Annotated in this window: 58 protein-coding genes (1 of these 58 only partly in view); 22 read left to right on the forward strand and 36 right to left on the reverse strand. The window is 36.3% G+C overall.

The features are described 5' to 3' along the window. Positions 1-62 precede the first annotated feature (62 nt). Positions 63-467: an MAPEG family protein gene (locus LEPBI_RS01680; RefSeq protein WP_012387375.1), complete on the forward strand. Its 405-nt coding sequence runs from the start codon at positions 63-65 to the stop codon at positions 465-467. Here LEPBI_RS01680 and LEPBI_RS01685 read toward each other — a convergent pair. Continuing rightward, complete coding sequence (locus LEPBI_RS01685) at positions 464-1,465, reverse strand: NAD(P)H-dependent glycerol-3-phosphate dehydrogenase (RefSeq protein WP_012387376.1); 1,002 nt, start codon at positions 1,463-1,465, stop codon at positions 464-466. The genes LEPBI_RS01680 and LEPBI_RS01685 overlap by 4 nt on opposite strands. A 56-nt stretch (positions 1,466-1,521) precedes the next feature. Between LEPBI_RS01685 and LEPBI_RS01690 the strand changes: the two genes are divergently transcribed. The 5 genes from LEPBI_RS01690 to LEPBI_RS01710 are packed head-to-tail and all read left to right on the forward strand — an operon-like array spanning position 1,522 to position 6,490. Next, a complete protein-coding gene (locus tag LEPBI_RS01690; RefSeq protein WP_012387377.1) occupies positions 1,522-2,202 on the forward strand; it encodes a hypothetical protein in 681 nt (226 codons plus the stop codon). Further along, positions 2,203-3,207 (forward strand): metallophosphoesterase family protein, encoded by a 1,005-nt coding sequence (locus tag LEPBI_RS01695; RefSeq protein WP_012387378.1) that lies wholly within the window; start codon positions 2,203-2,205, stop codon positions 3,205-3,207. Then, the gene (locus tag LEPBI_RS01700) at positions 3,208-3,609 is read left to right on the forward strand and encodes a hypothetical protein (RefSeq protein WP_012387379.1); all 402 of its coding nucleotides are present in this window, start codon (positions 3,208-3,210) and stop codon (positions 3,607-3,609) included. It abuts the gene before it with no gap. Positions 3,610-3,614: 5 nt separating this feature from the next. Further along, positions 3,615-5,675, forward strand: coding sequence for an ATP-dependent DNA helicase RecG (gene recG, locus LEPBI_RS01705; protein WP_012387380.1), 2,061 nt, complete (start codon positions 3,615-3,617; stop codon positions 5,673-5,675). Positions 5,676-5,689: 14 nt separating this feature from the next. Beyond that, positions 5,690-6,490, forward strand: coding sequence for a M15 family metallopeptidase (locus LEPBI_RS01710; protein WP_012387381.1), 801 nt, complete (start codon positions 5,690-5,692; stop codon positions 6,488-6,490). On the opposite strand, the gene galE is transcribed toward LEPBI_RS01710, so the two are convergent. Both galE and lpxA read right to left on the reverse strand, forming a co-directional pair. Then, positions 6,485-7,453 (reverse strand): UDP-glucose 4-epimerase GalE, encoded by a 969-nt coding sequence (galE, locus tag LEPBI_RS01715; RefSeq protein WP_012387382.1) that lies wholly within the window; start codon positions 7,451-7,453, stop codon positions 6,485-6,487. The genes LEPBI_RS01710 and galE overlap by 6 nt on opposite strands. Further along, positions 7,450-8,256, reverse strand: a complete 807-nt coding sequence (lpxA, locus tag LEPBI_RS01720; RefSeq protein WP_012387383.1) for an acyl-ACP--UDP-N-acetylglucosamine O-acyltransferase — start codon at positions 8,254-8,256, stop codon at positions 7,450-7,452. The genes galE and lpxA overlap by 4 nt, the downstream gene beginning before the upstream one ends. A gap of 99 nt (positions 8,257-8,355) precedes the next feature. On the opposite strand from lpxA, the gene LEPBI_RS01725 reads away from it, so the two are divergent. Then, positions 8,356-8,712 carry an Hpt domain-containing protein gene (locus tag LEPBI_RS01725; protein WP_012387384.1) on the forward strand — a complete coding sequence of 119 codons (357 nt, stop codon included), beginning with the start codon at positions 8,356-8,358 and terminating at the stop codon, positions 8,710-8,712. Here the strand turns inward: LEPBI_RS01725 and LEPBI_RS01730 are convergent, their stop codons facing one another. Then, complete coding sequence (locus tag LEPBI_RS01730) at positions 8,713-10,095, reverse strand: DUF6938 domain-containing protein (protein WP_226992852.1); 1,383 nt, start codon at positions 10,093-10,095, stop codon at positions 8,713-8,715. Between the two features lie 104 nt (positions 10,096-10,199). On the opposite strand from LEPBI_RS01730, the gene LEPBI_RS01735 reads away from it, so the two are divergent. Genes LEPBI_RS01735 through LEPBI_RS01760 form a run of 6 tightly spaced genes read left to right on the forward strand, consistent with a single transcriptional unit; the run spans position 10,200 to position 21,652 of the window. Next, positions 10,200-11,381, forward strand: a complete 1,182-nt coding sequence (locus LEPBI_RS01735) for an acetyl-CoA C-acetyltransferase (RefSeq protein WP_012387386.1) — start codon at positions 10,200-10,202, stop codon at positions 11,379-11,381. A gap of 6 nt (positions 11,382-11,387) precedes the next feature. Continuing rightward, the gene (locus LEPBI_RS01740) at positions 11,388-13,055 is read left to right on the forward strand and encodes a nucleotidyl transferase family protein (RefSeq protein WP_012476100.1); all 1,668 of its coding nucleotides are present in this window, start codon (positions 11,388-11,390) and stop codon (positions 13,053-13,055) included. Further along, positions 13,056-16,121 carry a peptidase domain-containing ABC transporter gene (locus LEPBI_RS01745; protein WP_012387388.1) on the forward strand — a complete coding sequence of 1,022 codons (3,066 nt, stop codon included), beginning with the start codon at positions 13,056-13,058 and terminating at the stop codon, positions 16,119-16,121. Further along, on the forward strand, positions 16,114-17,217 hold the full coding sequence (locus LEPBI_RS01750) for a beta-barrel domain-containing protein (RefSeq protein ID WP_012387389.1): 1,104 nt from the start codon (positions 16,114-16,116) through the stop codon (positions 17,215-17,217). The genes LEPBI_RS01745 and LEPBI_RS01750 overlap by 8 nt, the downstream gene beginning before the upstream one ends. Before the next feature lie 2 nt (positions 17,218-17,219). After that, a complete protein-coding gene (locus LEPBI_RS01755; protein ID WP_012387390.1) occupies positions 17,220-20,285 on the forward strand; it encodes an ATP-binding cassette domain-containing protein in 3,066 nt (1,021 codons plus the stop codon). A gap of 53 nt (positions 20,286-20,338) precedes the next feature. Beyond that, on the forward strand, positions 20,339-21,652 hold the full coding sequence (locus LEPBI_RS01760) for a TolC family protein (RefSeq protein ID WP_012387391.1): 1,314 nt from the start codon (positions 20,339-20,341) through the stop codon (positions 21,650-21,652). On the opposite strand, the gene LEPBI_RS01765 is transcribed toward LEPBI_RS01760, so the two are convergent. The 24 genes from LEPBI_RS01765 to LEPBI_RS01880 form a co-directional block, all read right to left on the reverse strand. Then, a complete protein-coding gene (locus tag LEPBI_RS01765) occupies positions 21,649-22,011 on the reverse strand; it encodes a hypothetical protein (RefSeq protein ID WP_012476102.1) in 363 nt (120 codons plus the stop codon). The two genes, LEPBI_RS01760 and LEPBI_RS01765, sit on opposite strands and share 4 nt — an antisense overlap. After that, positions 21,981-22,556 (reverse strand): LBF_2127 family putative lipoprotein, encoded by a 576-nt coding sequence (locus tag LEPBI_RS01770; RefSeq protein WP_012387393.1) that lies wholly within the window; start codon positions 22,554-22,556, stop codon positions 21,981-21,983. Before LEPBI_RS01770 ends, LEPBI_RS01765 begins: the two co-directional genes overlap by 31 nt. A gap of 36 nt (positions 22,557-22,592) precedes the next feature. Continuing rightward, a complete protein-coding gene (locus tag LEPBI_RS01775) occupies positions 22,593-23,891 on the reverse strand; it encodes a DUF2079 domain-containing protein (protein ID WP_012476103.1) in 1,299 nt (432 codons plus the stop codon). A 1-nt stretch (position 23,892) separates the two neighbouring features. Continuing rightward, complete coding sequence (locus LEPBI_RS01780; RefSeq protein WP_012387395.1) at positions 23,893-25,455, reverse strand: NAD(P)/FAD-dependent oxidoreductase; 1,563 nt, start codon at positions 25,453-25,455, stop codon at positions 23,893-23,895. 72 nt (positions 25,456-25,527) lie between these two features. Then, a complete protein-coding gene (locus LEPBI_RS01785) occupies positions 25,528-26,139 on the reverse strand; it encodes an FMN-binding negative transcriptional regulator (RefSeq protein ID WP_012387396.1) in 612 nt (203 codons plus the stop codon). Positions 26,140-26,166: 27 nt separating this feature from the next. Next, complete coding sequence (locus tag LEPBI_RS01790; protein WP_012387397.1) at positions 26,167-26,616, reverse strand: GNAT family N-acetyltransferase; 450 nt, start codon at positions 26,614-26,616, stop codon at positions 26,167-26,169. Next, complete coding sequence (locus LEPBI_RS01795; RefSeq protein WP_012476104.1) at positions 26,597-27,013, reverse strand: hypothetical protein; 417 nt, start codon at positions 27,011-27,013, stop codon at positions 26,597-26,599. Before LEPBI_RS01795 ends, LEPBI_RS01790 begins: the two co-directional genes overlap by 20 nt. Then, positions 26,997-27,512 (reverse strand): DinB family protein, encoded by a 516-nt coding sequence (locus tag LEPBI_RS01800; protein WP_012476105.1) that lies wholly within the window; start codon positions 27,510-27,512, stop codon positions 26,997-26,999. The genes LEPBI_RS01795 and LEPBI_RS01800 overlap by 17 nt, the downstream gene beginning before the upstream one ends. A 79-nt stretch (positions 27,513-27,591) precedes the next feature. After that, positions 27,592-28,764 carry a chromate efflux transporter gene (gene chrA / locus LEPBI_RS01805; RefSeq protein ID WP_012387400.1) on the reverse strand — a complete coding sequence of 391 codons (1,173 nt, stop codon included), beginning with the start codon at positions 28,762-28,764 and terminating at the stop codon, positions 27,592-27,594. A 71-nt stretch (positions 28,765-28,835) separates the two neighbouring features. Continuing rightward, a complete protein-coding gene (locus LEPBI_RS01810; RefSeq protein WP_012387401.1) occupies positions 28,836-29,135 on the reverse strand; it encodes a PadR family transcriptional regulator in 300 nt (99 codons plus the stop codon). 78 nt (positions 29,136-29,213) lie between these two features. After that, positions 29,214-30,182 carry a hypothetical protein gene (locus LEPBI_RS01815; protein WP_012387402.1) on the reverse strand — a complete coding sequence of 323 codons (969 nt, stop codon included), beginning with the start codon at positions 30,180-30,182 and terminating at the stop codon, positions 29,214-29,216. Positions 30,183-30,332: 150 nt separating this feature from the next. Next, positions 30,333-31,091 carry a phytanoyl-CoA dioxygenase family protein gene (locus tag LEPBI_RS01820; protein WP_012476106.1) on the reverse strand — a complete coding sequence of 253 codons (759 nt, stop codon included), beginning with the start codon at positions 31,089-31,091 and terminating at the stop codon, positions 30,333-30,335. Between the two features lie 9 nt (positions 31,092-31,100). Beyond that, positions 31,101-31,730, reverse strand: coding sequence for a GNAT family N-acetyltransferase (locus LEPBI_RS01825; RefSeq protein WP_012387404.1), 630 nt, complete (start codon positions 31,728-31,730; stop codon positions 31,101-31,103). Positions 31,731-31,889: 159 nt separating this feature from the next. After that, entirely contained in the window at positions 31,890-33,518 is a 1,629-nt protein-coding gene (locus tag LEPBI_RS01830) for a copper chaperone PCu(A)C domain-containing protein (RefSeq protein WP_187148066.1), read from the reverse strand. Positions 33,519-33,597: 79 nt separating this feature from the next. Further along, the gene (locus LEPBI_RS01835) at positions 33,598-34,383 is read right to left on the reverse strand and encodes a hypothetical protein (protein ID WP_012387406.1); all 786 of its coding nucleotides are present in this window, start codon (positions 34,381-34,383) and stop codon (positions 33,598-33,600) included. A 107-nt stretch (positions 34,384-34,490) separates the two neighbouring features. Next, positions 34,491-34,916, reverse strand: a complete 426-nt coding sequence (locus LEPBI_RS01840; protein WP_012476107.1) for an LIC_11090 family protein — start codon at positions 34,914-34,916, stop codon at positions 34,491-34,493. Positions 34,917-34,996: 80 nt separating this feature from the next. Next, positions 34,997-35,782 (reverse strand): ABC transporter permease, encoded by a 786-nt coding sequence (locus LEPBI_RS01845; protein WP_012476108.1) that lies wholly within the window; start codon positions 35,780-35,782, stop codon positions 34,997-34,999. Beyond that, positions 35,779-36,486: an ABC transporter ATP-binding protein gene (locus LEPBI_RS01850; RefSeq protein WP_012387409.1), complete on the reverse strand. Its 708-nt coding sequence runs from the start codon at positions 36,484-36,486 to the stop codon at positions 35,779-35,781. The genes LEPBI_RS01845 and LEPBI_RS01850 overlap by 4 nt, the downstream gene beginning before the upstream one ends. Then, entirely contained in the window at positions 36,483-37,802 is a 1,320-nt protein-coding gene (locus LEPBI_RS01855; protein WP_420804575.1) for a nitrous oxide reductase family maturation protein NosD, read from the reverse strand. Before LEPBI_RS01855 ends, LEPBI_RS01850 begins: the two co-directional genes overlap by 4 nt. After that, a complete protein-coding gene (locus LEPBI_RS01860; RefSeq protein WP_012387411.1) occupies positions 37,774-38,160 on the reverse strand; it encodes a nitrous oxide reductase accessory protein NosL in 387 nt (128 codons plus the stop codon). The genes LEPBI_RS01855 and LEPBI_RS01860 overlap by 29 nt, the downstream gene beginning before the upstream one ends. Further along, entirely contained in the window at positions 38,150-38,761 is a 612-nt protein-coding gene (locus LEPBI_RS01865; protein WP_012476109.1) for a hypothetical protein, read from the reverse strand. The genes LEPBI_RS01860 and LEPBI_RS01865 overlap by 11 nt, the downstream gene beginning before the upstream one ends. A gap of 5 nt (positions 38,762-38,766) precedes the next feature. Beyond that, positions 38,767-40,686, reverse strand: a complete 1,920-nt coding sequence (nosZ, locus tag LEPBI_RS01870; RefSeq protein WP_012387413.1) for a Sec-dependent nitrous-oxide reductase — start codon at positions 40,684-40,686, stop codon at positions 38,767-38,769. Between the two features lie 8 nt (positions 40,687-40,694). Continuing rightward, a complete protein-coding gene (locus LEPBI_RS01875) occupies positions 40,695-41,108 on the reverse strand; it encodes a c-type cytochrome (RefSeq protein ID WP_420804593.1) in 414 nt (137 codons plus the stop codon). Between the two features lie 73 nt (positions 41,109-41,181). After that, positions 41,182-41,781: a fasciclin domain-containing protein gene (locus LEPBI_RS01880; RefSeq protein WP_012387415.1), complete on the reverse strand. Its 600-nt coding sequence runs from the start codon at positions 41,779-41,781 to the stop codon at positions 41,182-41,184. Between the two features lie 161 nt (positions 41,782-41,942). On the opposite strand from LEPBI_RS01880, the gene LEPBI_RS01885 reads away from it, so the two are divergent. After that, positions 41,943-42,380, forward strand: a complete 438-nt coding sequence (locus LEPBI_RS01885; RefSeq protein WP_012387416.1) for a bacteriohemerythrin — start codon at positions 41,943-41,945, stop codon at positions 42,378-42,380. 8 nt (positions 42,381-42,388) lie between these two features. Here the strand turns inward: LEPBI_RS01885 and LEPBI_RS01890 are convergent, their stop codons facing one another. The 5 genes from LEPBI_RS01890 to LEPBI_RS01910 are packed head-to-tail and all read right to left on the reverse strand — an operon-like array spanning position 42,389 to position 45,680. Continuing rightward, the gene (locus LEPBI_RS01890) at positions 42,389-42,799 is read right to left on the reverse strand and encodes a cbb3-type cytochrome c oxidase subunit I (protein ID WP_012387417.1); all 411 of its coding nucleotides are present in this window, start codon (positions 42,797-42,799) and stop codon (positions 42,389-42,391) included. Between the two features lie 3 nt (positions 42,800-42,802). Next, positions 42,803-43,222: a hypothetical protein gene (locus LEPBI_RS01895; RefSeq protein ID WP_012387418.1), complete on the reverse strand. Its 420-nt coding sequence runs from the start codon at positions 43,220-43,222 to the stop codon at positions 42,803-42,805. A gap of 19 nt (positions 43,223-43,241) precedes the next feature. Next, positions 43,242-43,724: a hypothetical protein gene (locus LEPBI_RS01900; RefSeq protein ID WP_012387419.1), complete on the reverse strand. Its 483-nt coding sequence runs from the start codon at positions 43,722-43,724 to the stop codon at positions 43,242-43,244. Between the two features lie 10 nt (positions 43,725-43,734). Then, entirely contained in the window at positions 43,735-45,132 is a 1,398-nt protein-coding gene (locus LEPBI_RS01905; RefSeq protein WP_012387420.1) for an OmpP1/FadL family transporter, read from the reverse strand. A 47-nt stretch (positions 45,133-45,179) separates the two neighbouring features. Next, the gene (locus tag LEPBI_RS01910) at positions 45,180-45,680 is read right to left on the reverse strand and encodes a hypothetical protein (RefSeq protein ID WP_012387421.1); all 501 of its coding nucleotides are present in this window, start codon (positions 45,678-45,680) and stop codon (positions 45,180-45,182) included. Positions 45,681-45,807: 127 nt separating this feature from the next. On the opposite strand from LEPBI_RS01910, the gene LEPBI_RS01915 reads away from it, so the two are divergent. Both LEPBI_RS01915 and LEPBI_RS01920 read left to right on the forward strand, forming a co-directional pair. Further along, on the forward strand, positions 45,808-47,061 hold the full coding sequence (locus tag LEPBI_RS01915) for a U32 family peptidase C-terminal domain-containing protein (protein ID WP_012476110.1): 1,254 nt from the start codon (positions 45,808-45,810) through the stop codon (positions 47,059-47,061). A gap of 138 nt (positions 47,062-47,199) precedes the next feature. Then, positions 47,200-48,072 carry a DUF4349 domain-containing protein gene (locus LEPBI_RS01920; RefSeq protein ID WP_187148067.1) on the forward strand — a complete coding sequence of 291 codons (873 nt, stop codon included), beginning with the start codon at positions 47,200-47,202 and terminating at the stop codon, positions 48,070-48,072. A 15-nt stretch (positions 48,073-48,087) separates the two neighbouring features. Here the strand turns inward: LEPBI_RS01920 and LEPBI_RS01925 are convergent, their stop codons facing one another. Continuing rightward, positions 48,088-48,516, reverse strand: coding sequence for a hypothetical protein (locus tag LEPBI_RS01925; RefSeq protein WP_012387424.1), 429 nt, complete (start codon positions 48,514-48,516; stop codon positions 48,088-48,090). 123 nt (positions 48,517-48,639) lie between these two features. Between LEPBI_RS01925 and LEPBI_RS01930 the strand changes: the two genes are divergently transcribed. From LEPBI_RS01930 to creD, 3 genes are all read left to right on the forward strand, one after another. Further along, positions 48,640-49,317: a response regulator gene (locus LEPBI_RS01930; RefSeq protein WP_012387425.1), complete on the forward strand. Its 678-nt coding sequence runs from the start codon at positions 48,640-48,642 to the stop codon at positions 49,315-49,317. Positions 49,318-49,321: 4 nt separating this feature from the next. Continuing rightward, positions 49,322-50,761 (forward strand): two-component system sensor histidine kinase CreC, encoded by a 1,440-nt coding sequence (gene creC, locus LEPBI_RS01935; protein WP_012387426.1) that lies wholly within the window; start codon positions 49,322-49,324, stop codon positions 50,759-50,761. Positions 50,762-50,835: 74 nt separating this feature from the next. Further along, a complete protein-coding gene (gene creD / locus LEPBI_RS01940; RefSeq protein ID WP_012387427.1) occupies positions 50,836-52,167 on the forward strand; it encodes a cell envelope integrity protein CreD in 1,332 nt (443 codons plus the stop codon). Between the two features lie 48 nt (positions 52,168-52,215). On the opposite strand, the gene LEPBI_RS01945 is transcribed toward creD, so the two are convergent. After that, on the reverse strand, positions 52,216-53,028 hold the full coding sequence (locus LEPBI_RS01945) for an AraC family transcriptional regulator (RefSeq protein ID WP_012387428.1): 813 nt from the start codon (positions 53,026-53,028) through the stop codon (positions 52,216-52,218). A gap of 76 nt (positions 53,029-53,104) precedes the next feature. Between LEPBI_RS01945 and LEPBI_RS01950 the strand changes: the two genes are divergently transcribed. Together LEPBI_RS01950 and LEPBI_RS01955 are read left to right on the forward strand one after the other, a co-directional pair. Further along, on the forward strand, positions 53,105-53,560 hold the full coding sequence (locus LEPBI_RS01950; protein WP_012387429.1) for an SRPBCC family protein: 456 nt from the start codon (positions 53,105-53,107) through the stop codon (positions 53,558-53,560). Between the two features lie 143 nt (positions 53,561-53,703). Next, entirely contained in the window at positions 53,704-56,442 is a 2,739-nt protein-coding gene (locus LEPBI_RS01955; protein ID WP_012476111.1) for a CHASE domain-containing protein, read from the forward strand. Here the strand turns inward: LEPBI_RS01955 and LEPBI_RS01960 are convergent. Continuing rightward, a complete protein-coding gene (locus LEPBI_RS01960) occupies positions 56,432-56,968 on the reverse strand; it encodes a DUF4256 domain-containing protein (RefSeq protein WP_012387431.1) in 537 nt (178 codons plus the stop codon). The two genes, LEPBI_RS01955 and LEPBI_RS01960, sit on opposite strands and share 11 nt — an antisense overlap. Positions 56,969-57,383: 415 nt before the next feature. Between LEPBI_RS01960 and LEPBI_RS01965 the strand changes: the two genes are divergently transcribed. After that, positions 57,384-57,671: the start of a beta-propeller fold lactonase family protein gene (locus tag LEPBI_RS01965; RefSeq protein WP_081431645.1), read on the forward strand. 891 nt of this gene lie beyond the right edge of the window; only the first 288 of its 1,179 coding nucleotides appear in the window; the start codon lies at positions 57,384-57,386; its stop codon lies beyond the right edge, outside the window.

Here is a 57,671-nt window from a genome sequence, read left to right on the forward strand (position 1 = left end):
AGTTAGGATTTCCCCCTGTATCGTTTCACTCAAGAAAAGTGAGTGGATACAAAGGAGAATATGTGGAACCCATTTATTTAGCATTGATACTGTTCACTCTTTGGACAATAGGACTGGGAGTGACTTTGACTACTTACCGAAGCGTACAGGTGTTACTTGGGAAAAAGAAATCGAATGAATTTCCAGCAGGAATCCAACATGGGAGTGATTTCAATTGGAGGCTCAACCGTGCCCACCTCAATAGTTTGGAAAACTTACCGTTGTTTGTGGCTGTGGTATTTTTGACAGTGAGCCTCGGAAAGTTGGACTCATTTGTCAACCAAATGGGATTTGTGATTTTGGGAGCAAGGGTTTTACAATCCCTCACTCATTTGGTCGCTACAAATGTCCTTGCTGTGAACATTCGGTTCACATTTTATATGATCCAGATTGTATCTTATATCATACTACTGATTCGATTGGTTTAAACTCCTTCTCGTTTGAGGTCACGACTCATGAGGGCTCTCACCACTTCTTTTGGGTCTTTATCTTCGTATAACATATGATACACTTCTTGGGTGATGGCCATCTCTACTCCCAATTTATCTGCTAGGTTTTTGGTGGAGAGAGTGGTTTTCACTCCTTCTGCCACTTCATTCATCGAGGACAAAATTTCTTTTAAAGATTCCCCTTTCCCCAATCGAAATCCTACGGTTCGGTTTCTCGATGCTTCCCCACAACAAGTGAGGACAAGATCCCCCATCCCGGAAGGTCCGAGGAATGTCATTGGATCGGCACCCATTTTGATTCCCATCCTTGTGATTTCGTTTAACCCGCGTGTGATGAGGGCCGCCCTTGTATTTTGACCAAACCCAAGTCCATCGGCAACCCCTGCGGCAATGGCGATCACATTCTTTAAGGCACCACCCACTTCCACACCAACCACATCAGGAGTCCAATACGTACGAAAATAGGTAAAGCTAAAGATCTCTTGCACTCGTTTGGCGGTGGCTTCGTTTTTGGAAGCGATGGAGACAATGGTTGGAACTCGTTTCACCATCTCTTTGGCAAAACTAGGTCCAGAGAGATAGGAGAGTTGCGAATGGAATTGCCCAGGTAATTCTGATTCAAAAATTTCAGAAACAAGACGTAAACTTTCATTTTCGATCCCTTTAGAAGCGGAAACAATGGGAACCTTGGGTGGGATATGGTCTTTGATTTCCTTTAAGATCCCAGAAAGGGCATGGCTAGGGGGAGCAGAGACGATCATATCCTTGTCTTTGACCACTTGGATGAGGTCAGTACTCGCTTTCAAACGATCGGGTAAGACCAAATCAGGCATATGTTTGGAATTCATATGGTTTTCATTGATGGAACGAGCTTGTTCCTCACTTCTTGTCCAAAGGGTAACGTCATAACCCTTGTCTGCCAAAATACTACCTAGTGCAGTGCCAAAACTTCCAGCGCCAATGATTCCAATCTTCATGAGTTCAGTATTCTAAATCTGCTTTCCAAAAAGGCAATAGAAAATAAAATTAAAATATGCTTTTGACGGATCTCTTCCGTTTCAACCCACTGAATCTCTTTTTGCCACCAAAAGTGGTCCCAAAGAGTAATTACAAAGTTACCTTACTGCTTGGTAGCTTAAAAAAAGTCATAAACACTGAAATCATTGCAGAAGATCCTGACTTAGAGAGTTTGGAGGTTGGTTCCTCCAAAGGAGAAGTCATTTTAACCGGCACCTACCGAATGGAATGGTTGTGGATTGCTCGATTCTTAAAAGTAAAGTCCATTCGCTTTAGAGTCAGACTCAAACCCGTGTTAGTCAAAGATAACAAAGCTCGTTTAAAAATTGTGGGTTATCGCGCTTGGGATACAAAACCAAGGCGATTTGATTTTGTTAGGTGGTTTGTCAAAATCGATCCTTTTCACAAAAAGAAAGTATTTGAATCCATCATGCATGAGGCTCCCCATATTCTATCCATTACTGGACTCCAGTGGGAATTATTATTTGATCTGAATTATTTTTTAAATTTGGTTCCGTCGATTGCAGGTAAAATTGAAATCCAATACCTAGTGGCGGACCACAATGAATTGTATATTTTTGTTCGGTCTTCTACGATTTTAAAACCACTTGTGGATTTTTTTGGACCAGAGTATCTTAAAATCGATTACATTGAAGAAGACCGAGATGTCCAAATGTTACTGTGGGAAAATGAATAAATGAAGATCATTTATCTAACAGATATCCACGATGGTCTTCATGGACTCAAACGAATCCTACAAACAACAGAAGCGGATTTGTATCTGTTTTCTGGCGATATCATTTATAAAGCATTTTTTTCATTTGATCGGATCATCGATTTTTGTGGTGTACAAGAAGAATTGTATTACCTCTTAACAGAAAGAAAAGATGATTCCACACCATTTGACTTCACAACTCATGCCATTCGGTTCCCTGAAAAATACTCGACGGCAATCGTTGAAAAATCACAAAAATACAGAGACTTGTACAAGTTAGCTGCCAAAACGATGAAGGAAAAATACGAAATCATCGAAAAACTCATCCAGAAATATGCAAAATCACCTGTGTATTGTTTGCCGGGAAATTATGATTTAGATCTGCAGTACACAGAATTGTACCAACGTGAATTGCACAGAAAAAGTTTTGATTTTCAAAATCTGAAAGTATCAGGGTATGGTGGAGCTCCCATTTGGACTTCTGGGATTCCTGAAAAACTAACAGTTGTTTTTCACGAGTATACAAAAAATGGGAAAAACTATAGCGAACCAGAAGATTTTTTCCGTGAAGAACTCCCCGATATCTGTTGGATTCACAATCCCGCTTATGGATATTTTGATACCATTCCGGGTGTTGGGAAATGTGGAAGCCAAGGGATCCGCAGGTATTTGGATGACGAGTCCCCTTCACTTGTTGTTTCAGGCCATGTCCACGAAGACCAAGGCATTCAAAAAAAGGGAAATACTGTTTTTATCAATCCATCTAACTTTGGTGCGGTGGATTCCTTACATGGTTTCCAAGAAGGTGGTTATTTTGCTGAGATTTTGATGGATGGAAAAGATGTGGTCCAATCAAATCTTTGCCAACTTCGTGGTGAGGATTGGCAGACTCTAATTGAAGTGGATTGTTCGGAGAAACATTTAAAACTCATATCTCAAAATCCAATCTCTACTGTGAGTTCCGAAGATTACATTCGAGGGAATTAAATGGTCACCTTTCTTACGATTTGTGGCGTATTATTTACTGCTGCCTTTTTTCTTTACGCACTTTCAGCAGTAGACAACCAAAGTTTAAACCAAAAAGAAAAAGAACGATTAAAAAAAGAAGAAAATCTACGTGTGGGTGATCCACGGAAAGTATACGGAAAAGAAAAAGATCCGAACCTTCCAAGGATTCGCCTATGCCCTGTTTGTGGCACAGTCCTTAGAAAGGATGAATACTTGTATGCAGCCATATCCACTTATACCAATAGTGAAGGAAAAAAACAGGCTCAGATCTACGGATGTAAGTATTGTTATCTCATTTTAGATTCCGAAAAAAACAGTACTGTTCCAAACAATACAAATGACAATCCCTTTGGCCAACCGAAACCAACCGATGAGATATAAAATTTATGTTTGATGTCACACAAAGTTTATCGAATCTCAAAGGGATTGGTCCAAAACGAAAAACTGTATTATTAGAACATGGAATCTCTACGTATTATGAATTATTAACCTATTTTCCAAGACGATACTTGGATCGTAATTTTACAAAAGATATCATTTTAAAACAAGGTGATGTAGTCACTTTACTTGGAAGTATTGTAGATAGTTACATTGTGCACGGAAAAAAAAGTCGGTTACTTGTTGGCTTTCGAACCTTAAACAATGAAAGGATCAATTTAGTTTTCTTTCGTGGAGTCAATTTTTTTCAAAAACTCTTTGCCATCGATAAAAAGGTTGTGGTCTCAGGGAAATTAGAATACTTTCGCGGTTACCAAATCCTCCATCCTGAATATGAATTTTTATCCGATGCAGATGACCCAGAAGATTCCATTCACGCTGGGCGCATCATTCCCTTATACCCTTCCACGGAAGCATTAAAAGAAGATGGACTCGATTCCAAGGGTTTACGGAAACTCATCCACCAAGTTTTGGAAGCTGGAACAATCAGCGAAAATTTGCCATCCAAATTCATCAAAAAACGTAAGTTACTTGGTCGTGACGAAGCCTTTCGAAACATCCACTTTCCTGACACAATGGAAACTGTCCAAATAGCTCGGAAACGGTTTGCGTATGAGGAATTTTATTACTTCCAACGTTTGCTTTTGTACAAACAAAGAGAGAGACAAAAAGTAAAACGACTGTTATGGCCACTTCCAAAATCTCCATCACGAACTAATTTAGAAAAAAATCTTCCGTTTGAACTCACAGAAGACCAAAAATCGGCTGTCACAACCATCCTTTCTAAAACCAATTCCGATTCGCCTTCTGCATTTTTATTACAAGGGGATGTTGGTTCTGGAAAAACCATCACGGCTCTCCTTGTTGGTTTGCATTATATTGACAACCACATCCAAGTTGTGTTTCTCGCACCAACGGAAATCCTAGCTAGACAACATTACCAAACGATTTATAAATTTATGGGAAACATGCCATTCCTTGGGATCGAATTATTGTTAGGTGGCGAGAATAAAAAAACCAGAGCTGAAAAACTATCTAGGATCAAAACGGGAGAATCCAATATCATCATTGGAACACATTCTTTATTACAAGAAGATGTGATCTTTTCTGATTTAGGACTCGTTGTGATCGATGAACAACATAAGTTTGGAGTGGACCAAAGGGAAACCATACGTGCCAAAGGAAAAAATCCTGATATATTGGCCATGACTGCCACACCCATCCCTCGGACACTTTGCCTCACATTGTATGGTGATTTAACTCTCGTGAATATCAAAACAAAACCAAAAGGTCGAAAACCCATTGATACACGTTGGTACAAAGAAGACCGTAGGGCCGGTGTTTACAACTCTATCCGAAAGTATGTTAGTTCAGGTAGACAATGTTACATTGTGTACCCGCTTGTAGAAGAATCCGAAAAAGTGGATTTAGAATCTTGTACAGTGGCTTATGAAAATTTGAGAACAACGGTTTTTCCTGACTTAAAGATTGGCTTATTACATGGAAAAATGAAAAGTGTCGAAAAAGAATCCGTGATGGAAAAATTCAAGTCAGGGGAAATCCAAATCCTTGTCACAACAACTGTTGTGGAAGTGGGTGTGGATGTACCCAATGCTACCATTTTAGTTGTGGAACATGCAGAACGATTTGGAATTTCCCAATTACACCAGTTACGTGGTCGTGTTGGTAGAAGTGATTTGGAAAGTTTTTGTATTCTGATGACGGGTGATTCTATCAGCGAAGAAGGTAGGGACCGTCTCGAAGCCCTTGTCGCTTCCAATGATGGATATTATTTGGCAGAGAAAGACCTTGCCATTCGCGGTCCTGGAGAACTCTTAGGAGTCAAACAAAGTGGATTACCTGAGTTTAAAATCGCAGATTTAGTCGTGGACAGAGAACTTTTGGATGAGGCGAAAGAAGATGCATCTTCCATCCCACTTGATGACCCAAATGAAGTATCTGAGTTAAGGATTCGATTTAGCGAAGGTAAATTTTTATTTGCGAATTAACCAAAGATTTTTAAATGAACCTTATTATGTTCAGACCAAATTATCTTTTTTTGTTTTTGCTCTCATTATTATGTGTCTGTGGTGAAAAACCAGTCAAACAAACTCAATCTGATTTATATTTGGGGATTGATAAAGTTTCCTATTTAACAGGTAAATTCAATTCTCCTGGCCCATTAGCGCCTGTTATTTTAGAAGAAAATGCAAAAGAACATTATTTAAGACCTGATGTAAAAAAAGCACTTCATCGAATGATCAATGATTTTGAAGATTCGAAACCGAAGTCTTATAAACAACATATCTTTTTAGTCTCCAGTTTTCGCAATTTCTCTCACCAAAAAGGAATTTGGGAATCCAAATTCACTGGGAAAAAATCGATGCGAGTTCCCATCACAGGTAAGTCACCTGAGGAAATCATTCATTTGATTTTGGAATTTTCGAGTGCGCCAGGAACGTCACGCCACCATTGGGGAACCGATTTTGATTTGAATGCATTGGACAATGCTTACTTTGAATCGAATGGAAAAGGAAAAATTCTCTATGATTGGCTAAAAGAAAATGCATCCAAATATGGGTTTTGCCAACCATACAGCCCACTTGCCACACGTAACAACAAAGGTTATCAAGAAGAGAAGTGGCACTGGTCGTATGCACCGATTTCGAACCAACTCACGAAGGAATGGGTAAAGTCATTTTTGTCAGGAGAGATCAAGCTGGAAGGAAGTTTTTTAGGTGCTGATGTGCTCGACAACCGGGCCTTGGATTTTGTTAGATCCATCAACCCGGAATGTGAAAAGATAGGTTCTGCTAATTTATAAGTTTTTGTAGAGATTCCACATACTAGAAAGTAGGGTTTCTGCATCACTATAAATTGGTTTCCAATTGAGAAGTTCCCTTGCTTTTTTGGAAGAAGCAAGTAACTTCGCTGGATCTCCGAGTCGCCTAGGACCAGTTACGTGAGAGATTGGTTTTCCTACAACTTTTTCTGATAAGTCTGTCATTTCTTTTACTGAGTAACCAGATTCGGATCCTAGATTTACCGTTAAACTTTGATTATTTGCCATGATGTAGTTTAATGCTAAAACATGTGCCTTCGCTAAATCCGAAACGTGGATGTAGTCGCGAACACAAGTACCATCTTCTGTTTCATAGTCGTTTCCATAAATTTGAAATCCATTTCGAATTCCGGATGCCGCTTCCATAATGATGGGGAGTAAATTCGCAGGAGTTTTTTCGATTCCCTTGATCCTCCCTTTGGGATCATACCCTGCGGCATTGAAGTATCTTAGCCTTGCGGACTTTAAACCTTTTAGTTTATCAAACCACTCCAAATTTTCTTCAATACAAAGTTTGGTATAACCATAATAGTTCTCTGGTTGTAAGGGATGGTTTTCATCAATGGGTAAGTACTTTGGAGCTCCATAGACTGCCGCAGACGATGAAAATACAATGTACTGGCATCCATATTGGATCATTGCGTTTAACAATGTGAAGGTGCCATTTAAATTGTTCATTGTGTATTTGAGAGGATCGGTCATCGATTCCCCTGCTGCTTTCCATGCGGCAAAATGGAAGACAGCATCCACTTTTTTAGCGAAGGCTTTTTTTAAGATTTCAGGATCTTGGATTTCGCCTTTGATGAATTCATTTTCGGGAAACAAATTGGCTTCGTTTCCTTTTTCCATATCATCTACAATGATGATTTCATGTCCTAGTTCCATAAGTTCGAGGACAATATGACTTCCGATATATCCGGCTCCCCCGGTAACGAGAACTCTCATTCTTCGTCGGATCCACCAGAAACAAAACGGTGGTCCACAACACCACGTTTGCTTGTTTCGAAGAATTCGATTACCTTTTGCACTTCTGGTGCAGGGTTTGGATCTTTCTTAAGTTCAGCTAAAGCTTGTTTTGTGTTGAATCCACTGTGATAAATCACCTTGTAGACTCTTTTGATGGCAAGGCGAACATCGGCAGAGATTCCCGCTCGTTTCATACCAACCACATTCAAACTTACGATGAGGCCTGGATGGCCATCGACTGTGGCATAAGGAGGGACATCTTTCACAACTTTCGTTAGTCCTGCTAACATCGCATAATCGGCAACTCGCACAAATTGGTGGACTCCTACAGATCCAGAAATGAATACTTTGTTCCCAATCACAACGTGACCTGCAAGCATTGTATTTTGAACCATGATGTTATGATCACCAACAATGACATCGTGGGCAATGTGTACATTTCCCATTAGGTAATTGTGACTTCCGATGACAGTTCCTTTGCCTTCGATGGTTCCTCTATGAAAGATTACGTTTTCTCTAAAATGATTGTGATCCCCAATTTCTAAGTAGGTTTTGGTTTCGGGTTTGAAAGCCAAATCTTGAGGTAATCCGCCGAAACTACCGCCAGAAGAAATTTTATTAAATTTACCGATTCTGGTCCCAGATAGGATTTTTACATGGGATTCGATAACAGTTCCTTCTCCGATTTTGACATCTTTTTCGATGATACAAAATGGTCCAACTTCAACGGATTCATGTAATTCCGCTTTTGGATCGATGATGGCAGTGGGGTGAATTTTCATATTGAATTACAAAAAAAACCAATTGGAAAGACCTGCAAATGATTTTTTAAAATGTAATTTACACGGTTTTCAGCGTCTGTTATCTTTTGGAAGGGTGGTGTGCACTTGTTAATAGACTGGTCCCGTATCGAATCTCTTGTGGATATGAATGATCCTGAAGACCAAGCATGGCTTAAGGAAATGATTGCTTCGCTTTTAGAAAATATGGCAACTCGGGTTGAAAATTTGGACCGATTGATGTTATCCAAAGATCCAAAAGACCTACAATCGGAATTGCACCAGATCAAAGGTGTGGCTGCTAATTTTGGACTCGCAGCACTCTCTGAAGTAGTGATCAAAGCAGAAGCTCTTGTGAAAGCTGGTGATGTAGAAACATCGATTCTAGAAGGAAAAAAATTCCAGGGATTTGGGAATCCACAAAACTGGAACTCCAAAATAAATTCTCTACGTAGATGATTAGGTTGCGGTCGCCATGGCAACGGCCGTCTTACTTCCGTTATAAACGCCTTCAATCGTATTTTTAATGATGGACTCGTTCATTCTGAGTAACAAATCATCCGACTCGGTAAAAATTTGAACGAGTTCCTTTGCATGCATCACTTCCCTACATTCCACTGTCCCTTCCCCAAGTTCCAAGGAGCGAACAACAGAGGCGGCTTCATGGTCTCCCACTCTTCGGATAAAAAGTTTGGGAATTGGGAAAAAAGCCAACTCCGATGGTTTTGTCACAAGGACATCCGCGATTCGTATGAGCCTGTCTGTCGCTGAAAAAGCTTCTGTATGTGTTGGAAAATGAAACAAAACAACAGGTGGATTGTTTTCATTGTCGTCTGACCTGAGAGGATGTCGTGTTATGAAGGTTAGTAGGTCTTCCCAGGAATCAATGGAAAGATAAGGAATTTTTTGGAAGATCAAATACTCTTCGATTGCTTTTAATACTTTGACATGATCTCCGGTGTTAATCCAATACACTGCCTTTTTGTTGGTGAGATAGGACTTGGTCAATCGGATGAGATCTACGATGTATCCTTTTTGTGCACCAGCACCACCAATTGGGATTAAGAACCTTCTGACTTTTTTTGCATCAATCCTTCGCACTCGATTTTCAGAATCGGTCACTGCATTAGACACGATGTCTTCTGAAACCCAGTGTCCCGCCACTGCTAAGTTGTCTTTCGGAACACCCATCTCCATGAACTTTGTATACGAAGAGGGAGACTGTACTAAATTTAGAGCACCAGGGACAAGTAAGTAGTACTGTGGATAATTATCACAAATGAGATGGATGGTTTTTTGAAACCCTGAGGCGATGGCAATTTGACCATTTAACGGATATGTGGTGATCACAGGGGAGTCTGTGGGAATGCCATTCATAAGTCCCTTATATAGAGCGGCTAGTTGGCAAGATAGTTCGAGCGAAGTGAGATTTCCTTGAGACATAAGTTGTCCCCAAATCCATTCCACTGGCCCACCGATCTCAGAACTCATACGGGAAAAAAAACTATAACCAGAATCGATATCACGAATGGCCTTTGACTCCGGGGATTCGATGGCCAGTAAATCATGAAGGTAGGTAGGAATGTTTTTTTGTAAGGAATGAGAGTAAACGGAAAGCGCCATCCTGTGGTGGCCATACCCCATACGGATACTTCCGACCACGAGTCGTTTTTGGATAGGGTTTTGTCCTTTGTCGGAAATGAGTTCTAGTCCAGGATAAAGTGGAGAAGGGGAAGAAAATAAAGGAATGGAGGTTTCTCCAATCGAATATCGTTTTTGGAGGATCCCTCGAATGAGGCCAGCGGTTTGTTTGGAAATAAAACCTGTATCTAGGCCGAACATTGGTTCTCGATTCATGCAGGAAGTGTACTTAAGTGGCATTCTCTTTCAAGTGAAATTTCAATTCTTAGCTGACAGGTGATGAATTTTGCCCATTCCTGGTTCCTATGGAACAAGTTTATATTTTGGGCGGACTGAGATCCGCATTCGGTAGTTTTGGCGGAACCCTCAAAGACATGAGTGCCGTTGACCTTGGGGTCGAAGTTTCAAAAGCAGCACTCCAAAAAACGGGTGTTGATCCTTCCTTAATTGAAGAAAGTATTTTTGGAAATGTTATCCCTACTGGAAAAGATGGAATCTATTTAGCACGTCATATCGGCTTAAAATCAGGTGTTCCCATCACGAGTCCTGCATTAACACTCAACAGGCTTTGTGGTTCCGGAATGGAAGCTGTGATCCAAGCTGCCAAAAAAATCATGTTAGGTGAAGCACACACTGTCCTTGCTGGTGGAGTCGAATCTATGAGTAACGCTCCTTATGTAGTGCGAAATGCAAGATTTGGAGTTCGTTACGGAAATGCGGAATTTGAAGATTCACTCGCACAAGGATTAACTGACATCTATGTTGAACTTCCAATGGGAATGACGGCTGAGAATTTATCAGACCAATACAAAATCTCGAGAGAAGAACAAGATGCGTGGGCAGCCACTTCACAAGAAAGAGCAGAAGAGGCAACAAACAAGGGAATCTTAAAAGAAGAAATCCATCCCATCACCATTAGTGGAAAAAATCCAATTGTATTTGATAAAGACGAATTCATCAAAGGAAAGGCGGGAGGGGCAAAACTTGCCTCACTCAAACCTGCATTCAAAAAAGATGGATCTGTTACTGCAGGCAATGCGTCTGGAATCAATGATGGTGCCTCTGCACTGATCGTTGCCTCTGCATCCCAAGCCAAAAAACTCGGAAAAGAACCACTCGCCATTGTGAAATCATGGGGCCATGCAGGTTGTGATCCTGCGAAGATGGGGATTGGTCCAGCTCTTGCGATTCCTTCTGCCTTACAAAAAGCGGGTCTAAGTTTGAAAGACATCGGTCTTGTGGAAGTGAACGAAGCGTTTGCCGCTCAGTACTTAGCTGTGCAAAAAGAACTTGGTCTTGATCCAAAAATTACCAATGTGAATGGTGGTGCTGTTGCCATCGGACATCCACTCGGAGCATCGGGTAACCGTGTGACTTTGACATTGGCACTTGAGATGCAAAGACGAGGAGTGAAGTATGGTGTTGCTTCTCTTTGTATCGGTGGAGGACAAGGGATCGCGATTGTTTTAGAAAATCCGAAAGCATAGTACAAAATGTACTTATTATTTCCGGGGCGTCACCATCTCCTCACGAGGTACCAAAAAGAGTATTTACTCCAATTGGTAGAACATGGACTCTCGGAAGTATTGGATGTGTTTGGAAATCCATTAGCGGTTTCCAAACACCCTAGCGCCATTATTTTTGCCGTCACTTCGGCCAATCACAACAACACAAGACGAAACCCTCTCTCTCTTTACCAAAGGGCGATGATGATCCAAGATTTTTCAAAAGAATTTAAGATTCCAAGTCTTGTCATACCCATTGATGATATTGGAATGTCACCTAACTTTGCTTCGTATACTTTGAAAAAAATTGAAGTGGAAACCGAGTTAAGACTCAAATTGACTCCAAAGAATACGATTGTCCTCTGTTCGACACCCGTCGCCAATTTATACCTTACCTTAGGTTTTTTTGTTTTACCTGTGGAAAAAGTTCCAGGCCCAAAACTTTCTTTTTTTGCAAAACTCCCATGGGAAGAACTGGAAGGGATTGTCTCCCGACGAAAAGAAAGGAAGGCAACGACTTCAGCTCGACCATTCACTCTCGGATTAGAGGACCCAACCCAAATTGGTGCCGCGGAGGAAGAGGGGATCTACCATAACTTAGATAGAGCTTGCCTTCGTTTGTGGAATGACTATGGACTCTTTGAGAAAGTTGATATGTTGTTTTCGGATTCTCTCATTGGTGATGATGGAGACCTAACAGAATCCAGAGATTATAATACCTATGTCCGCGAAATGGACAATATCGCCGAACTCAAATTCCAAGAAACAAAACCCTTTGTGAAACCAGGTAGGATTGGTGATATTGGATGTGCTGTTGGTTCTTGGATCAAACTGGTTTGCCAGGATCCTAGTGGTTTAGAATCCGATTTTTATGGAGTTGAGATCGCAAGGCATCTTTACCAAATCTGTGAACAACGAAAAGAAAATGGTGAGTTTTCGAATCCCAATGTCTTTTTTTTACGAAAGAATGCTGTGAGTGGACTTGTTTTTCCAAAGATGAGTATGAACACAATCCATACATCTTCCCTCACACATGAAATTGAGTCTTATGGCGGTCGAAGCCAACTGGTTTCTTTTATCCAGAATCGTTACGATGAATTGGTCATGGGTGGGGTTTGGATCAACCGAGATGTGGTGGGACCCGAAGGCAAAGAAATAGAAGTTTTTGTTTGGATGGAAGAGGAATCGGGCACTAACCATGGCCGTGGTCCAGAAGCCTTTTCCAATTCCAAAGAATACCTAGATTCCTTGTCCACAAAAGAACGATTTTTTCAATTCCAAAAGGACTTTCGTAAAGTGGAAGGTTATGTGCTTAGGACGGACACCTTTTTCGTCGATGGTATAGAATACCATCGTATGAAACTCAAAGATATCTGCGAATACGTTTCCAAAAAAGATTACACTGACAATTGGGACAGTGAAATGCATGAGTCTTTTTGTTTTTGGAGTTTCAATGAATGGAAAGAAAATTTAGAATCAATCGGATTTAAAATTTCACCTAATTCATACGAATATCGTAATGAGTGGCTTGTACAAAATCGGTATGAAGGTAAGGTAAAACTTTTTACATCACAATCGCCAAGTCCCCAAATCCATTCTGAACTCATTCCATTTGATTTTCCAGTGACCCATATGCTAATGTTAGCGGAAAAATAAATGCAATCAGAAGTTCGGCGTAATCTCGATAAAATTCGGACTGTGTTTCGATCCAATTATTTATTAGCAGAATTGGATGATTCAGAACGAGAATCTCTCCTCCCATTCATCGAAGTAAAGTTTCTGCGCATTGGACAAACTTTAATCAAAGCAAACCAAATGCCTGATTCTATCCATTTTGTCTTAACCGGCAAATTTGGTATGAAACAAAATAAGGAAGAAATCCAATTAGGAAGGTATGCCTTTGTTGAAGAAGGGGAATCGATCGGTGAAAGGATCACTCTCACAAAAACTCCATCGAAACATGATTATTATGCACTTGAACCTTCGATTGTATTGTTATTGCCTACATCTCGTTTTTTAAAGTTAGTTGAATCACATCCAGAAATAGCAGATAAGGCCAAACATCGTGAGGAAGAACAAGAGAAATTTCACTATGTCCGTAAACTAAGTTTTTTTGATGAGTTGTCTCCCGATGAGATCAAATCAATATTAAAGTCCATTCAACTCATCAAAGTTCCACAGGGAGAATTTATTTTTGTAGAAGGGGAAGCAGGTGAATCTGCATACATAGTTCGTTCAGGTAAAATCCAAATCCGAACAGAAAATCCAAGAAAGATTATCTCAATCATGAAGTCGGGAGATATCCTTGGTGAAATTGCGATCTTTAAACAACAAAAACGATTAGCGAGTGCGATTACCGCCGAAGATTCAGAACTTTATCAAATACCAGGCAATGTATTTCGAAAAGTCATAGGTGCAGAAAAAGGAAACAAACTTGAGGAAATCGTTCAATCAAGATTGTTAAGGTATTCTACTTATAAATCAAAAGAAAAAGAAGAAAATTCAATTCGTCCTTTTGTTTCCAAACGATTTCAAATCAGAAAAACAACACAAACAATTTTAATAGAACAAGTCACAACAGATCAAATGAGTCTTGTTGGTTTGGTATGTTCCGAATTAGCTCTCAGAGTTTTTGACAAACCCCTTCCATCCAATTGGAAAATCAGGATCAAAAATGAACTGAGTCGAAATATAGTACCAGGTATTTTTGAACTTGCAATCGAATTGGAAAAACTTGGTTTTTTAACGAAACAACTCCATCTTCCATTCCAAGAATTAAAATCGTTAGAAAACCCAGTGTTTATCACGGACGAAGAAAATATTCCATGTCTATTATATTTAGTTGATATGGAGTTAGGTGCGATTCTTATTTCTCATCCAATCAAAGGCGTTTATGAAATCACAACCTCTCAATTTTTAAAACAATGGGATGGTGTGATCTTACAATTTTCCCTCGTTCCTAATACTTTATCTGCGGAAGTGAGTTTGATCAGTTTTTTTAAAGAACTACGAATGCTTTTTAACCCAAAGAAGAAAGAGATTCGTTGGGTGATGGTCGCAACTTTTTTCTCAGCAATCTTGTCTTTGTCTCTTCCTTATTTAATCAGACAAATTGTAGACCAAGTTTTGGTTTTTTCTGACCGTAACTTTTTGTTCACCGTTGTATTTGGAGTCACCTTAGCTGTTTTTTTTCAAACGATGTTTTCATTATTTCGCAATCTCATTTCAATTGGTTTGATGCAAAATCTTGAATACAATTATTTTGTCAGATTTTTCCAACACATTTTAAACTTAACACTTCCTGAGTTTCGAAGATTTGAAACAGGTGATTTTACACAAAGATTAAAAGAAAACCAAAGGATTTTAGAGATTACACAACGATCTGGTTTGTTTTTGATTTTAGATTTAATCACATTACCAATTTATCTTTTGGTTTTGTTTCGATTGGATGGAGGATTATCTTCAGTAGGATTATTTTTTCTTATTCTATATGCAATCGTAGTTGTACGCTCCAGTACAAGAATCAAAAAATTACAAAAACATAGCTTTGAATCGAAGAAAAAAACTACGGCATTTTTCCTCTCACTATTTTCAGGAATTCAATTGATCAAAGCGTCTTCTATTGAAAGTCGATATCTTGCTAAGGGTTTAAATGAAATTGCGAGAACAATCTTAACCAATTTACGTGTTGGAAAAAGGGTTCATATACTCGAACTCATCAGTAAGTTCTTTGAACAAATTGGTTTGATTGCAGTGATCACATTTGGAGTGAATCAAGTTTTAAATGAAACGTTATCTTTAGGTAGTTTTTTGGGTTTTTTAGTTTTATATTCCTTACTCATGGAACCAATTGTCCGTTTATGCCATCTTTACGAGGATCTAAGTGAGTTAAGAGAATCACGGATGAGGCTCACGGAAATTTATTCGTTACCAGGCGAACTAGTCAGTTTACGGCCGTTTGGTGAACTTCCTCGGCTTACTGGAAAAATTAAACTAGATAATATTAGTTTTCGTTATTCAGATGGTTCTCCAGAAATCTTAAAGGATATCAATTTGGATATCGAAGCTGGTGAGAAAATTGCCATTGTTGGGCGTAGTGGATGCGGAAAATCTACATTAATGCGTATCATGATGGGAACACTTTCTCCGACGAAAGGAAAGGTATTTGTTGATTCCTTTGATTTATCTACCCTTGACCCTGAGGAAGTAAGAATCCAATTCGGTGCTGTAGAACAACATCCAATTCTATTTTCAGGTACCATCATTGAAAATTTAGCCAAAAAAAATCCCTCATTGCCAAAGGAATCTTTGTTAGCTGGAGCAAAACTTGCATCAGTTGATCAATTTGTAGAACGATTTCCTATGAAGTATGAAACGAAAATTGGAGAATCTGGAGTTGGATTGTCTGGTGGGCAAAGACAAAGACTTGCGATTGCTCGGGCATTAGTTACAAATCCCAGTATTTTATTTTTGGATGAACCTACCTCCGCATTGGATTCGGAAACAGAAGCTCACATTCAATCCCAATGGGAAACTGTATTTTTAGATAGAACTGTGATTCAAATCTCACATCGATTGCATAGTACGGTGAGTGCTGACAAAATCATCGTATTAGATGAAGGACGCATTGTTGAAATGGGTAATCACGCGGAATTAATCCAAACTAAAGGATATTATTATCATTTGTTTCCTACGTTAACGGAAGAGGAAAGCCATGTTTAAAAAGTTTAAAAATATAAAAGAAACTGATTCCAATTGGGAATCAAGACATTCCGCTTCCTATTATGATGAATTATTGAAACACCCTGCACCTAACTGGGAAAAGAAGGGAATCTACCTAATCGCCATATTCTTTTTTTGTTTTGTTTTATTTTTGATGATTGGGCGTGTCGATGTTGTCGTGCAGGCAAATGGTAATATAAGACCCAAAGGGAATTACCATGTTGTAGAAGCATTGGAGACGGGAACATTAACGAATTTGTATGTGAAATCAGGGGATTTTCTAAAAAAAGGTGATCCCATTATGGAGTTAGAATTCTCCGAACAACAAATCGAATTATCCAAAGATACAAACAATTTAGATTATGAAGAAAAAAAATTACAAAGACTCATTCGAAATAAAAGAGAAGCGGATAAAATTTTAAAAAATCTTGCTTATAATTTAGAAAACAATTCTGGTTCCTCACTCTCCGGCGGTGTTTTGAGTAAATTTGTAAGTTTAAAAAAAGCATTTATGGATTTTCAAAATGGAGTGGGAGCCAAATTCATTTACGACCAAAGTTTATTAGAATTTAATGAAGAGTTTGGAAATCTAAAAGATGAAATCCAACGTGAAGAGAATATCATAGCGAGTTTACGTGGAGATACAAAATTAAAAAAGGAAAGAGTTGCGAATGCTGTGATTCGAATGCCTTTTTCAGGCGTGATTGGAGAATTGGCCGTCAATAACGTCGGGCAAAATATCATACGAGGCCAGACTGTTGCATCGTTAATGGAAGAAGGCCAACCATTAGAAGCCATCGTTGAAGTAAGTAGTAAAGATATCGGGGCCGTAAAAATCGGTTTATCGGCTGTGATTAAAGTCAAAGCCTTCCATCAAAATGATTTTGGAGTTGTGGAAGGTACTGTTTCACAAATCATTCCAAATACAAAAGAGAAAGATTCTTTTTCAGTGATTCTTATTTTAGGAACACAAGATCTAAACCAAGACGGAAAACAATTTCAACTTTTTCCAGGTCTTAAAGTGGTTGCTGATATCGTCATTGATCGAAAAAATATTTATCAAATTTTATTTCGATATGCTGATCCTAGGAATTAAATTTGAAACAAAAATTAAAAGATATTTCAGATTCAATTAAAGAAGATGGTTTTTTATCTCAACTCTCTTCGGCAGATCTGAAAAAATTAATTTCACTTTTTGAATCTAGATCTTTGGTTGCAGGTGATAAAATCGGTGCTACCGAAACTGAACCAACTCCAATTTTACTATTGGAATCAGGAAGAATCCAAATCAAATTAAAGATCAATCAAAACGAGTTGTTGATCAAAACTTTAAAAGAAGAGTCCTTGTATGGTATTTCTGAATTCACTTCCGAATCTTTAAGCAAACAACTTTATTATATTGAAGAAAATTCTAGAGTACTAATTTTACCTACCAACACTTTTTCAAAATTCATCTATTCTGATAAACAAAGAAAAAAAATATGGGATGAATATAAAGAAAATGTCCAATTAAGAGATGAATTAAGGATACATCCTTACTTTCGAAAACTATCCAATTCTGAAATCCAAGAACTTTCTAAATTACTCATTAAAAGAAACATTCATTCTGGTCAGGTATTGATCAAAGAAGGTACTAAAAGTTCCTCTCTCTACTTTATCAAGACAGGTAAGTTCCGAGTCACAAAATCGACTTGGCAAAAGGATTATTTTTCTTATGTAGAAGCAGGTTCCATTCTTGGTGAGATGGGCGTATTAGAAAAAAAAGTAAGAAATGCGACGGTCACTGCATTGGAAGATAGTTATGTGTATGAACTTTCTTCCAAAAGTGCGGAACAATTTTTCAAAAAATCAGAAAGTTTACTCATCACCATTCGCTCCATCATGAGTGAAAGAAAACTAAATTTAGGTGAAAAATCACAAGATGATGATTATGAGTTAACAAATATTTATGAAGAAGATCAATTTCACTTTTTACCAAAATTACAATTTTCGCCACCGATTCGGAATCAAATTTCATTTCCTTTTCTCTTCCAAGAAGGAAAATCTCAATCCGGTGATGTCTGTAGAAAAATGATTTTTAAGTATTGGGGTTATTCATTTGCTGAATATGACTCTGATCCAAACTTTCCTGATTTTGATCCCGATATTTTACCTCACCATTGGAAACAATGTTTTGGAGAGGAAAGGGGAAGTTGTTATTTTGTTAATTGGCGAGAACATGAAACAGAAATTAGCTCCATACCTACCATCAACTATTTAGAAAACTCTAAGTATGTGATTGTGAAAGAAATTAGAAAAAAAACTGTTACGATTCTTGATCCAGAAATTGGTGAAATCGTTTTCAATCGTGATGAATGGGAAAAAAAATCTTCCAATGTTGTCATTTATTTTGTACCGAAATCTTTGCCTAAATCAACGTGGGAATGGAAAAGTAGATTCTTTGCAGGAATTAGTGAATATTTTTCCCCTGCCATACAATACTTAAAAGCTGGAATTCTTGCCAGTTTTGTGTTAAAAGGACTCGAGGTATTCATACCACTTGTTAATTTATATTTGATTGATGCAGTCTTATTACAAGAAAGTCGTGAATTCTTTTTACCCGTCATCATTTCTGTTATTTTGTTAAGTGTATCTCAATCCTTTTTAGGTTATTTTAGATCCAATGTCATTTTTTTCACAAGTAATCGAGTCAATCAGACCATTGCGATTCGTTTTTTAGTAAAATTGATTTCACTTCCCATTTCCTTTTTTGAAAGGAATAGAAAAGGAGAGATACTGAATCGTTGGGAAGAAATTGAATCAGTGATTTTATTTTTTTCTGACCAAGGCGCAATGAAAATCTTTGATTTGCTTTTTAGTTCCTTGGTTTTTGTGATTTTTTTATTCTTATCTCCCATTTTGTTAATCATCATTTTGATCTTAATTGTTCCTGAGATGTTAGTTTTACGTTTGTTATCACCAAAGATCATTGATGAAACAAAAAAAGAATCATTAAAACGTTCAGAAACACTTAGTTACTTTATAGAATCTATTAACGGATTTGAAACAATCAAAAACCTAGGTGCAACTTATTCCCATCGTTGGGATTTTGAAAAACGATTAACATCGCAACTGAATTCAGAAGGTAAAAAACTATTCTATTCAAATCTTTTGTCTACCAATACTGATTTTTTTAAACAGATAACGATTGTTGTAGTCATGTTAGCTGGAAGTTTATTGATATTAAATGATCAAATGACGCTTGGTACTTTGTATGCGATTGTTGGATTAATCACTTATATAAGGAATCCACTATTGTCTTTGTATGAAGATTTTTTAAAGTTTCAGAAAGCAAATGTAGCTTGGAATCGACTTAGAAGTTTTGAATCATTGGATAGTGAAATTTCAGATAAAGACAATTTATTCAAAGTAGATTTGCCTGAGGTGAAAGGAAATATCGAATTCAAAAACATTCATTTTGCATATGATAGCCAAAAACCTGAGTCAGGGATTCGAAACTTATCACTCAGAATTCAAGCTGGCAAAAAAGTTGCTTTTGTTGGTAGGAGTGGGAGTGGTAAATCTACGATCATCAAACTGATATTGGGATTGTACAATTTGAAGCAAGGTGAGATTCTTGTAGATGACATTCCTTTAAATGAAGTTTGGTTACCAAGCTTAAGAACAAAAATTGGAGTTTGTTTCCAGGAAAATCCATTCATTTCTGGTACCGTCAGAGAAAATATCTCCATTACCAAACCGGAAGCTACACTCAGTGAAGTTGTAGAAGCGGCTAAACTTGCATGTATTCATGATGACATTGTTAAGTTACCACTTGGTTATGATACAGAATTTTCTGATCGAGGTTTTATGTTCTCTGGTGGTCAAAAACAAAGGATATCCTTAGCCAGACTATTTTTGCAAAGACCTAATATGTTGTTATTGGATGAACCGACAGCTTCTTTAGACAAAGAAACAGAACTTAGAATTCTGTCTCATATCAATACAGTATTTGCCGATGCAACCATCGTTACTGTTGCCCATAGATTGGATACCATCCGGCATTATGACCAAATTTTCGTACTTGAGAGAGGTAAGTTGGATTCAAAAGGAAGTCACAGGGAGTTACTTTCTAAAGGTGGAATTTATCAATTACTTCATTCCAAACAAGAAGCTATCCGATAATTCAAATAGTGATTTTATTTCGAAACATTTTTTGGTTATTACTCCTACTAATTATGTCAGATTCTATTCTATTGGCAGAGGTTGTAGGGTTCTATGATTTACCAAAGTTAGTTGGTGAAAAATCCTATGAATTAAAATTAAAGGAAATGGAGATCCAACGTAAAAAAGTAGACGTTGACTCTCGCAATTTACGTTATTTGCCTTCGGTAAATTTGGAACATTCGCCATTTTTTGAATCACTACGAGGCGATGGTTACAATCGGAAAGGTTGGAATACTTCCTTAAATCTAAATTGGAATTTTATGGAACAAGGGAATACTGTTCTGACCAATATGATCCTTGAATTGGAGTATGAAAGATTACTTCTAGAATACAGAGCCCTTTACCAAAAAGAACTTTTTGACCAAGCATTTCAATATGCAGAAACATTGAAGTTATTGGCTTTCTATGATTATGATTTTTCCAATGAATCTGATGCAGACAAACAATTTCAGACTGTTCAAAAATTATATAAACAAGGGATTGAATCCTATTTAGTAACACAAAACTCAAAAGTAGATTTTTTCTTTTACAAATACAATGCCATCAAATCTAGGTTGGACCAACAAAAGAGCCAATCTATTTTTAGAAGAAAATTTTTGTTAAAAGATGTAACCTTAAAACAAATTCCTGAAAGGGAATATAAGATTTTGCCATTAGAAGAAACCTTGGCGGAATATGAACAAAATCTATCGGATGTAAACTTTGATTTAATATTAACAGTCAATCAAATCAAAATATTAGAAATACAAAAACAAGTTCGATTTAATGAACTTTGGGTTCCTGATTTTTTTGTAAACGTTTACAATCAAAATTCAAAAGAATCATATTCTGGACTGAGTGGAACTTGGAACAATCCAATGCAAGTTTATGATTATAGTCGGAACGATTATAGTATTTATGCGAGGTCTTCTGAATCAGATCATAATGTTGGTGGAAATTTTGGATTTCGATTTCCACTCTTCAATCGCTGGTTAGACAAAAATGAATTTGATAAATCTAAAATTGAAGTGAAATTGGCTAAATCACAATCTCAATTTTTACGTGAAAATACAGGTTTGTATCTATATGAGTTGATCCAACAACATAATAACCTTGTTGAATTATACGAAATATCACGAGAAAGCAAAAGAATTGCGGAAGAAAATTATCAAATCATGGAAAAAGCATATAAAACTGGTTCTGCATCCATAATTGAGCTTCAAACAGTGGATAGGCGACTTCGTGATGTTATGAGAAATGAGATCCAAAACCGTTATGATTTAATCCAATTAAGGCTTCAAATTGGTCTATTGTTAGGTGACACTATGAAGTTCTTAAATAATTAAATTCCGAGAGGAGGTCGATTCGTATCCTTTTCTATTTTTAGATTTTTTCCACATTTTTGAATTTTCCATTGATCCAAAATATCATCAGCTTTGACTTTATTTTTGTAGTGAATGTATGGAGTTGTGAGGATTGGCGCAAGGAATATTGGAGAAAAGGCGGAATTGAGGATCGATAATACCACGATCAGTCCCAAGGTGAGAACATTTTCATCAAATACTTCGGTTACCTGACGTTTTGTTTGGTAGTAATATGCCATACATTCTTCTGTATGATTGGCCGGTTGAAAAGGAATACTGACACAACCAATTTGTGTTAGTATCAAAACGATTACAGTGACGTTTCTAAGTTTTTTAAACATACATTCACCGCTTCTAAATTTGTTTCTTCAATCATTCTATGAAAATTTCTAACTTTATAAAATCCATATAAGAATTCATCTGCGTTTCCTTTTTTTGAAATGATTTCTTCTTTTTTTTGTTCTGAATTGAAATATAGTTTGTATTTAAATTCAACGGTATACTCAGCAATTCGATATTGGATGGGCCAAATTCCTATAAATGGATAAACCGCAGGCCATGTGTACCACCAATTGTATTTGTCGGAATAGTTTGTTTTCATTTCGACATCGATCGTGTAATAATCCTTTGTTATCGTGGAATCCAATTCTGTGTAAACATTCGAAAAGATACCTGAAGATTGTAAATGTCCCTTCCATGCCAGTCTCCAAGCATCTGTGTAAACACCTCGATCAGCAGAAAGGATTTCAAATCGACCAATGACAATTGGAAAATTGGTTTTTGTTCGAGACAAATTTCCATTTTTTGTAGGAGGTGGAACTTGCCGAAGGTCAGTAGAACAATGTAGCAATAAAAATAATAAAATTAGTAAAAAATTGGACTTCATTTTGGAACTATTAGAGTAATGATTTTTGAAATCGAATCAATCAATTTTCTTTCGTATAAAGATTTGAATATGGTTTTCCACGAAACTTTGTAATTGGTAGTCGCTTGGCGGATTCTGATCTGAGGATTCTTTGCCCCACCGATAACGCACATAATAATCAGCGGAGTAAGTTTGGTTTGGTAAATACAGCTGAATTTCTTTTCGATTTGAAAGGTATTGCGGTATGTTCGAAACAATTGATTCATTTGGTAATAATTTTCTAAGAGTTAAATAATCTGAATTTGATACACTTCGATTCATGAATTCTTTTCGATAAGAGTATGATTTAGATATAGGTCCATAAAAGAGAAATAGGAAGATAGAAATTAGAAGCGAAATTCTTAAGACGATTTTTTTTCGGTTCTCATCTAGATTTTCTACAATTTCAATATAACTCAAAAAAACGATAGGTATGGTGATGAAACTATGATGAGTGAATGGAGTTTTATTCACTTCAAATTTTGAAAGTATTGAATAAATCAAATAGGGGAATAAACAATACATCAATTGATGTTTAAAATTGAGAAATAAAAATGGTAAACTTAAAAAAAGGATAAGGTATGGAAACAAATGAAAATTACTCAAAGCAGTGAATGGGTCTTTATATCTCTCTAAATGCGCTGGTGAGTTTGTTTGAAATTCATCTTGAAAAAGAATCAAAAGTCCTATTGCGATTATAAAATACATCACTGAAATCATTGTGATGAACAAACTTTCTTTCGGATACATTTTTCGTTGCAAATATGAAAACACAATCCAAACAAAAGATGTTTCTTCTTTAGTCAAAAGACTCAGTAGAAAAAATAAAATCCAAATCTTGGATTGTTTTTTCCAAAAAAGATAAAATAAAAAGAATAATGGAATCCATAATACTTCAGGATGAAAATCAAATATATGGATCCAATAAATTGGTAAAAATAGTGCATAAAGGAGCGGGTAAATCAAATGATACGATTTTTGATTTTCAAAGTATGGAAAAATGAGAATGGGAAAACTGAGTATCAGTGCTTGTAAAATGAGTAAAATTTCTATATATGGAAAAAAATAATAAATGATACTAATAGGAAAAATAAACCAATTAATATGGTCTGCAAAATAATGGTGTAAATTACCATCTAGTCCAAGTGAGGTGATAACCTTACCTGTATGAATTAGATTATAAAATATATTTTCAAAAAGTCCAATATCCACTCCCGCTCCCATATGTTGGTAACGAAAGATGGCTCTCTCTGAAAGAAAATAGAAAACAAGTATCCAAAGAATAAATGATGGAAGATACTTCCATAATCTAATCATCTTATTTTGTAAATTGACCTGTGAAAGCTGCTTCTGCACATTTCATCCCGTCAATCGCAGCAGAGACGATGCCTCCAGCATAGCCTGCACCTTCACCACATGGATACAATCCTTTGATGCTGATATGTTCTAACGTCTCTGGATTTCTTGGGATTTGGATAGGTGAAGAAGTCCTTGTTTCAGGCGCATGGATGATGGCTTCATTGGTAAAGTAACCTTTCATAGAACTATCAAACTCTTTGAATCCTTTTTGTAAGGCATCAACAATGAGTGGTGGGAGGACTTCGTTTAAGGCAACTGAAACAAGACCAGGTGTATAAGAAGTTTTCGGTAGTTCAGATGAAACAATATTTTTGGTAAAATCCACCATTCGTTGGGCAGGCGCTTTTTGTGTTCCACCATTGATCGAAAATGCTTTTTGTTCGATGGTTGATTGGTATTGTAAAGCTGAAAAAACTCCTGATGACTCAAATGATTTAAAATCATCTAATCTAAGTTCTACGACAATGCCTGAATTGGCTGTGGGACGTGATCGTTCTGCACTAGACCAACCATTTGTGACTACCTCACCTGGTTTGGTTGCACATGGGGCAATCACTCCACCAGGACACATACAAAAACTATACACACCTCGACCATTGATTTGTTTGACAAGAGAATATTCGGAAGCTGGTAATAATGGATTTTTGATGTCACAATGGTATTGGATGGAATCAATTAAACTTTGTGGGTGTTCCACTCGAACTCCAATGGCAAGGGGTTTTGTATGGATTTCAATACCTTTCTCATGCAATAGATGAAACATTTCACGACCTGAGTGACCCGTCGCAATAATGACTTTTTTTGCCATCCATTTCTGACCATTTGCCGATTTGACACCAACAATTGATTTGCCATTCAGATAAAAATCTGTGACTCTTGTATGAAAATGGATTTCTCCACCTGATGCCAATATACATTCTCTAATATTCTGAATGATCCTAGGAAGTTTATTTGTGCCAATATGAGGATGAGCATCTACTAATATTTGTTTTGTGGCACCAAAAGATACTAAATACTCTAAGACCTTTTTAATATTCCCTCTTTTTTTAGATCGAGTATATAATTTACCATCAGAGTAGGTACCTGCACCACCTTCACCAAAACAATAATTGGAATCTTCGTTGACGATGTGATGGACATTGATTCCTCGAAGGTCAGCCACTCTTTCTTTTACGTTTTTTCCTCTCTCTAAAATGATAGGTTTTTTACCTAGTTCTAAGGCACGTAATGCGGCAAATAATCCAGCTGGACCGGCTCCAATGATGATGATGGGCTCTTCTAAAGTAACATTAGGAAAATTGGGAATTGTAAAATCGATTGGTATGAAATCTTCTTTGATATAAACATCCAATCTTAATTGAAAAACAATCTGTTTTTGTCTCGCATCGATTGAACGAGCTGTACATTCGATATGATTGATCTCATTTTTAGGAATTTTGTTTTGTTTTGAAACAAATTGTAATAGATGGTCTGGATTGGATGCTATCTCAGGAGTGACTCTGACATTTAATTCTAGTTTCAAAGTATATTTACTAAACCCAGTCTATAAGTTGCGAACAAAAAAATTTATCTTTGGTTTGAGAGAACTGAAACCTTACGATTTCTGATCTAAGGATTGTTTCATTAAATTGGCAATCGCTTTTTCATTGTCACCTGGCATTCTTTCTAGGTTCTCAATCACTCGTTTCCTTCGTTCCACAGAATGATTTTGGCTGAGTTTTGTTTTCCCTTCCCAATGTGTGATTTGGATTTGAAACGGAACAATTCCGTTTTGTAATCCCATCAAGTAATCTTGATTGACTTCGCTGAGTTGGTAAGTAGATTCACTCGCTTCAAAGGTTTTGACTAACAATTCCAAACTTTCTTTGATTTGAATAGGATCTTGCATGTATGTTAATATACCTTTGATGTGAACTGCAGTATAATTCCAGGTGGGAACAGATCGATTGGTTTCATACCAAGAAGGTGATATGTAACAATGGGGACCAGGAAAGATACAGAGAACTTCCTGGTTCATGCTAGCCTTTTGAGGATTTGGTTTAGCAAAATGACCGATGAGAAATTGATGGTCTGGAGAAAGTAAAAGAGGTAAATGAGTGGCTACCATACTACCTTCCAATTCGGACACCAAAATTCCAAAGGAATTTTCTTTTACAAATTGGAACACGGAAGAACTTTCCATTTGAAACGGTTCAGGAATGTACACTCAATTTACCTCGCTAATGAATTTGTTTTATGTTGATTTCCAAAAATAAGTTAAAAACTCTGTTTCTTGCACAAAACCTTGCTTTTCATATAAGGATCTTGCATCCTTGTTGAGACTAGCAGTTGACAATTCAAGACCTTTGCCTTGGAAGTGTTTTGTAAATGATTTTGCCTCATCTAGCAATAATTTGGCGATTCCTTGTTTTCGATTCTCTGATCTGACATATAAATCATTTAGAATATAGGATCTTTGCATCGAGATTGAGGAGAATACTGGATACAATTGTGTAAATCCAAGGAAATTCCCAGTTTTTGGATCTTCCACTAGGAAAACAATGGACTGTCCATGTTCCATTCGATTTAACAAATAACGTGATGCTTCTGTTAAATTACTTTGTTGTCCATAGAACTGTCTGTATAAGTCAAAAAGTTCTGCGAGTTTGGAGATGTCTAAATAGTTAGCTTGTCTGATTTTCATATTTGAGTACCAATGTGAAACTAACCACTGCTAAGAATGCAGTGATTGGTGTAGCCAGTAAAGTTTCCAAATTCGTAACTGCAACTAAATTCCCGATTGTATTGATAAAAAAGATAGCTGAAATGAATCCAAATACGAATCGAATCCAGCTGGGCACCAAACCTTTGTTTAAATATCCTAAATACAAATAACTACATATTACAAAAATTGCATTCACTACTAGAGAAATACTCTCCATCACATACATTTCTTGTACAGATTGTAATCTGCCTCCCCAAAGGTATTGGTAAGGTACAATCTGTAACAAAGCGAAAATATGGAAAATAGATGTCAAAATAAAGACTACGAATAGTATTTTACTTGCGATGATTCTTGTCTTTTTAGTTGGATTCCACATATGATTTTCCTAGCGATTGTAAATAATAAACGTAATCAATTTCAGGAGAAGGGCCACCTAACTGAGTGATGGCAGCTGTAATTTGTCCTCGGTGGTGGGTTCGATGATTCATATTGTGGTGTAGTACGTCGCAATATAGCAGTTCAGCTTCAAAACCACGCATCGTCTTGTAACGAAATACATTTTGCCATTGGGTATCATCAAAACTTTGAATCCAATCTTTCCACTTTTCCATATTAAGAAGTAGTTCTTCTCTGAGTTTCGATTGGTTTATTTCTAGTTCTTCTCCAAGTGAATTTGGCACATAGACTTTCCCTGTAACCCGAGAAAACCATACTTTCTCTACTACCAATAAATGATTGAGCGTTCCATGAATGGATTTAAAAAATAAACCGATGTCTTTCTTATCATCATCTTTAGGAAGTTTGTCGATCGATTGGAACAAAAGATTGGTTGCCCAAAGATGATAGGCATGATTCCGAAGGAAAAAATCTTTCATAGGGAAAGATTTTTCCAATGGAATCTAGGGGACAATGAATTATTGCTTTAGTTGTGAATTTCTTTCACTACTCCTTACTTCAAGTGTAGATGAGAAAACTGACTAATACTGTCGCAATCACAACTAACCAAGAGGGAAGCTTCCAGAATTCTAATAATAAAAATCCTAAAATGACAAGGGCAAAGTCTTTTGCGGAGAATACGGCACTTGTCCAAACTGGATTGTACAATGCAGCAAGTAAAATCCCTACGACCGATGCATTGATTCCAAGCATTGCCTTACGAATGAGTTTGTTTGTTCTCATCTGCTCCCAAAACGGAAGAGCGCCTACAACCAAGAAAAAAGAAGGAAGGAATGCCGCCACCAAACATAGAATCGCTCCCACCCAACCATTTGGTGATGCGGAAGAAACAGCTCCTAAAAAACTACTGAAGGCAAATAAAGGACCTGGAATTGCATTGGAAATTCCGTAACCCGCCATAAACAAATCGTTACTGACCCAACCAGTTGGAACAACTTCAGCTTGTAATAAAGGGAGAACAACATGTCCACCACCAAACACAAGTGCACCTGCTCTATAAAAACTATCAAAGTATTGGATTTCCATCAGATTCGATATCGTTCGCAACAAAGGTAAAACGATTAAGAAAACAAAAAAGAGAATTAAAAACAAAAAACCTACTGATTTTTTACCTTTGTGGATTGGATCATGAGGTAATTCTTCCGTTGATTTAAGAAAATAAACTCCAAAAATCCCTGAAACGACCAACACTGAAATTTGTAACAATGTGGAACTGAAAAAAAGTAAAATAACGCTCGTTATAATGGCAATTGTAATCCGTTCTTTGTCAGGGCAGAGTTTTTTCCCCATTCCTAAAATCGCCTGGGCTACTACGGCGACGGAAACGACTTTTAAGCCATGTAACCAATTTTTGTGGCTTGTGACATCAATTGCAGAAAGTCCAAGTCCAAATAAAATTAAAATGAGCGCCGATGGCAAGGTAAACCCGATCCAGGAAACGATAGCACCAAGGATCCCAGCTCTAGACAATCCAATTGCCATGCCTACTTGGCTACTCGCGGGTCCTGGTAAAAATTGGCAAAGGGCAACTAAATCGGCGTAGGCGTGAGCACTGATCCATTTTTTTCTTGTTACATATTCATCATGAAAGTAACTTAAATGGGCGATTGGACCACCAAACGAAGTACAGCCGAGTTTAAGCGCTGTTATAAAAACTTGGAATAATTTCATCTTTTTCTACTGGTTCCTTGTTTGAGATACATCAATCTAATTTGTACAATTCAACATTGTTAATCATTCGTTTAATTAAGAATTTCACCGATTAACTCCTTTAGTTTGATTTTGGCAGAAGTAAGTTCCTTTTTTCCTCTGGGTGTGATGCGGTAAAATTTTCGTTTTACTTTTCCTAATTGTTCAACTCGAGAACGAATCAGTCCTTTTTCTTCTAAGTGTTTTAAAAGTGGATAAAGTGATCCAGGGCTGATTTTATATCCATGTTCTCTTAGTTCCTCAATCATCCAAACACCGTAAATTTCTTCCTTTAGACAATGGTGTAAGATATGAATTTTGATAAAACTAGAGAAAAATTCATTGATTCTCATTCGAAATCAAAATACGATATCGAAAATAGAGTGTCAATTGGAAATCTTGAGATAATCAATGGAAAAAAGAATTTTGGTTCATTTTCTAAGCAAATAGACTGTGTTATAAAAAGCCACAACGGGAACAACAATAGGACTAATCAATAAATCAGCAATCAGGCTAAATGGGAGAAGTGGGATATACTGATAATTTGTATCTTGGGACTCTTCCTTGCTAAGGCTCAATTGAATATCGTATAAATTTTCAGTGTGATTCAGCTGATAAAATAATCGTTTCTTACGATCCCTGATTGAAATCATTCCAAGCCCTTTAATGGAAATAAATTTTAGTGGCTGTAGTTTATTTTTATAAGCTTTTATGATTTTGTTTTCTTTGAATTCTATGGTTTCTTTATCTTCTCTATCCCTTTTTTCAAGTCTTCTAAGTAAGCCCTTATCATCAATTGTGTTAAATACATATGTTTTTTCCTTTTTTTTGATTAAAACATATTTATAATCATTTGTGATAAAAGCATTGATAAAAGGAGAATCTATCTTTGGATCAGCTACATAACCATAACTTTTCGGATGAAATATCCCCCATTCGATACTAGGATTGACTAAAAAAAATTTATCTTTTGGTAGTGATGAAAAATCTAAAATAATTTTGTCATTGTGAAGGATTGCCGAATTTGAAATCTCATGAAAGCTTAGTGTTCCTAGGCTTGCGTTTGTTTGATTGAAGGAGTTACAGCCATAATTTGGTAAATTCAATTTGTAATGAATGTAGTATGATCCGTAACCGATTTGAATGCACTTTGTATGATCTTTGATTTGGACTTTGATTAAGTCATTTGTATCGATTTCAAATTTTTCAATTTCAGTAATAGCAACATTTTTGTCTTTCGGATAAGGAAAGGCATTGGTATAGGTTTTTATTGAATAAAAACAATTAAGATTTAAAAATAAGAGAGCAGATATTCTCACTATCCTTTGTAATTTTGAAAATCGAATTTGAAATGTCGGTAGGAATGCCTGATTAAAATTTTTCAATGAAATTGTATCCATCCTATTTTTTTAAAATGTTTGACTCGATTCAAACGTAAAACTAATGAGAAAGTCATTTGAGATTTCGAATCTTTATGCAATGGAAATTTCGTCTGTTCAATCTTAAATTTATATACTCAGAATTTTTTTCTAGGAAAATTATAGTTCCCTCTATTTTGTTAGAAATAGTTTTTTTTGTTCATTTGTGAATGAACTCATTTCCCAATTTGGAAAATGATTCCATTTTTCTACCATATGTTTCGATTCAGGGAAATTGGTGTAAAGGACATCAAACGAAAATCGATTTTTCCCATACTCGGCTTTATGGAGTAAGTGGGCAGAAAAAACCAATAGATCACAAGTGTTATGCGGAATGAGGGTTTGGTTTGGTAGCGGTTCATGACTTCTATGATTTTCCATCTCTAACCTTACCTCTCGTTCTTCTCGGGTATCCCAACGATTGTGAGATCCAGATACAAACCAAAGGCCTGGATCTTCTTCCAATGGGATTCGAAAGTGCCAAACAAAGTCTTTTTGGATTCGCTGTATTTGTTCATCTTCTGGGATGCCTAAGTATTGGATGTCTCGGTGCCAATACGGTCGCATCCCTTTGTCAGTTGGATTAAAAAAGATTTGTGTATTGAGAAAATAAAATTCATTTTCAAAGATTTCTTTACAGATCTTAAGGATTGGCTCGGAAGATAGGAATCCAAAAATAGTATTCCGATCTTTTTCATTGGGTAAATACTTTGTAGATGTCAGGTAAGCACTGTTTATCACCTTTTGGTTTGTGTTTTCTTTTAACCAAACTTCATTCGCATTTTTTAATATCGATTTGATGTTTAGAATGTGATCCAATTCAAAATAATTTTTGAAAAGATAATAACCATCTCTTTCCAAATTGTATTTTACCTCCGCAAGTGATGGCATAGGTTACGTTTACTCAGAAATCGTTTTTTCCATATAATGATGGGACGGAATGGTTCCTTCCCAACCTTTTGGATGTCTTGTTTCTTTAATGACAAAACCCAATTTTTCGTATAAAGCAATGGCGGATGGATTTTCACAAGAAACATCCAGGGCAATTGTTTTGTATTCTCTATTCGAATGGATCATGAACTCAATGAGTTGTTTGGCGATCCCTTGGTTTCTGTACGATTCCGATACCGTGATATGTCCTAAATACAAACGTTTCGATTTTGGTGGTTGGATGATGGTTTCCGTTTTTAAACCTCTTGCCATCACTTTAGGTGCCTTCCACTTGTATACGCTTAGAATTTGTAAGGCGGTGCCAGCAGTCAGGAATAAAAAACTCGGTTGTGTGTATTGAAGAATGGAACCGACCACCTTTCCATCTTTTTCTGCTACATAATGATTCGTATAAGAGACTGTGTTCCCTCGTTTCTCGTAAGCAGTGTTCAGAAAATCGAAGGCAGTTTTATTTCCCTCTTGGAAGACAAAATTCCAGGCAAGCGGACCTGACAAATGGATGAGTGGTACAATTTCATTTTTATCTTCGATTTTTGCCTTTCGGATGATCAGTGGTGTTCCGTTTTGATGTGATGCCATATCTGTCGTTGTATTTCTCCATCATAAAGAAATACAACAAAATTTGATACGAAGTGTAGGAAGCCTTTGCGCCCCGGATTGTAGCGGAAATCCTTTGCCTTGGCAAAGATTGGAGCGGAAAGCCGGAAATGTGCGCCCAAAGAATTTCCTTAATTCATCTTAAAACGTAAATGAAGCAAAGACATTCACAAGTTCGCGTGTTGTCATTTGTGGTCCATTTAAATTTTGGTGAAAAGGTCTTCCGTATTCAAATCCAAACCGAATACCGGATAACATTCCTTTGGTGACTAGAAAATTCATACCGACGAACCAATCACTTCTCATTCCACCTTGCCTGTAGGGATCATTTTGTGGGTCCATTTTAGGGTCTAATGTGGCATCTAACCCTTGTAAATTGAGCCATCTTTGTTTGGCGACTCGAAGGGAAACGGACATCTCATCAAAAACAAGATAGGAAATCCAACTGGAAATTTCATATCGATTTCCAAACTTATAGTTGTTATCATTTTTTCCCATTCGCAAATTCGCTTGTGATAAAATTCCCCAAGAGAAACGATCATACTGTCCATTATAAGAAAGTTGAGGTAACAAGTTATACGTTCCCGTTCCTGGTTGCATATTATAGGGCACTTTTTGTTTTCCCATCATCGGCATATTATCTCTTTCATCGATCGAACCTGTTGGTAACGAAATTCCCATACCTGTAAAAAAGTTTTGGTGTTCTGTTTTGATTAGGCGATACGCCGCGCTGAAGCTCACATCACCAATCCCCGATGAACTCATTGGCGCCCGATCAAAATTACTCGAGAGCATTGTCATTCTATTTTTAATAACAGGAACCATAAACATGATCATCCATTTGTCAGAGAGAGAAGTCATGACACTTGCCATATTCATCTCCATCACCATATCTGTTGGGACTGACATATAATTGAAATTGTTCTGAGATAGAATAGGAATCGTAGTACCGATGGGAGAGCTTGTAATTAGGCTTCCTGTGGGCATCGCAACTGTTGGATCTGTATAAGGAAAATATAATGTTCCTAAATCAGATTGTCCTTTGGTTCCTGATTGTAATCCCCACATTTTCATACCCATATAACGATAATCAATCATCCATTTTCCTTTCTCGTGGATATGAGGGTTCATGATTCCAGCAGGTCCAATCATATCCGCACGATTGTGGTTATGATCTCCTTCATTTCCATGGTGATCGTGGGTCGAGTGATCTTCTTCCATAGAATCGTTTGTAAGAGAAGTATCGTTACCATTGGATCCTTCTCCACTTCTAGTATGAAATTCTTTCGAATTTTCTTCTTTTTTGTTACTTTGATTTTGATTAGGATTTAGTTGTGAATGATTTGCGTTAGGTGAAGTTGTTTCTACTGGAATTTTAATATCCAATTCGTTTCCATCAGCAAAAATCAATCGAAGTGGAATCATTTCTTTTAATTTTAAAGGTGATTTGATTCCGAAGATCATAATATGATACCCATTCGGAGATAATGTAACATTTGTTTTTTTTGGAACAGGGATCGCGCTGACCAAAACCATTTTCTTTCCAGATTCAGTGCTCATCATATCATATAATTCGACACGATCTGCAATGTTAGATTTGGCTTGAATGAGTTTTACATCTTGGTTTGATTGATTCGAAATATTTAAGTAAATCACAGAATTGGAGCCTGTATTGTATTTCAAATAGGCATTCTTAATGTTGATCTCATTTGCGAAAAGAGGTGAAATCAAAAAGATTAGGATAGCGACGAAGGAAGTGATTAGTTTCATAAAAGTTTGTTTTCCTTTTCCAAAAAGGCCAGTCGAATGAAATTTTATCACTCGACTGACAAGTGTTTGGAGAGCGTTTTTACATTTCTGTATTGGAAACGATAGATCCGATTGTAAATGAAGTGATTGTGACTCCATTTAATACAAATCCAAGTCGATTTCCTCCAGCATATGTTGGAACATTCATCATTTGCATGATGGGGTAATAAGACATTGACCCTCTTTCTGTCTCAGTGAGTTCAGAACAAGGTTTGTTGAATCCATTTAGGAATCTCGAACCACCTGGTGTGGATTGAAAGTCCAAACAATAGGTGTAAGTCGTTCCTACAGCAGGTATCGGAGCAGAAACCGAACCACCTTTTCCAGTATTGGCATACACACCTGATGCATTTTTGTATTGTGTTTGAGCTCCTGCTAGTAATCGATACGTAGGTCCAGAGGTTGGGGTTCCTGTTCCGTAAGCGATGACATCAAGACTACTTGAGGCAGAGTTTAAAGTGAATGTTACTTCAATGTTTGTTCCACCTTTACTTGTGGCAAGCATGACATCTGTATTTGTCGATAAAGTTGAGTTAGACGATGAACCAGTTGCCCCTTTTGCGATTTCCGATTGAGTTAAACCTAGATTGGAAAATCCAGCTTCTTCACAAGCAGATACACTGTATTTGACTCGTGCTTTACTTTCTACTTGAGTGAGGTTACTTGGAATCGCTTGTGTTTGTGTGATTCCACAATTAGGATTCATCGTAGATGCAACGAGCAAAGACAAAAGATTTGATGTAGAAGTATTTGTTTTATCCGTTGCAAGGCTACAATTGAAAACAAAAATTCCTATGAATAAGATACGAATGATGATTGAGGACATAAAATTACCTTTTAATTGGTGTGCAAGGGTCACATCGTTTCAGTGATCCAAGATTTTGAACTTGAAATTCTATTAAATTAGAATGGCGAAATACAAAGCACTGGTAATTAGGAAAGTTTGGGTGGTTTCTCGAGTCGGTGTTGGAAACCCAATGGTAAAAACAAATTGATAGTATGAATAAAAAGTCTCGTTTCCAGTTCCTTTGGATCAATTGGGTAGGATACAATCGCAAAACTAGGGTTCATCGATTGTGATTGGATGATCTTTGTTGCCATTTTTTTCTTAGAACATGTACAGGAGTGGGGACCAGGTCCCTTTTTTAAATGGCATGTGCTTCTTTTTTGACTCGGTATTCCCTCCGAATCGTGATGTACCTCTGCACTGGATTGATGATTGCAATGGCACACCATCGAAAGTTGGTACAAAGATTGTGCGAAGAGTCCCGATTCCAATAATAGGATTTTTCCTAAAAATGGAAATAGGATCAAGATCGCTATGATTTGTATCCAACGTTTCATCATGGTTGGATCCATTGTGTATCATTTCTTTGAATCCTTCCATGATCTAAATCAAGTGAGACAAAAGATTTTGATACGAATCTATTAAACTTGAATTAAAAGTTACGTTTTTGGAATCGTTTAAAGGAAATATAAAGTGGGATACTCACCCACAAAGATAAAAATAAGAAAGCAATTGATAATACACCCACCATACCAAGGTTTTTGAGTAAAATGGCTCCTGAAAAACCAAGTAATGCCGCGGAACTTGTTTGTAATAAAATGAAGATTCGCACTAAATCAATTGGGTTTAATAATATAATAATGAGAGAAGGAATTTCAATCGGATAATCACCCAAATACAAACTTAACATAAATACAATCGCATCGAAAAAAATAAAAAAGTATAACCAAACTAACAATGATATTGTGAGTACGATTTCACCTCTACGAATGAGTGAAGAAAGTAAAAATGCCAACGCGACAAAAATCATCGTTAAAAAGATTCCAAAAATCAATAACTCAAAAAATAAAAAAAGAAAATTAGGATCGTTTAAGAATAAAAAGAAACCAGGAATCCCGAGACCAAAAACCAATCCAATGGATAAGGAGATCGTAATACCAAAAAATTTTCCAAAAAATAATGACTTCCGACTAACCGATTTGGATAATAAAACTTCCGCAAAGGGCATTGATTCTAAAAAAGACATCCCTGAAAAAGTGATCGAGTATAAGGGGATGACGATGAGTGTCAGATTCATTGTACTGACAAGTAATCGAATTCCGTTTTGGTCCCCAAAAAAACTCAATACCATCATCACAAATACCAAAAGACCTGAATAAATAAAAATCCACCGGCTTCGGATGTTCTCTTTGATTTCAAAAAGTAATATTTCTTTCATACTTTATTTTTGTATTCCTCATTCCAAAAATTCATCAAAGCTTCATCGAGATTTGCTTTGTTGTTTTTTTCTAGAAAATGTTTTGGTGTATCATCAATCAAGATGGAACCTTCTGATAATAATAAAAACCGATCCGCTAATTCTTGTAATTCTGACAGAATATGAGTTGAAAATAATACAAGTGAACCTTGGTTTTTTTGTTCGATTAATAGATTTTTTAAAAGATGAGAAATATAAGGATCTAAACTTGCCGTTGGTTCATCAATCACATATAAATCCTTTTTGGCAGAAAAACATTGTAAAATACTGATTTTTTGTTTGGTTCCTCCCGACAGAGTGCCAATCTTTTTATCCATATGGTGTTTTAAATCTAACAATGAAAAAAGTTTTTCGAAACGATTTTTGTCCACTTCTTCTAACTTTTTAAAAAAGGAAATGAGTTCTTTTACTTTGATATTGATAGGGAAACGAGGGGTTTGTGGCATATAACCAATCGTATATTGATTTTCCTTTCGACCAAAAAAATGAATCTTACCTTCCGAAGGTCTCACCAAACCTAAAATACCTTTGATGAGAGTACTTTTTCCTGATCCATTGGGACCAATGATGGCTACAATAGTTCCCGATTGAATCGTAAAACTTACATTTTTTACGGCGAGTATATTTGATCCATAATTGATTGTAAGATCTTTAACTTCTATCATATACGTTCCTTCATTCTAGGTTGTTTGTCTTCAAACTCAATGGGAGTGACAATCGGGAATGCCTTTTCAATTCCTTGCAAAAATAAAACGACGGGCGATTCATATAGGATCATTAAGAAGGGATACACGGCGATCCAATACCCAAAAAAATGAATTGTTTTGTGTGGTACATCACCAAATTGATCAAAATTCAAATCATAACCTTCATAATGGTCCCAATAGTTTTGGAAAAATACATTAGTAGTTGATTTTGTATTGGTGCTGATATCAAAAACATTCCGAATGAAATTATTGTTTTGAATTCGGTTATGATCCGTATTTCCTAGAATTTTAATCCCCCAACCGTTATTAATAAAGTCATTATCGATAAAGTTGATATGAGTGATCCCATCAGCAAAAACGGCGATGGTATTCCCTTCAAAAGTATTTTTGGTCAGTGTACTTTCTGAAATATCTTTTAACAATATACCATTGGAACTTTCTCCCCAGTTTTCAATGAACTGGTTTTCTTCCATGATTATCTTTTTGCTATACATCACAGCAACACCTGCTGAATTGTTTTTGAAAGTATTCTTAGCAAAAGAATTTTCGCTCGAAAACATAAAATGCATTCCATATCGTATGTTATCTTTCGAAAGATTATTAAAAATTTCTAGGTGTTCAGAGAATTCTAAGTAAATCCCATCTCTATGTTTTTCTAAGGTATTTCCTAAGATACGATTATTGCTAGAAGACCATAAGTGAATACCATTTCCACCGAGTACTTCATTCTCTGCATTTCCAAAGGAGGAACTATTTTTGATTGTACAGTTTTCGGTTTCTGATAAATAAAAGCCGTACACATTGTCCAAAAGCTCTAGATTTTCGAAGTGGCAGTGTTTTACTTTTTCTGTATAAATTCCTGCATATTCTGCTAAATCAGAGATCCCACTTCCAATCACTTTTAAATCTGAAATTTTGACATGATCCTGATAAATTCCAAATACATGTTTTTCTTTGAGTCCATCGATGGTCACACCTGGTTCACCTTGAATGGTAATTGATTTTGTGATTGGTAAAAATCCTTCTTTGTAAATTCCAGTTTTGATATGGATTCTATCACCATGGTTTGCAATTTGGATTGCTTGTTTGAGTGAGTCTAGAGAACAACCTTTACAAACGGTAATGGTTCTTGCTTGATACGAGTTAGGAAGAAATAATAAAAGGAAAAGCAATGAAATAAAGAGGTGATGGAAAAGTTTTTGGAACTGTTTCGATTTTTGCAAAACATTGGTTTTGAGATTAGAATTAATTTTGGAAAGGGAATGCGTCTTCATGGTTTTTAAAAGCGGCGAATCCTCCGCCCATAGGAGATCGAATTTTTTTGGATTGAACGACGATTGCCTTTTCTTTGGATAAAAATTCATTTGTATTGAGATAGTTTGTCATCCAAATCTGTTTTGCTTTGATTTGGTTTTGTTTTGTGAATTGATCCGAACATTCGATCGCATCGAAATGGTATCGTTTGCCTTTGTATGTGATCAATTGTGTATGAAATCTCATGTCCACAATGGACATTGAACAATGGCTACATTTCATTTCGCCCACGCTGAGTGTTTCGGGTTTTACCTCCCCACAGTTGTAAAATACAACTGTGAAAAAGAGTAAAAATAGTTTAAAATTTTTAAACCACATTTGATTTTTTCCTTCGATTTTCATCCCAAAGGATGTAAACCAATACGACGAGACTTAAACCAAGAATCATGCCACCATACGAAGGATAACTGCAAGCAGTGATGTTTAACATCACCTTACAACCGAGTAGTGGTGGTTGGTATGCCATTCCTTCAATGATGATCGGTGCATCTGGATTTAAATTGTGTCCGTAATTGTATTCCCATCTCCAGAAATCAAATAAACCAACAATCCCTACGATGACTAAGTTGATGATCCCAAGGGCTGCCATACCTACTTTTGGGTACAATTCAGTCACGAGTGCTCCAAAGATCAAATAAGCCAATACGTAGGGCATAAATAACAATTCAGGAATTGATTCTGAAATGATTTCTTGCATACCGATGTAATGGTTTAACAAATTGATATTCTTAAGATCGTAAGGTGTCGCTCCAGTGATTTGATTGATCCAGATATGCATCCCAAGTCCTTCTGGATACTGTGGTGCTGAAATGGAAATGGACCAAATGGGGATGAAGTAAACCAATACAAGAAAAACACCGACCCCTAAGATTAGGAGTCGGTTTTTTTTACTGATCGTTGTGAAAAGTAAATCTTTCATATCGTTTACGGACTCACACGGATGTATTGTTGCATCTCTTGGTGAAGAGCTGAACAAAAATCAGTGCAATAGAATGGATAAATTCCAGGTTTAGGAGCTACCCATTTGAAGGTTCTAGTTTCACCTGGCATGATGAGAAGGTTCGTCATGTTAGGTGCACCACCAATCGCAAATCCATGAGGGATATCATAGTCTTGTTCCAAGTTAGTGACATGGAAATACAATGTTTCTCCAGTCCTTGCTTCAATGATATCTGGTTTGAAGTGAGATCTGATGGCAGTCATGTAAATGTGAGTGGTATTACCAAGTTTCACAATCCTTGCATCATTTTCACTTTTTGTTGCATATGGGTGTTTGTTTTCTTCAAGAGGGAATAACTTTGCAGTTTTATCCATAATCAGTTTTGCAGGAATCATTTGTGAATAATGTGGCTCCCCAACTGTTGGAAAGTCTGATAGTAGTTCTGCTTTACCCGAAGAGATATCATAAAGTTGAGCACTTTGTGGTAACTCCATACCAACGGGAAGGTATCGGTCTTTTGTGATTTTATTCATCGCGATCAAATACTTTCCGTAAGGTTCAGTGGAACTTCCACCTACGATTGATAAGTGACCAACGCTATAATAAGCTGGTAGATGTTGCACAACTTCCCAAGTACCAAGTTTCCATTTCACAACTTCTGAACTCACGAAACAAGAAGTATAAGCATACCCTTGGCCATCAAATTCTGTGTGGAGTGGTCCGAGGCATGGTTTTTTCACTTCACCTGCTAGAGTGGATTCATACTTGAGAACAGGAATGCCTTCGATTTCGGTAGAGTGGTGCTCTTTTTTATCCTTCACTTCCATCATTTTACTAAATGAGTGAACTGGAATCACAGATGCTAACTTTCCTCCACCAACGATGTATTCACCAGTTGAGTCAACGTCGGTTCCATGTGGACTTTTTGGTGTCGGCATGTAATACATCATACCTGGACAATCCTTTGGATTTAACATTTTGACACCACTTAACCTAGTGGAGACAGCTGGTTTGTTTTCCTCTTTGAAGTTATTTACATAATCTCCTCCGAAGTTGTAAGCCTTACCTTGGTCTTTACATTCTTTAGCTCGGACCCAGTTAAATGCTAAGATAAAATCTTTGTCCTTTTTAGATGCACCCACTTCCAACATTTTGTGTGCTTGTTCAGAGTTATAACTGCTAAAAAAACACCAGTCATGAGATTTCTTTTTACCACAATGTGATAAATCGTAATTAAAACCAGGAACTAACACTTGCAATTCGACAGAGAGCCTTCCTGTGTTTTTATCTACTTTTACCATTGTGACGGTTCCTTTGAACCCACCTTTGGAAAAACTATCGATTGGAACACTTGCTTGTGGGACAGGAACTGAGAATCTTGTGGCTGCCATCAAGTATTCAGTGTTTTCAGTCGCAAAAGGAGACGCATGGTTTCCAGAAGTATTTGGAATTTCTAAAATCTCTTTTGTTTCAAACGATTTTAGGTCAATTCTTGCAAGCCTAGGTGTGTTGTTTGCATTTAAAAACATCCAACGTCCATCTTGTTTTCCATCAGTCATCGATGCTTCTACGTGATGGCTATCATCCCATGGAACATATCCATGAGTAGTTTTTAACATGTCTTTGGTTTCTTCATCAAATCCATATCCGTTTTCTGGAAAAACAGAGAACACTGGAATGATTTTGAAAAGTCGTGCGGAAGGGATTCCGTAGACAGACATTTGACCGCTAAACCCACCAGATAAAAAGGCATACACTTCATCCTTTTCACCGGGAGCCACATACACTCTGGAAGCCGCATCTGAAGCTAAAGTAGCTGTAGCGGCTCCCTTTTTACAATTTGGTAAAAAAGTAAAAAGGGTAATTCCAAGTGTAACTAAGATTAAATTTGATTTTTTTAACATATAGTTACCTATTTTAAATCCATTTTACGGAAGTATTCGAGTATCTCTCTCGCTTCTTCCTCTTTCACATTCTGAAATGTCATTTGTGTTAGGTGCTCACCGAGTAACTCTTGTCCAATTGGATCTTTTTGAGTCATTTCAATCGGATTTAAGATCATGTTCATGATCCATTCTGGAGTTCTTCGTAATGTTACATCTTGAAGTGCAGGTCCCACGACCTTTTCCTCAAATTTATGACATGCAGCACATTTTGCCTCGAATTGTTTTTTCCCTCTGTCTGCCATCGCTTGGTCTAAAGTTCCAAGTGTGACTGACTTAACAGGGCCAATTCCCTTTGAACCTGCGTTAGATGCAGGTGATTCTTCTGTTTTTTCTCCTCCACATGCGATGATTGTTAGAAACGATAACAGTCCTATCATCATTCCGATTTTCCATCGAACGGATCCTTGATTCAGATTGAATTCATTCATTTTACGTACTCCTTAATAATTAGTGCTATTTATTTTTGTTAGGTGGAAGTAATACAGTGTCCACAACATGAATGATTCCATTTGCAGCTGGAATCGAAGCGATGATGGTCGCACCGTTAATCATAGTTTTTCCGTTTTTGATGGTGACCTTAGTATCAGCACCATTTGCCATACCGAGTGTATCTTCTTTCCCGGTGAACTCAGATTTGAGGATTGCCTCTGATAGATTACCAACAACCACATGGTATTCGAGGATATCTTTTAGAGCATCTTTTTGGCTTGGTTTCAAAAGATCGTCCACTGTACCGGCTGGTAATTTTGCAAATGCATCATTGGTTGGTGCAAATACAGTAAATGGACCTTGGTTCGCGAGCGAATCGACAAGGCCTGCCGCTTGGACGGCCGCAACGAGTGTGGTATGGTCTTTTGATCCGATGGCAATTTTCAGTACATCTTGTTGTGATTTATCATCTGCAACAGCAGAGATGCCCTTTCCTGCATTTGTATCATCACCGTTCCCACAGTTCGTCGCAGTGACGAATAAACAGGAAAGGATTAGAATCATTGTGATTTTCGAGAATTGATTTTTCATTTGGTACCGCCCAATATTTGGATCTGGTTCCATTGGATACTAGTCTTCGTTTAAATACATTGATCTGGATCAAGCGGAAGTGCGGACTTTGAGTTGATATTTATCAATCTAAGGGTAGACCCGAAATCAGAGTTTAAGGGATTTATACCTTGTGGTCTAAGTGGTGAGGGAAAAATGGAAAGTGAGAGGTAGTTATGATTGCAAATTGGGATGTAAAGTATGAAACCAATATTTCTGAGATTGATTCACAACATAAAAAACTGTTTCGATTGATCAACCAAATCGAAACCATTTATGAGGAGAATCAAAACCATTTATCGGCCAAATCAAAGTCGCTTGTGGACGCTGTTTCTGAATTAGAGGATTACACCTTAAGTCATTTTTTGATCGAAGAACGAGTGATGGAGCTAAACCAATACCCGGATTTAGAAGCACATAAAAAACAACACGATCGTTTTACCGATAAAATTTTGGAACTAAAAAACCGTCTAACGTCTGGTACATTGTTATCCAATGATTTGGAATTGAATCAATTTTTTAGCGATTTGATTGGTTTTTTAAGGTTATGGTTAACCAATCATATCTTACAAGAAGACATGAATTATAAACCATTTATCAAACATAATCTATAAAAATCCAATTATGGATTGTAGGAGATGGATCGAACCCAAATCAATTTGATAAAGATCACAATTGCCAAACACATTAGGATTTTTCCAACAGTTTCTAAATGAAAGGAGAATGGAATCATCATTGAGAAAAGTAAACATACAAATCCAAAATTATAACAAAAGAACACAAGCCATGCTTGGAATTTTGGTCCTCTGGGTAAGTTGGATAGGTGTTTGGGAAACATCCAATACGCTGTCCCCATGATGAATTGAATCAAAAATCCCCAGATCATCATGGAATAGTGGATGGGAAGCAAAAACCAAAAACTCACCTTCCAAACAAAAACTTTTTGTAACATGAGTAAGGCGCCTATTATGGTTCCCATCAAAAAATAAATTAATGAAATCCGAAGTAACCATACTGATGGAAGAGGAAACATCGATTAAACGGATTTCCTTGGAACTGGTGTGAGTCTTGGCCAAATTTCTAAGATAAAACAAAATACACCTAAAATTTGTAAAACGATAGAACATAAAAAAGGAACAAGTGCCAGTTCGCGGTGAACAGATACAAATGGTTCCGATACAAATCGAAACAAAAGCCCAAGATTCAAACTATAAAAAGAAACCCAGGCGAGAGTGGATCCATGTTTTGAAAGAGAATTTTTTCCTTTGGGAAACATCCAAAGTGATACTCCCATGATGATTTGTGTGATCCAACCGAGGGCAATCATATGCCAATAGACAGGAAGTAAAGGGAGATCACCCTTGAAACCAGGAAATTCAGCGATCGCATATATACAGATACCGAATAACAGAAATATCATTCCCGATTTGATGAAGTATCTAGAAATTTTTGGCATATTTAAATTTCAGTATGTCTTATTTTTTTTCTGTGTCCAATTCGATTTTATAACCAGCATGGCAAGCAACACAATTTTTCGTTAGGTCATCCATCTCTTTTAAAATCGAATGGATTTCTTCTTTTTTTCGAATTTTAGCCGCAATGATATCAAATTTTTCATGGGTGCCAAATCCTAGTTTTTTAAAAGACACTGGAAGTTTTAATAAAATTGTTTTTTCTTGGTGCTCTAAACTTGCCACAAGTCCCATGCCAACCGCATCAGCTGCTTTTGCGGCTTTTTCATAGTCTTTTTCCCCAAGGCCACTTAGCATTCCATTCACCGCTTCCAGGAGTGCCCTCATTTCTGTAAGGACTAACTGTCGTTCAGCAGGCGTTAGGTGAATTGAGGTCCTTGTGTCAAGAGACTTACTTGTGTTTCCAAAGTAAAAAAAATAACCAATCGTTATGATTGTGAGAATCCATAATAAAATTGCAATTTTGGCTAATCGTAAATGTTTCATAAAAGGTCCTTTAAATATATTGTTCCATTCCAAGATAAATACTAAACACACTCATTGTTTTTTGATAAGAATATTGCATTGGTTGTACTTCTGAAGTAGAAAATACTGAGTGCGATAACGTCCAGTCAGAAGTTTTTCCGCCATAGGTTTTTTTAGGAAATCCATATTCACATGCAATATGTAAAGAGGTATTATCCCATGTGATCGTTCCACCCATTGCCAAATGGTGTTCAATACTTGCACCTAACATGGGGCTGACTCCACTTGCTGGAATGACATTTTTTCCATAACTGTATCCCATACGTGTTTTGTATGTTTCATTCCATTTGTATTCAGCACCGATTGCAAGGATGGTTTGATTTTTCCAATTGAGGTTGAATTGGAAAGTATTCGTTTCCACACCAATGGGAGTTCTGACCCAACTATCTTCTAATCGAAATTTACTCGAATTGAAACTTTGTGACCAAGGGATGTATTTGATATCCAAATCTAGAATCCAACGGTCATTGTGATACGAGATACCGGCAATGTGTTTGTCTGGCCAAATCATATAACGCGAAACCCTTGTTCCAAAAATCCGTTCTGGTTGATAAGTATCGACAAACATGGTTCCATCTAAGGGTAATACATTTCGTGAAGTATAGGAATATGCAATTCGTATGTTTTCTGTTACATCATAGGAGAACCCAATTTTTCCACCAATTGTAAAACTGGTATCACTTTGGTATCGTATTCCACCAGGGATCGTTAGGCTTCTTGTCTCATCTTGGTAGGTTCGTTTCAATTGCATAAAACCATAAACTAAGTCGAGTCCAAAACCAAAGGCAAAGTTTCCTTGTTTCACTCCCACACCAAACGTAGACTTCATGGTCATAAATCGAAAGGTTAAGTCTTCCACAGCAAAATTTCTCTCTCCCATCACAGGGACATTGGTTCCAAACGTTTCGTTCAAAGAACGACCATCGGGAGTGAATCGTTTGATATTCTTAAAATGACCTCCACCACCTCCTTGCGCATACAAAGCAAACCCAATGCTAATATTTTCAGTGATGGGTTTGATGATGCCTACGTAAGGTAATACTGCCTTTGGGTATTCCACCATTTTGTTTTGATACGTTTGATTCGGATTTGGATCGATGAATTCGTCACTATATTCAATTCGGGGAAAATGAAATGAAGAACCTAATTCCCATTTGGTGTTTCTAACTCTTCCTAAATGAGATGGATTGGATTCTAAATCCATCACCGATCCTCCCACAGCTTGGAATGCACCTCCCATCCCTGCTTGTCTTGCACCAAACGCCGGTTGCATGATCCCATGGAATGCTTCCAAAGAGTTGGACAAATCGGGGAAAATCCATACAGAAATTAGAATCAATATAAGAATGAATTTGCGACTCGAAATCATTTATTTCAGTCGAAACCGACCCCTTCTAGAGTCAAGAGGAATTTGGATTAAAAGAGAGAGTGCCCTCTGGAGACCAAAATCCCAAGGATTGCGATGCTTACGGAAAGTAATAAATTGAACCGACCGAAAAAACCGGATCGTTTGCGATACCGTTCATATTGAACAGAATCTTGATCCAAATAAAGGAATGTTTTAGGACCAGAAACAAAATCGTGGTAGAGAGAGGAGAGAAATAAAACTAAAAACAAAAATATTTTTGTTAGAAACATATAACCAATATTAGATGTAAAAAAAGAAACCAAATGTCCTTCTATCAAATATCCTTTTGCGTATAAAATTCCAAATCCAGAAACCAAAAATATCAAAAAGAGATAATAGGAAATCTTTCGAAACTGAAGAGCGGTTAACTGCAGTAAGGTTAGTTTTTGGTCACGGAGTTTGGGATTTCGAATCACAGGCATCACAACGATGACATAAAAAATCATCCCTCCCACCCAAATCATTGCAGAAAGGATATGAAACAATAAATAAATCAAATAAGTCCACATAGAAGTTTAGGTTTGTGTGCGAACATTCTTTTGTCTTTCTATTTTTTTTCTTTAGAAACGCTCTAAAAATTGACAATGGTATTTTTCTTTTATCACAGGTGATCCCTTTTTGGAATGGATAGAGATGATGAAACCGATTAGAAACATTCCAGAACTTCTTTTGCCTGCAGGGAATTTAGAAAAATTAAACATCGCATATTTATATGGAGCTGATGCCGTTTATTGTGGTGTCCCTCGTTATTCTCTCCGTGCAAGAGAAAATGAATTTTCCATGGAAGACTTACAAACAGCTGTTCGTATCGCAAGGAAACTCAATAAAAAAATCTATTTTACAGTGAATAACATCCCTCGCAATTCGAAATTAGGTTCTTATCAAAAGTATTTGGACCAGATGGCAATTTTAAAACCAGATGCCCTCATCATGGCAGATCCAGGACTCATTCATCTCACAAAAAAATCACATCCGGAATTAAACATTCATATATCTGTACAAACAAACACAATGAACTATGCTGCAGTTGAATTTTGGAAAGAATATGGTGCCACGAGAGTGATTTTATCTAGAGAAGTCTCCATTCCCGAAATTCAAGAGATCAAAAATAAAGTTCCAAATATGGAAATTGAAGTGTTTGTACATGGATCCATTTGTATTGCACACAGTGGTCGCTGTTTTATGAGCAATTATTTTAAGAATCGAGATGCAAACCAAGGTTCCTGTAATAATGCTTGTCGTGATTTGTATAAAGTGTATGTCACAAATCCCAAACAAAATGATGAACCTATGGAATTAATTTCTGACGATGAAGGAACATTTTTGATGAACTCAAAGGATTTACGGGCCATAGAATTCTTGCAAGAGTTATGTGATGCAGGTGTAGATTCTTTGAAAGTGGAAGGTCGAACCAAAAATGATTTTTATGTAGGAATGGTTGCCAGAAGTTATCGGCATACCTTGGATGGAATCAAGGAAGGAAAAGATTTTGATCGTAAATGGTTGGAAGAGTTGGACAAACTTTCATCCAGAAAATACTTTTCAGGATTTTTGACACGAGGTTTAGAAGACCGAGTTCCCGAAGAAGAACAAAATTTCCAAAACAATGAGTTTGGGACAAGCCTTCAGAAAACACATCATTATGTAGGTTTTGTGAAAACTTATCAAAAGGAAAATCAGCGTATCTTGATTGAAGTGAAAAACAAAATTGAAAGAGGGGATGTATTAGAAGTCATTACTCCCACTTCCGAAGGAGTGGATCCATTCGTTGTGGAAGAAATTTATTTTAAAAACCAATTAGTAGAAACGATTAGCGGTGGAATTGGTATCGCCGAAATCAAAGTTCCTTTTGAAGTCTCAAGCCAATCGTTTTTGACTAAAAAAGCATAACACATTTTTCTTTTACATTGGATTGGTTCCCATATCATTTTGGATTCCACTCTCTGTGACTAACTGAAGTGAGAAAGAAGGAACTACCAATTGTTAATACCAATTAGAATGCCACTTCAAGGATTTGTTGTGAAAAAAATGAACCAATTTCTCTTTCTCGTATTAACTATTTTTCTTCTAAGTTGTGGTAAAGAATCCCAAGAGGAATCCGTGTCCGTGGCACATGATGAAATGAAGATCTCTGGGGCTTCCCGTGAGAAAAAAATGGCTCCCAGTGCTCCTGCTATGGAAGATCGTGTAGAGGAAGTTACACAATCAAAAGACAATGCCTTAGGGCCAGTATTCTTTCCCAATCAAAATAACCAAGAACGTCTCCTTGAATTTCAAATTGAATTGAGTTACCAAACGTTGGACTTAATCAAAACAAGAAAAGATTTGTTATTGTTTATCACAAAATATGGATTCATTGAATCAAGTTCGGCGCTCAATTCCGATTCACCTACGATGAATGTTCGATTCCGAATTCGAGCAGAGAAACTTTCTGAAGCATTGTTGGAATTAGATACCTATGGTACTTTGTTAAGTGAAACTATCACTACCATCGATCATACAGAAGGTATGGTTTGGGAAAAGATCAAAACCACTCGTGAAAAAATTCGAGTCAAAAGAAGGACGTTTGCAAACAATCAAACCACAAGTAATTCCAAAAATTGGGAAGCAATTGAAGAATCCATTTCCACAAGCGAAGATGGATTGGATCAATCTGAATTTCAAATTTGGAAGATCAATGATCGTGTGAAATGGGCCACTTTAAATCTGAGTTTTAGTCTTCCCGCGCCTTCTGACAAAGTCATTGTTCCTGAATACCGAAATGCACTGGTTGGGATTACAAACCTATTGTTAGAATTTACCTATTTACTGGTCTGGATGATCCCAATCTTTGTGTTCGCCGGACTTTTATATGTATCAAGTAAAAAATTGGTTCAGTGGTTTCGACAAAAGAAAAAGTAATTCCATTAACAGAATTTATTCTCCGCAGGATTGAGAATTGATGTTAAATGCCTTTTTCTCTTCCAAGTCGGAGATGGTTTTGGCATAATCACTTTGTAATTTGAAACAACCCATACGATTTTGTTTGTTTGCAGTCTTCATACAATCACAAACTACCTTTGTTTTTTCTTCTGTTGTTAAATTTGGATCTACTTGCGGAATACCAGCTAATTCCTGTTCGCATGTTGATAAGGATTTGACATACCCTTCATGTTGTTTAGAACCTTTTTTTAAGGCTTTCACATGTTTTTCTCTTAAATCCAAACATTCTTTTTTGTCTGACTCTGTTTGAGATGTTTTGGCTTTTTTGAGGCATTCACACATCTCTTTGGATTTTGTTTCTGCGTTTGCAAAAACGAAGTAGGGCAATAAGAGGAGTATCCATAAAACTGTAATTTTTTTCATGGCGATGGAAATATCATAATTTGAAAAAGAGTCAACTTGGAATTATCTGATTGCTTTTCTTTTTAACTTTTATTCACTGAATTTTGTTCAGATCCAATTTGATAGGATCTACCGCCTCCCCAAATGATCAAAATTTTACTCATTGAAGATGAACCCGGGATCCAAGAAACAATCCAAATTGCATTAGAAGCAGAAGGGTTTTCTTTGTCCATTGCCCCAACAGGCATACAGGGTTTACAAATGTTAGCTGACGATATCTCTCTCATTCTCCTGGATATCGGACTTCCTGACCAAAGTGGATTTGAAGTATTAAAATCAATTCGCAAAGCTGCGTCGATCCCTGTGATTTTTTTGACAGCACGTAGTTCTGAAATCGATAAAGTGTTGGGATTGGAAATTGGTGCAGACGATTACATCGTCAAGCCATTCAGCCCAAGGGAACTTTTGGCAAGGATCAGAGCTATATTACGTCGTACACAAAATCCATTGGTTTTGGAACAAAAATCAAACCAAAAATTAAGAATTTCCCTGGATAAAAAACTCGTTTATTATAATGGAAAAAATTTGAATTTATCACCTTACGAATACAAAACGATGGAATTATTTTTTAAATGGCCTGGCCGTATCTTCACTCGTGAAGAAATTATGGACAGTGTTTGGACAGAACCTGAGGATAGTTTTGATCGTGCTGTTGACACTGTGATCAAAAACATTCGGGCAAGGTTCAAAGAGATGGATCCAAATTTTGATCCTATTGAAACGAGAAGAGGACAGGGGTACGGCTTAAAGGAAACAATATGAATCTTTGGTTACGAATCATTATCAGTTTTTTTTTATCTTAAGTGTTGGTTTTTATTATTTAATCGATAAAACAGAAGAATCCATCCGGCCTCGGTATATGGAGACCATCGAAGAATCATTAAACGATACCTCTCATGTGCTTTCTGCTCTCGTCGAAGAAAAATTAAAAGAAAACCCTAGAAAAAGATTCCAATTCAAATCACTAGTTAATGAGTTGTTTCGAAAACCGTTTCAGAATATTCGTAAACGTAATTTTGAAGCCAAAATTTATTCGCTACTAAAAACAAATGCAGACATTCAGATGTACATTACTGATGAAAAAGGGTTTGTCATTTTTGATTCGGAATTATTTCGAGAAGGTCTGGATTATTCAAAATACAACGATGTTTACCTTACATTAAAAGGTAAGTATGGTGTCAGATCCAGCAAAATGTTTGATACAGAAAAGGAAGGAGCTTTGTTCATTGCTTCTCCCATTCGATATGAAAAAGAAATCATCGGTGTTTTAACTGTCATTAAACCTAAAATCGGTGTGATCCCATTTATTGAAGAAGCTAAAAATAAATTTTGGCGAATATCTTTGTTGGTTGCATCAGCGATTGCGATTGTTTTTAGTTTACTTGCTTATATTAGTTTTCGACCTATTCTTCGATTGTCTCAGTATATAACCTCCCTTAGAAACAAAGATAAAATTCCTTTTCCAAAATTAGGAATCAAAGAATTAAATGATTTAGGAAAAGAGGTAGACCAACTTGTTTTGGAACTGGAAGGGAAAAAATATGTAGAGTCGTATGTACAAACTCTGACTCACGAAATCAAAAGTCCTCTCTCTTCGATTCTTGCATCTGTCGAACTAATCCAAACACATCCCAAAGAGATGGAAAGATTAACAAAAACCATTGATGCAGAAGCAAAACGGATCCAAAATTTAATCGATCAATTATTGGAATTATCTTCGTTGGAAGGGAAAAATTCAATTCAATTAGATGATACGATTGAACTGATATCCTTACTTGAGGAAGTGTTGGCTCGATTTGAAATTGAATTCGAACGTAAATCGCTACATGTGATGAAACGATTTGATATGGGTCGTATACAAATGAAGGGAAATGTAAACTACATCCGTATGGCAATTGAAAATATTCTACGGAATTCGATTGAGTTTGCCAATCCCAAAGATACCATTACTGTAGAACTTGTATCGACTCTGAATCATCAAATCAATTTAGTGATCTCTGACCAAGGTCAATCTATTCCAGATTATGCTTTGCCAAAGGTAACAGATAAGTTTTTTTCTTTGCCAAGACCTATTGGTCTTCGTAAAAGTTCCGGTCTTGGTCTAAGCATCGTGAAAGAAATATTAGACCTTCACCAAGCCGAGCTCACCATTCGAAATTTGGAACCTAAGGGAGTTGAAGTAAAAGTTTTATTTCAAAATTCTTAATCCTCACACAATCCTCACATTGCTAACATAATAAACTCACCAATACCAATTACATTGGATGTTAGGAGTTTTTTATGAGTAAATTAATATCTTCTGTAAACATACGACTTTTGATCCTCGGTGTGATGGTCATTTTATTTATCATCCCACTTTCGATGGTTGGTTCTCTCATCGTAGAAAGAAGCCAGTCTCGAATCGAAGCAGTTGCTGAAGTTGGCGAAAAATGGAGTAGAAACCAAACTTTGATTGGTCCCTTTCTTGTGATTCCATATAATATTAGAATTCCTAAATCAGGGAATTCGCATTCAAAAGAAAAATGGGATTATACAACAGAGTATGCCTATTTTTTACCCGATGAATTATCATACCAAGTAGAGATGTTGACTGAAGAGAGAAAACGTGGGATTTATCAAATTCCTCTTTATACCAACAAAATCTATGCAAAAGGAAAATTTGCTCCAGTACGTTCTACTGATTTTCCAACGGATACCACATATATTTATTGGGATGATGTGAGGCTAATCGTATCTGTATCCGACTTGAAAGGATTAGGTGGTGATTTGAAATTAACTTGGAATGGAAAAGAAAAATATTTTTCACCTGGTACCAAATCCAATTTTTTCCCATCTGGTATGAACCTTCCGATTCAATTAGAAGAGAACATTGGATTCTCCAATTTTAATATGGATATTTCTTTAAAAGGTTCGGAATCTTTTTCCATCATCCCCATTGGTAAAAAAACAAAAATGCAAATGGAGTCTAATTGGAAAGATCCTTCATTTAATGGAAATTTGTTACCAGTGGATCGGGAGATTTTTGATACTGGATTCCGTTCCAATTGGGAATCTTCCTATTTTTCACGTTCCTATCCGCAAGTAATTCATTCAATTGATGATTCCATCGTGAACTCACTTTATGACTCCGCCTTTGGAGTGAATCTTTTGATCCCAGTGGACCATTATTTGAAATTAGAGCGATCGATTAAGTATGGATTACTTTTCATCGTTACCAGTTTTACTCTGTTCTTTTTGATGGAAGTCTTCGGGGGAATTATTTTACATCCAATCCAATACATACTCATCGGATGTACAATGATAATCTTTTATGTTTTGAATTTGTCTTTATCAGAACATATTGGATATTTAGGTGCATACATGATCTCGTCACTTGCTGTCACAATTCTAATTGGTTACTATTCCATTCATGTATTAAATAATCGTAAAAAAGGGATCATTACAGCGATGTATTATCTATCTTTGTATTCTTTTTTGTACATTATTTTGGCTTCAGAAGACCAAGCTTTGTTACTAGGATCCATTACCCTGTTTCTTATCTTGGCACTTGTGATGCATTTTACAAGAAAGATCAACTGGTACCAATTCGGAATGGAAACACAAAAACATTAAAATAGAAAACTCTGTAATGAACGTTGAAACTGAACGTTTGTTACAGGGTTATTTTAGGCTTTCTAAATACTTTTCAGGTGTAAATCCTATAAATTTTTTAAACATCCGATTGAAATGCGCCTGATCAAAAAAACCAAATTCATTTGAAAAATCTGCAAAGTGAATCATTTGTTCTTTTTCCAATCTTTCCAAAATTTCCTGCATTCTAAATTGTAAGATCACCCATTTCGGACTTACGCCCACATATTCAAGGAATAATCGTTGTAAGGTGCGAATTTGGATTGTATGTAATTTCGAAATTTGATCTACTTTTGTGATGGAAACATCAGATTTGATATCATCGATGATATGATTGATAGTGTCAATTTTGGAATCCCGAATGGGTTTTATCTGATCAAACCAATTTTCAATTATAATGATTCTGTCCTTAACATTATTAGTTCGGCAAATTTTTGATTCTATTTTTAATATATCTATATTTGATGGAAGAGCTAAAGATTGGATGGGAATGGCCAGATTGGTTAAACTGGAAATTGTTTTTTTGTAAAATGGAAAAAATCCACCCGGTCTAAATTTGACTCCGAAGACTGATCCTTTTCCCTGTAAACAAATTGAAAATTTTTTCTGATGTACTCCGTACACTTTAGAATTTCTATTTTCGAATACTAAGTGTACACTAGGATAAGGAAGTGTTTCTGCGACAAACATTTCGTTGGTAGGTAAGTTCCATTCAACACTCCAATAATGTTCTATAAAAAATTGAAGAGATTTTTTGGGAAAATAACGATTTTGTTTTGTGAAGGTTTGAGTTTTTTTTTGACGTAAAACACCTTTAGTCGGAATTCCTTTCTCTCGTTCCACGAATCAAATTTTCAGTTCCTGACGCATTTTTACAATCCAATTCTTGTTACATCTGTCATAATGAATCTTAAATCATATGAATTCAAATCAAGGCTTAAACCATAAACTCAAAATTGACTTAAATATTAATATCGAATCATCCTTGGATCAAGTTTGGAATGTATTAGTTTCACCTGATTCGATCAAAGAATATTTATACGGAACAGAAACAACATCAGAATGGAAAAAAGGCAGTGAAATTTGGTTTCGAGGCCAATGGGAAGGTAAAGATTATGAAGACAAAGGTATCATTCTCAAATTCGATATTCAAAAAGAATTTAGTTATACTTATTTTTCTAGTTTTTTTATGCTTCCTGATTTGCCAAAAAACTATTCGGAAATTGTGATGAAGTTAAATGAAAAACAAGGGAGGGTTTTTTTACATATTAGTCAAATTGGATTTCTTTCTGAATCTCAACAAAATCATTCAATGGAAAATTGGAAACAAATCTTAGAGAAAATAAAACAACTAGCTGAACAATCAAGTGAATGAAACTTGTTTTTTTTTTACATTTTAATTCATATGTCGCTAAAAAGAAGGATTTTATGAAAATTTTATAACCTTGGATTTGAATTGGTCTGGATTCTTAATTTTTTACTCGTCTTTATATGAGTATGCACTCTTTAGATGATAGGATGAATTATTTTTTCCGGAAAATAGGTGCATTTTTATTTGTTTTAGTCGTTTATTGTATCTCGGGAAAGCTCAGCTTATATCTTTCTTCGATTGATGGATACAGCACTCCCGTTTGGCCTCCTGCTGGTATTGCACTTGGATTTGTTTTAATTTTTGGTAATCGTATATGGTTTGCATTATTTTTAGCAGCTTACTTTACCAATACACATTTTTCAGATCCAACCTTCAGTTTGTACAAATCGATTATAAATAATCCACAAAATCTTTTTATTTCGTTTGGGAACTCCATCTCCGCTTTGTTTGGTGGATATTTATTAAAAAGATTTTCTGACTCAAAATTGAATATTTTTTCTGTAAAGGATTTATTATCTTTTTTTGTATTAGCTGGTCCTGCTGCTGCCATTGTTTCTTCCATCATCGGGAGTTTTTCCCTTTTGGTGTTTGGAATCATTTATAGAGATTTTTTGTTTCAAACTTGGTTTACTTGGTGGTTAGGTGATTCGATTGGAATCATTATTTTTACACCTATCATCATTTTGACATACAAATGGTTTTTAAAGGAAGAAACAGGAATGCGATTGATCCTATTTGCTTCTGCGACCGTCGGAACATTTGCTTTGACTATTACCATTTTTTTTGTGACTCGAAATTGGGAAAAAGAATTCATTCAATACCGAATCAAGTCTGATGGACAAATCATTTCTTCGGAAATTGAGAATCGAATTTTTGAAAATTTGAGAGTTGTAAAGTCTTTAGGATCGTTTCTTTCCTTACAAAATAATTTGAGCAAAAAAGAATTTGAATCATATGCAAAATCAATCTTAGATGAAACTGAAAGTGTGACTGCACTCTCTTGGAATCTAAACATTCCTCATTCCAAACGCAGTTTGTATGAAGCTAAATTGAAGAATGATTATCCAAATTCTATCGGAATTCATACGAGTGAAGAATCTGATATAAAAGTTTCGCCAACTAAGGATCAATATATTTTTATTCGTTTCATTTATCCGTTGATTGAAAATCAATCGGCAATTGGATATGATGTTTTTTCAAATCCAGTCAGGCGAAATGCATTAACAAAAGCGATAGAAACGAACAATTTAGAGATCACAGGAAAAGTGAAACTCATTCAAAATGATTCTGATAATACAGGTTTTTTGGTTTTTTATCCAATCAAAACAAAAGATGGGGAAATTGGGTTTGCGACAGCCATTATCAAAATCAGTACCATCATCAAAAAATCTTTAATTGGTAGTGATCAAAATAATTTATGTGTTCAGATTCTAGAAGGTGATTCACTACATTCCGACGAAGTTTATAATCGAAACTGCATTGCCTCACAAGAAAGAATATTTTCAGAATTTTCCCATATTCACCAAACTAAAATTGGGAGTCATTTATTTACATTTAAGATCGTAGCAACACAAGACTATTTTGAAAAGAACCTAACGAATGCTTCCCGTTTTATTCTTATCATTTCATCTTTTTTAACAGGTTTACTCGGGATTCTGATGCTTATAATTCTTGGAAAAGAAAAAAGTATCCAAGAAATCGTAGAGAAACGAACGTTTGAGTTAGAAAAAGCAAACAGAGTCAAATCAGAATTTTTAGCCAACATGAGCCATGAAATTCGAACACCCATGAATGGAGTACTCGGAATGTTGACTTTATTAGAAGAAACGAATGTTGACATTGAACAAAAAGATTATTTAGACAATGCTAAAAAATCCGTTTTATCGCTTCTCACTATCATTAATGATATTTTGGATGTATCTAAATTAGAAAATCATAAATTAGAAATTTTACCTACAGATACAAATGTTTACAAACTCTGTCGTGACATTCAGTTATTGTTTCAATCTGATGTGATCGATAAGAACTTAAAGTTAAATTTAGATTTTACAATTGAAGATACCAATTTACATATTCTCGTAGATGAAAATCGATTGAGACAGGTACTAAATAATTTAATTAGCAATGCACTCAAATTCACACCAAGTGGTATCATTACTTTGGCTGTCAAATTAGACCCAAGTAGAAATTTCATCGAATTTTGTGTTCATGACACGGGAATTGGAATTTCAGAGGAAAATATAAAACGTTTGTTTGACCGGTTTGTTCAATTGGAAGATGCTAGGACCAAACGTTTTGAAGGCGCTGGTCTTGGTTTATACATTTCAAAACAATTAGTCAATTTGATGGGTGGTGAGATAAAAGTTGAAAGTATTTTAAATATCGGATCTACTTTTAAGTTTACAATTCCATTCCATCAGGTTGCCATTCCAGAGCAAAGTATCAAAAGAATTGAATCGCAAGAAACCTTTAATTTAAAAAACATAAATGTTTTGGTTGCTGAAGACAATCTTCTCAATCAAAAATTTGTTCGAAAAGTTTTAGAGAAGGAAAAAGTAAATGTAACAATTGCATCCAATGGAAAAGAAACCATTCAACTTTTGGATGCTTCGCTTTCCGAAGGAACAATCAAATATGATTTGATATTAATGGACATTCAAATGCCTGAGTTAGATGGTTTGGAAACGACCATTCGAATCCGAAAACGAAAGGATGATTACCAAAACATTCCCATCATAGCCCTTACGGCTAATAATATGGATTCTCAAATCCAAGAATACTTAGAGAACGGAATGGACGATTGTGTGAAAAAACCTATCATCTTGTCAGAACTGCTTAATTCGATTTATAAAATTTTTTCAAAATCAAACAATATTAAACCGTAAGGGAAGATCGAAATCCGCGGACGGCATAGTACGATTCGGCTCCATTATGATATAAAAAAACTGTCCCGTATCGATAGTCGCAAAAGATTGCTCCACCTAATTTACGTATGGAGGTTGGTGTCTCAATCCAACTTGATGTTTTTTTGTCGAATTCACCTAACGTTTGTAGATAACGATACTCTTCTTCGTTTAAGATTTTAGTACCCATCGTTTTTGCAAACTCGATGGCACTACTCTTGGGTTTGTGTTCTTTTCTCGATTGGAGGGCTTCTTTGTCATAACAGAAACTCCTTCGTCCACTTGGTGATTCCGCAGAACAATCATAGAAGGTAAAACTATTATTTTTTTTATCAAAGAGCACGACATCTGGCTCACCACCTGATTCTTCCATTTTGATAAGGGACTTTATTTTATCTGGATTTTTTTTGAGTTTCTCTTCCACAGCATCCCATTTGATTCCTTTGTGTCGGTTAGGATGGCTTTCAAATCTTTCCTTTAAAATGAGAAGGAGTGTATCTTGGTTCATAAGATTTCGTACTTCGGATTAAGATTGGATCAAGACCAGCGGACAACTAGATCTCTGAAACTATATTGTATTTTACTAATTGTTTACGTTTTAGGCAACTCTAAAAGACCATTTCTACGTTAGGGTAACCTAATTTTTTTACTGTTCCCTAGGATTTTAGAATGACAGCCAAAATCCGTTTTATGTATGTTTGACGGTAGTGATGGATTAGCGTTACTTTGCTAAATTTGATATGATATTGAAATACTTTTTTCTTTTTCTGTGTTTATTTAGTTTCAATGCCTGTTTGCTCAATCAAATTGTCCAACGTTTGTTATGTTATGAAAAGGAAAATAATTCACTTGATAACCCCCTCACTTTGGCATTACTTGCCAATCAGAGTTCCTTTATAGAACTGAATCGGAGTTAGGCCGGCATTCGAAAAGGGGCTTCTTTACAATTATCCGCTCAATATTTTGCTTTTGGACAAAACATAAATTCTAGTTTCCAATGGTCAACTAGCGATCCGAATGTTGCCACAGTTGATGGCACAGGCTTTGTGCAAGGGATTGGAAATGGAAAAGTTTCGATCATTGCAACTTCTAGTGATGGACGGGCCCGGGCAGAAAGTAAGATCACCGTTTATTCTGGGTATGTGTATTCAACATTGAATCTTGCGAATCGAGTTGGTCATTTAACAATGGATGATGATACTGGCGTTCTG

Origin of the sequence: Leptospira biflexa serovar Patoc strain 'Patoc 1 (Paris)' (assembly GCF_000017685.1) — a bacterium.
Classification (GTDB): Bacteria; Spirochaetota; Leptospiria; order Leptospirales; family Leptospiraceae; genus Leptospira_A; species Leptospira_A biflexa.

Excerpts from the sequence above, each read along its gene's own strand:
- LEPBI_RS01735 (WP_012387386.1), top strand. The coding sequence starts at position 10,200 with ATGGAACAAGTTTATATTTTGGGCGGACTGAGATCCGCATTCGGTAGT.
- LEPBI_RS01855 (WP_420804575.1), bottom strand. The coding sequence starts at position 37,802 with ATGAAGACGCATTCCCTTTCCAAAATTAATTCTAATCTCAAAACCAAT.
- LEPBI_RS01915 (WP_012476110.1), top strand. The coding sequence starts at position 45,808 with ATGAAACCGATTAGAAACATTCCAGAACTTCTTTTGCCTGCAGGGAAT.
- LEPBI_RS01810 (WP_012387401.1), bottom strand. The coding sequence starts at position 29,135 with ATGAGAATCAATGAATTTTTCTCTAGTTTTATCAAAATTCATATCTTA.
- LEPBI_RS01830 (WP_187148066.1), bottom strand. The coding sequence starts at position 33,518 with ATGAAACTAATCACTTCCTTCGTCGCTATCCTAATCTTTTTGATTTCA.
- LEPBI_RS01800 (WP_012476105.1), bottom strand. The coding sequence starts at position 27,512 with ATGAAAGATTTTTTCCTTCGGAATCATGCCTATCATCTTTGGGCAACC.
- LEPBI_RS01750 (WP_012387389.1), top strand. The coding sequence starts at position 16,114 with ATGTTTAAAAAGTTTAAAAATATAAAAGAAACTGATTCCAATTGGGAA.
- galE (WP_012387382.1), bottom strand. The coding sequence starts at position 7,453 with ATGAGAGTTCTCGTTACCGGGGGAGCCGGATATATCGGAAGTCATATT.
- LEPBI_RS01760 (WP_012387391.1), top strand. The coding sequence starts at position 20,339 with ATGTCAGATTCTATTCTATTGGCAGAGGTTGTAGGGTTCTATGATTTA.
- LEPBI_RS01955 (WP_012476111.1), top strand. The coding sequence starts at position 53,704 with ATGAATTATTTTTTCCGGAAAATAGGTGCATTTTTATTTGTTTTAGTC.
- LEPBI_RS01740 (WP_012476100.1), top strand. The coding sequence starts at position 11,388 with ATGTACTTATTATTTCCGGGGCGTCACCATCTCCTCACGAGGTACCAA.
- LEPBI_RS01815 (WP_012387402.1), bottom strand. The coding sequence starts at position 30,182 with ATGGATACAATTTCATTGAAAAATTTTAATCAGGCATTCCTACCGACA.
- LEPBI_RS01890 (WP_012387417.1), bottom strand. The coding sequence starts at position 42,799 with ATGTTTCCTCTTCCATCAGTATGGTTACTTCGGATTTCATTAATTTAT.
- LEPBI_RS01950 (WP_012387429.1), top strand. The coding sequence starts at position 53,105 with ATGAATTCAAATCAAGGCTTAAACCATAAACTCAAAATTGACTTAAAT.
- LEPBI_RS01895 (WP_012387418.1), bottom strand. The coding sequence starts at position 43,222 with ATGCCAAAAATTTCTAGATACTTCATCAAATCGGGAATGATATTTCTG.
- LEPBI_RS01845 (WP_012476108.1), bottom strand. The coding sequence starts at position 35,782 with ATGAAAGAAATATTACTTTTTGAAATCAAAGAGAACATCCGAAGCCGG.
- LEPBI_RS01885 (WP_012387416.1), top strand. The coding sequence starts at position 41,943 with ATGATTGCAAATTGGGATGTAAAGTATGAAACCAATATTTCTGAGATT.
- LEPBI_RS01825 (WP_012387404.1), bottom strand. The coding sequence starts at position 31,730 with ATGGCATCACATCAAAACGGAACACCACTGATCATCCGAAAGGCAAAA.
- creD (WP_012387427.1), top strand. The coding sequence starts at position 50,836 with ATGAGTAAATTAATATCTTCTGTAAACATACGACTTTTGATCCTCGGT.
- nosZ (WP_012387413.1), bottom strand. The coding sequence starts at position 40,686 with ATGTTAAAAAAATCAAATTTAATCTTAGTTACACTTGGAATTACCCTT.
- LEPBI_RS01960 (WP_012387431.1), bottom strand. The coding sequence starts at position 56,968 with ATGAACCAAGATACACTCCTTCTCATTTTAAAGGAAAGATTTGAAAGC.
- chrA (WP_012387400.1), bottom strand. The coding sequence starts at position 28,764 with ATGAAATTATTCCAAGTTTTTATAACAGCGCTTAAACTCGGCTGTACT.
- LEPBI_RS01820 (WP_012476106.1), bottom strand. The coding sequence starts at position 31,091 with ATGCCATCACTTGCGGAGGTAAAATACAATTTGGAAAGAGATGGTTAT.
- LEPBI_RS01770 (WP_012387393.1), bottom strand. The coding sequence starts at position 22,556 with ATGAAGTCCAATTTTTTACTAATTTTATTATTTTTATTGCTACATTGT.
- LEPBI_RS01850 (WP_012387409.1), bottom strand. The coding sequence starts at position 36,486 with ATGATAGAAGTTAAAGATCTTACAATCAATTATGGATCAAATATACTC.
- LEPBI_RS01835 (WP_012387406.1), bottom strand. The coding sequence starts at position 34,383 with ATGTCCTCAATCATCATTCGTATCTTATTCATAGGAATTTTTGTTTTC.
- LEPBI_RS01765 (WP_012476102.1), bottom strand. The coding sequence starts at position 22,011 with ATGTTTAAAAAACTTAGAAACGTCACTGTAATCGTTTTGATACTAACA.
- LEPBI_RS01875 (WP_420804593.1), bottom strand. The coding sequence starts at position 41,108 with ATGATGATAGGACTGTTATCGTTTCTAACAATCATCGCATGTGGAGGA.
- LEPBI_RS01745 (WP_012387388.1), top strand. The coding sequence starts at position 13,056 with ATGCAATCAGAAGTTCGGCGTAATCTCGATAAAATTCGGACTGTGTTT.
- LEPBI_RS01920 (WP_187148067.1), top strand. The coding sequence starts at position 47,200 with ATGAACCAATTTCTCTTTCTCGTATTAACTATTTTTCTTCTAAGTTGT.
- LEPBI_RS01880 (WP_012387415.1), bottom strand. The coding sequence starts at position 41,781 with ATGGAACCAGATCCAAATATTGGGCGGTACCAAATGAAAAATCAATTC.
- LEPBI_RS01700 (WP_012387379.1), top strand. The coding sequence starts at position 3,208 with ATGGTCACCTTTCTTACGATTTGTGGCGTATTATTTACTGCTGCCTTT.
- LEPBI_RS01910 (WP_012387421.1), bottom strand. The coding sequence starts at position 45,680 with ATGTGGACTTATTTGATTTATTTATTGTTTCATATCCTTTCTGCAATG.
- recG (WP_012387380.1), top strand. The coding sequence starts at position 3,615 with ATGTTTGATGTCACACAAAGTTTATCGAATCTCAAAGGGATTGGTCCA.
- LEPBI_RS01925 (WP_012387424.1), bottom strand. The coding sequence starts at position 48,516 with ATGAAAAAAATTACAGTTTTATGGATACTCCTCTTATTGCCCTACTTC.
- LEPBI_RS01865 (WP_012476109.1), bottom strand. The coding sequence starts at position 38,761 with ATGAAAGATTTACTTTTCACAACGATCAGTAAAAAAAACCGACTCCTA.
- LEPBI_RS01790 (WP_012387397.1), bottom strand. The coding sequence starts at position 26,616 with ATGAAAATCAGACAAGCTAACTATTTAGACATCTCCAAACTCGCAGAA.
- lpxA (WP_012387383.1), bottom strand. The coding sequence starts at position 8,256 with ATGAAAATTCACCCCACTGCCATCATCGATCCAAAAGCGGAATTACAT.
- LEPBI_RS01900 (WP_012387419.1), bottom strand. The coding sequence starts at position 43,724 with ATGAAACATTTACGATTAGCCAAAATTGCAATTTTATTATGGATTCTC.
- LEPBI_RS01690 (WP_012387377.1), top strand. The coding sequence starts at position 1,522 with ATGCTTTTGACGGATCTCTTCCGTTTCAACCCACTGAATCTCTTTTTG.
- LEPBI_RS01795 (WP_012476104.1), bottom strand. The coding sequence starts at position 27,013 with ATGTGGAATCCAACTAAAAAGACAAGAATCATCGCAAGTAAAATACTA.
- LEPBI_RS01775 (WP_012476103.1), bottom strand. The coding sequence starts at position 23,891 with ATGATTAGATTATGGAAGTATCTTCCATCATTTATTCTTTGGATACTT.
- LEPBI_RS01860 (WP_012387411.1), bottom strand. The coding sequence starts at position 38,160 with ATGTGGTTTAAAAATTTTAAACTATTTTTACTCTTTTTCACAGTTGTA.
- LEPBI_RS01905 (WP_012387420.1), bottom strand. The coding sequence starts at position 45,132 with ATGATTTCGAGTCGCAAATTCATTCTTATATTGATTCTAATTTCTGTA.
- LEPBI_RS01710 (WP_012387381.1), top strand. The coding sequence starts at position 5,690 with ATGAACCTTATTATGTTCAGACCAAATTATCTTTTTTTGTTTTTGCTC.
- LEPBI_RS01685 (WP_012387376.1), bottom strand. The coding sequence starts at position 1,465 with ATGAAGATTGGAATCATTGGCGCTGGAAGTTTTGGCACTGCACTAGGT.
- LEPBI_RS01840 (WP_012476107.1), bottom strand. The coding sequence starts at position 34,916 with ATGGATCCAACCATGATGAAACGTTGGATACAAATCATAGCGATCTTG.
- LEPBI_RS01730 (WP_226992852.1), bottom strand. The coding sequence starts at position 10,095 with ATGTTCGGCCTAGATACAGGTTTTATTTCCAAACAAACCGCTGGCCTC.
- LEPBI_RS01930 (WP_012387425.1), top strand. The coding sequence starts at position 48,640 with ATGATCAAAATTTTACTCATTGAAGATGAACCCGGGATCCAAGAAACA.
- LEPBI_RS01695 (WP_012387378.1), top strand. The coding sequence starts at position 2,203 with ATGAAGATCATTTATCTAACAGATATCCACGATGGTCTTCATGGACTC.